The organism is Aureibaculum luteum (assembly GCF_003449015.1).
GTDB lineage: Bacteria > Bacteroidota > Bacteroidia > Flavobacteriales > Flavobacteriaceae > Aureibaculum > Aureibaculum luteum.
This window is the reverse complement of the sequence record NZ_QRGD01000003.1, coordinates 1-57,671: the sequence shown is the minus strand read 5'-3', so window position 1 is coordinate 57,671 and position 57,671 is coordinate 1. Positions and strand designations below refer to the sequence as shown.

Here is a 57,671-nt window from a genome sequence, read left to right as displayed (position 1 = left end):
TTAAGCCAGGTTATGTTGAAAGAACATCAATTTCAATATCACATCATGGGTTATATGGTGCTTATGCTTTTGTAAATTAAATATGATCAAAAAACAATTATTTGAGGCTTGTCAAGCCTATGTATTAAAACGTGAAAACACGGTCAAAGAAATCATTTCGTCGAATCAAAAAGCACTGCATTCTGAAACCAAAAGTAGTGCCGGTGATAAGCATGAAACAGGTAGAGCTATGTTGCAGTTAGAAATGGAAAAGGCGGGACAACAACTCGTAGTTATCGACGAAATGAAAATGATTTTGGATAGAGTTTTGATAAACGATACATCAGAGATTATCAAACTAGGTAGTTTGGTGCTTAGCAATAAACACAATTATTTTTTGGCAATAAGTGCTGGTGAATTTAAAATAGAGAACAAGGCGTATTATGCTGTTTCGGTGGCTTCACCAATTGGAAAACTATTATTGGGTAAAAAAGAAGGTGATGCTTTTGAGCTTAATGGTAATGTGGTAATTGAAAAGGTAGTTTAATTAGTCATGGATTAAGCTCCTCCCCTTAATTCAAAGGGAGGTGTCCCGTTAGGATTTTTATATCTTGCAATGGTGTTTTTGGACGGAGGGGTTTACCACCTCGTCTTTATGTTTTGCTATTGCACACATAAATCCACTCCTCCTTTAAAAGGAGGAGAATTCAAAAAAATACTATAGTCGTTTATTGATAATACTTTCCTGAATTTCTAAATAAACATCTTCATTTTTATCTAGCTTAGTATCATGTTCAAAATAAATAATCCGCTCATTAAATTCCGCTTCAATTAAAAAATGATTTCCCTTAAAATAAGATTTTTTTACGACCGCTTTTAATTTTGAATTTTCTGTAAGTTTAAGTTCGTGTGTGTAAACTAAAACGATGTCATTTGTATTTGAATCTGTAAGTTCTGAAAGTTTAAACTCATTGAATTCAGCAAAAAAGGATGCTGTTAACTTGTTTTTCGGATTCTTAAATAATCGCTGAGGTGTATCCATCTCCACTTTTTTACCTTCATGTATGACCATCATCGTATCTGCATATGGTAGAACATCTTCTTGGTCGTGAGTTGCTACGATGGCAGTGATGTTATTTTCTTTTAAATGTGCAAACAGATTTCTTCGTAAACTACGTTTTCTGAAATTATCAATATGACTAAAAGGTTCGTCGAGTAACAATATTTCTGGTTGATTGGCCAATGCTTTTGCTAATGCCACACGTTGTTTTTGCCCGCCACTTAAAAATCGAACCTTGGTTTTGGCAAAGTCTTCTAATTCTACAACCTTAATCAGTTCATCGGTACGTCGTTTTTTTTCTTTCAAGTAAAAATTAGAAAGGAATTCGCCAATGTTTTTTTCAACAGTAGTAGCCGGCATTAGGTCAAATTCTTGTGTTAGAAATTTCATATAATCAGGTCCCGTAATTAAATTGAATTTGGGACCTAGAATTTCTTTATCCTTCCAAAAAAGTTGTCCTTTTTCTAAATCATATGCTCCATAAAGTAGTTTAAGTAAGGTGCTTTTTCCTGAACCACTTTCTCCAACAACGGCCAATACGTCACCTTGATTAACAGTAAAGCTAATGTTTTCTAAAACGGTTGTTTTATGGTACCCAAAAGAGATATTTTTTACTTGAAGCATTGTTAATTATTTGTCAGGTCTAGCATCTCGACTCCGCTCGAGGTGACAACTAGAATTAATCTTTAAAATCGGTTTTTAATTCTGTAATGCCCATATTGTAAAGCGTAAACCCAAAAATATCAGCGTATTGCTCAATTGTTTTTGCAACGGGCGTTCCTGCTCCGTGACCCGCATTGGTTTCAATTCGAATTAATGTTGGGTTATTACCTGATTGCTTTTCTTGTAATTCAGCTGCAAATTTAAAACTATGTGCAGGTACAACTCTATCATCATGGTCGCCAGTGGTTACCATTGTTGCAGGGTACTGAACACCTTCTTTTACATTATGTACTGGTGAATATCCTTTTAAATATTCAAACATTTCTTTACTTTGGTCAGCAGTTCCGTAATCATAGGCCCATCCTGCACCCGCAGTAAAGGTATGATAACGTAACATGTCTAATACGCCAACAGCAGGCAAGGCTACTTTCATTAAATCTGGTCGTTGAGTCATTGTAGCCCCAACTAGAAGTCCGCCATTAGAACCACCTCGGATAGCCAAATAGTCTGAAGATGTATATTTTTGAGCAATTAAATATTCTGCGGCAGCGATAAAATCGTCAAATACATTTTGCTTTTTTTGTTGTGTTCCGGCATCGTGCCACGCTTTTCCATATTCTCCACCACCACGTAAATTAGGTACAGCGTAAACACCACCTTGTTCTAGCCAAACCGCATTGGCAATACTAAAACTTGGGGTAAGGCTGATGTTGAATCCACCATAGCCATAAAGGATAGTTGGGTTTTTACCATCTAATTTCAATCCTTTTTTGTGCGTAATAATCATCGGTACTTTTGTTCCATCTTTCGAGGTGTAAAACACTTGTTTAGATTCGAAATTACTACTGTCGTAACCAATAATTTCAGGTTTTTTATAAACTTCATAAGCACCACTTTTAGGATTTAATTTATAAATAGTACTAGGAGTAATGTAATTGGTAAACGAAAAATACAATTCTTTAGCATCTTTTTTACCACCAAAACCACCTGCTGAACCTACGCCTGGTAATTTTACTTCACGAATTAATTTACCATCCATATCGTACTGCAATACCTTAGAAACAGCATCAACCATATAGTTGGCGTAAAAATATCCAGAACCAGTACTAGGACTTAAAACATTCTCAGTTTCAGGAATAAAATCTTTCCAATTTTCAGGAGAAGGGTTTGCTGCATCAACCGTTACAATTTTTTGATTTGGGGCATTTCTATTCGTTACAATATATAATTTGCTACCAACGTTTTCAACAACATAAGTGTCACTATTGTAATTGTCTACAATAGTTTTAAGTGTATTTGTTTTGTCTTGTCGGTCTTTTATAAAAAGTTTGTTTCCAGAGGTAGAAGTGGAAGCTGAAATAATTAAATATCTGTCATCTTCAGTCACGCTACCGCCAACATATCTATTTTTTTCTGCTGCTGTACCACCAAAAATAAGAGCGTCCTCTTTTTGAGAAGTCCCTAATTTGTGATAAAACAGTTTATGTTGATCTGTTTTTGCAGACAATTCACTTCCTTTAGGTTTGTCATAACTTGAATAATAAAAACCTTCATTTCCTTTCCAAGAAACACCACTAAATTTTACGTCAATTAACGTGTCCTCTTTTATATCTTTGGTAATGGCATCTATTAAAATTACTTTACGCCAGTCAGAGCCTCCTTCTGAAATTGAATAGGCGGCTAGTTTTCCATTTTTAGAAAAAGACAATCCTGCCAAAGAAGTGGTACCATCTTCAGAAAAGGTATTCGGGTCTAAAAAGACTTCAGGTTCTGAATCATCTTTTTGGCGATACACCACATATTGGTTTTGTAATCCGTCATTTTTATAAAAATAGGTATAATCACCTTCTTTAAATGGTGAGCCTACTTTTTCGTAATTCCATAATTTTTCCAATCGTTTTTTAAGTTCTTCGCGATAAGGAATTTTATCTAAATAATCAAAAGTTACTTTGTTTTGAGCTTCAACCCATTGTCCAGTTTCATCAGACATATCATCTTCTAACCATCGGAAAGGGTCTTTAACATCTGTACCAAAATAATTGGTTACTGTATCTACTTTTTTAGTTTCTGGATATATTGATGAAGTTTGAATGTTAGATTTGGTTTCAGCGTTTTGATAAGTTTTACAAGACATTATTAGTAGGGCAATTAAGATAAGAAATGGATATTTTTTCATTAATGAAAATTTTTATTTGAGTCTAACAAAAATACATAAAAAAAAAGCATATCCTAAGAGATATGCTGATAACCATTAATTGTAATTTAACTAATTAAATAATGTTTTGAATTTATCCCAATTAGCATAAATGAGGATGGCATTTATTACAAATACAGCTAAGGCAGGGGCAATACTACCAGGTTCAAGAACGAGGTGAAATAAAACCATATTTACAGCAACAGGAGCTAATAAAATCAATGCAAAAGGCACCCATTTTTTTAAGAGTAGTAAAAGACCAACAATAACTTCAACACCACCAATAAGAGGAAACATATAGCCGCTTTTACCTAGGGCTCCCATAAAACTCATGGCTCCTTCAGACATTTCTGTTGGTGCTGGCATAAAGGGATAAAATTTATTAGCACCGAAAATGACAAGAATTAATCCTAATAGTATTCTTAATACTAATGTTACTTTTGAATTCATAATAAAATATTTTAGTAGGTTAGCTGGGTTAGACGATAAAACTTAAAAATACTAACAAGTGTAACTTAAGTTGCAGTTTTTTAATCTAAAATATGTCAATTTGTCTTATTAAAATAACGGAATAGTTATTGCGTTTAACAGATAGAACTAAAAGAAAAAATATGACAGAATTACTAACGAAAGAGACTTTTCTAGAAAAAGTTTTTAATTTCGAAAAAAACAAAGAATGGACATTTGAAGGTGATGTACCTTGTATAATAGATTTTTATGCTGATTGGTGTGGACCTTGTAAAGCGATTGCTCCGGTTTTGGAGGCATTGAGTGAAGAATACGGAGGTAAAATAAATATTTATAAGGTAGATACTGAAAAAGAACAAGAACTTTCGGCTGCTTTTGCTATCAGAAGTATTCCATCGATGCTGTTTTGCCCAGCAGAAGGCCAACCGCAAATGGCACAAGGGGCTTTACCTAAAGAACAATTAGAAAAAATTATTGAAGACGTCTTAAAGGTGACGAAGTAGTATTGATTGCTCAATTATTGATACAGAAAAAATAAAAACCTGCTTATTTAAAATTTAAGCGGGTTTTTTGTTTAAAACAGTACTGAAATAAGAGCGTGTTTTAGCTATTCTTTATAAGTATAATATCTGTGTGTATTGAGCAAAGTAAATAATGGTTTATAACTATATTTGCAAAATAAAATCAATCTTAATTTTTTGAATATCTATGTCTCAAACACTTTTTAACCCTTTTAAAGATTTAATTTTTGACGAACATTTTTGCTTCCTTTCTGGAGACTTGACAAATGAAAATATTACCGTTTTTCCAGAATGGCTGATGGATCATTTTAAATTTGGAGATGAAAGAATTGAGATGATGGATAAAAGTAAGGCGTATACCTATGCAGATCTTAAATTACCATGTTCAGCGGAAGTGGAAAAAGCTTTTGAAGAGCTGGATGTAAAAGTTCAGACTGCATTTAAAAAAGGTTTTGAAGGAATGGAGGAACTCGATCAAGAGTTGCTTTTTCAATGGACAGGTAGAATGGTCTATGGTCTGTTATACTACGAAATGGTGTATGAAAGAGACAGACTGCTAAAGAAAGGTGAAGAGTTTAAACTTTCTCAGACGCTCAGAAAACGCTTTGGTTATTTCCATTTAATGCTACAATCTTTAATAGAACCAATTTCTTTTATTGGGAAAAAACCATGGAGTATTGCTGTATTTCCACTTAAATATTCTTCTGATATTTTTAGCTATCGAGACGATGCTATTAATTTAATGTTTTCCTTTGGAGTCAATGGTTTCGGTTTTGTCGCATGTTTACAAGATAACGGAGTAATTGGTGAGAAACAAAAAGAGTTACTTGATAAAATTGAAGGTCACGTTTTACATCCTGTTCAGTTTGAAGAGTTGTATGCGAGGTTTCATTATTCAGATTATATTTTACAGTACAAACCTGAATACAGCATTGAAAGCCAAGGTGATGGAATTACTATAGAAGTTAAAACCGCTGATAAGCCCCCAGTTTTCGGACTTTGGGATGAAGATATATTTGCCCAATTACTTTCCAATTATTGGCAGGTTTACGGGATTGAAAAAGAGGATATTCTTCAATTTCAAAAACCACCACTTAGTTTTCTTGAAAATCCTTATACCAAAGATTTTATTGATCCAGAATCTATTAAGTTACCCTTTTAATAGCTTAATGGCCAAGTAAATTGGTGAATGTTTAGGTAGGCTTTAATTTGAAACATGTTTTGTTAATAGTAGTGCTGCAACGTTTTGTTGGCATTGTTACTAATCGACACCTTTTACTTTCATTTTTAGTGTGTATACGGAAGTCCGTGCGGTAATAAAAAGTAGGTTTCTTTTCTTTCCGCCAAAACAGAGATTACTCGGTTTTTCTGGAGTTTCAATTTCTTTTATAAGTTCACCTTTTGAATTATATACCCATATTTTTCCTGAAGTTAAATATACGTTTCCCTTATTGTCAATGGTCATTCCATCACTACCATGAGGTGCGAAAAAAGTTTTATTGCTTAAATTACCATCCGGTTCAATAGTGTATTTCCATATTTTGTTGTCTTCAATATCCGCAACGTAGATTATTTTACCATCAGGTGTGCCTATAATTCCATTGGGCTTTTTAAAGTCATTAATAACTCTAGATATTTTTCCATTTGAATTTAAATAATAGACACCATGTGTATCTTGAAGCTCACTATGATTTTTATTCCACCATTCTCTGTGATAATAGGGATCAGTGAAATAGATGCCACCATTAGGGGCAATCCATAGATCATTGGGAGCGTTTAGGTGTTTGCCTTCATAATTTTCATGAATTACATGAAGTTTTTTGTTTTCGTCAAAATAGACCAATTGATTGTTTTCATCGGCACATGAAACCAATCGTTGGTTTGCATTAAAGTACATTCCGTTTGATCTTTTTGTACCATCTAAATATAGTGAAATACCTTTTTTTTCATCCCAAATATGAATTTTATCATTGGGCTGATCTGTAAAATAAACTTGTCCTTTTGAATTTACAGCTGGACCTTCTGTAAATTTAAATCCGGTACCAGCCAATTTTATTCTTTCATTTTTGGCTATTATATTGTCGTCGTTATTTGATTTAGAAAATGAGAATAATAGCATGCAAAGCAAGCCTATTTTAATGATCGGAATTTTTTTCATAACTATATTTATAATCATTAGAAATTAGGTGTTAAACAGCTTGTTATTTTCATTAAGTACATTGCCAAAGACAATAGTGAATTGAATTATCCGTGTAATAGTTTTTTCGATAATTAATAATCTTAAGGATTGGTTTTATACTCAACTGGCATGAAAGTCAGTCAATGTTATTAAAATTAATAGAAGAGTGATAACCCCTATAACTGTTGAAAATATTCCGGCCTTTCTTGATTTCGTCCAACCTGAAAGTGAAATTAAAGTTGTCAAAGCGAACAAACCTAGCATAAAGCATATCATTCCAATAATTCTTGGCAATAAGAAGTCACCCGAAGTAACATTCTTTAGGTATCCTCCTGGTGTTGTAATCATTGAAATTTTAGTCATTGCAAAAACACTAACGAGAAAGCATGCAGCCGATACTGTTGCCGTTCTTAACAGTCTATTACTTATTTTATCAGATTTATCGGAAACGATAAGGTTGGCAACTATTGCAATGGAAAATCCACTTAGTAAAGCACTAATTAAAATGAGCTGATTTGCCAAGCTGTTCCAGTATTCTAGAGTCATTTCCATGCTATTTAATTGTCTTTTATTTAGAGTTGTTGATTGATTTTTTTAAAATTACCACAATGAAAACGCTGAAAACGCTGTGCGTGATTGATACAAAAATATACTAAATTTTGCACTAAGTCAACCCTCATAGTTTGAGATTACAATTTTATCTTAAAACAAATGTATAAGAGTTTTGGTTGTGTTAGATTCGTTTCATCTACCTACTTTAGCACATATGTGTTCTGAGATTTTTTTGGTGCCCGTTTGCTGTTGATTATTACTTATTATCCGGATACTTGAGTAATGGCGATAGATTCTAATATATGAATTGAATAATTAGTATTACTTTTGAAAAAACGAAATATTTCTTAATAAATCTTTAAATTATGCCCTACCAAGATGTGTTTGTTCTTTTCTGGGAACAGGTCAAAGAAAGTGTCCATGAAGGCCGTTTTGCTAAGTTAACTATGGCAAAAACCATTGGTAAACCTAATTTGAGAAATATATTTTTAAGACCAATTTATGCTGAAGATGGTTTTAAGGTCTTACTAAAATTACGCTATAGATCTAGAGATACCGAAGATAATGAAGATGAGCTTACATTAGATCAAGCCCATGAAGTTGTGAAATCGCATATCAGAAAATCTTTTTTGTCTGTGCTATTGTTTACTACAACAAAGGATGTTACTTTTAAAGTTAATAAAAAGGGTGTGGGCAGTATTAGTGAAGCTTTGCCTACATTTAGAGAAGTTACACAAGCTAAAAGTGATGAAGAATAACCCAAAGGTTAATATTGGTTTATTCAGTTTTGTCTAATATCTTTTTGATGTAATTGGTAATATTATAAAAGGTATCTACCCAATAATCTTGCTCGTGGGCTTTAGGATAAATTAATAATTCTTGTAATGATTCTGTGGATACGTTTAAATAACCACCTCCAACACTATGAAACATAAATGTGGCTATGGTGCCATTATCTCGTGCCTCTTTTACATAAGCAATTAGTTCTTTAACAGTATTTTTGTGAGCTACACTTTATAAAAGTTCGCGGTGCATGGTACATTTTTATTACATAAGTTCAGTTGTAAGATTAATATAAAACACGTAATTAACTACTTTGTATTATCTTAATAATGATTCTAATAATAATAATTGCAGTTACAATATATGCCCAAACTGATTTCTTCTTTGAGTTTTTACCATTCTCTATGACTTCATTAACTCTTTTTTGGTATTCTTTAGTATCTAAACTGAAATCAGTACACATGCTTTTAAAAGTTGGTTTAACAAGAGTTAAAGAACATACCATTCCAACATTTTTATCAAAAGTTCTATTTGTACATAATTTACATACTTCTAATCTTTGCTTGTCTGTTTCAAAAGATTTATGTTTTAAAGATTCTAAGTCATAAACCAATTCGTCATTTTTAACCTTAAGAAAACTGCCAAATGTCTTTTTTCTAAGAATAAAAGAATGAATTAGCAAGCCAATAGTTAATATGCTGATTAGCATTGGAATTAACCATATAGTAACTTTAAAAGTTTGATAACTTAGAGCAATAAAAAAAATACTTCTAACAATAGGAATTACATTTAATGCTATAAATACATAGCTGGCATACTCTAAATTTTTAAGACTATTATTTTGTTTATTTTGTTCAAATGCTTTGTTTATAAAATAAATGTAAATGGAAAAAATAATTAAACCGGCAAAGCTTATAAATCCAAAGGGATTCATTATAATTCCAAATCCATATTGAACTATGTTGCCTATTTGTATTAGAATTAAAGTAGAAAGTGCTATAATTAATGTAGTAAAAGTATTTTTCCAAGTCATTTTTTTATTGGGTTGATTTAATGAATGCAATTCGGTAGTGCACTTATTAACGTAACCAATGGCCTTTTATTTGCATCATCGTTTTATTGTGAAATCACTTCTAATAACAGTTGCTCTATTCCTTTTATGGTTTGGTGTAAATGTGAATGCCTTTTTAGTATTTATCTATTCCAATATTCCTGTAAAAATGGAAATGTAATACAATCCAGTCAATATAAAAACTGGCCCTGCGACTGTTCTCATTATTTTTTCAATTTTCGTTATTCTGTTGTAGAACACACCTATTTTCCCTGCTGTAAATGCTAATAAATAAGTGAAAAGAATTACAGGTAATCCTGTTCCGAATGCAAATATTATAGGCAAATAAAGTCCGTCTGCTGATGCAATGGTCATCGGGATTAACATACCAAAAAACAAAGCTCCACTATATGGACAAAATGCCATTGCAAAAATGACACCTATTAGAAAAGAACCTAACAAACCTTTATCCTTGAATTTTTCGGATAGTTTTTCTTGAAAATTAGATTTTCCGAGGAAATTGAGTTTAATAACGTTAAGCATTATCAAGCCGATTATGATTAATAATGGTCCTAAATATTTTTCTCCGTTCTGATTGAAAAATCTAGCTATATGAAATTTACTTGCACCAAAATATAGAATTAATCCAATGGCAGTATAACTAAAACCTCTTCCTAAAGAGTATAATAAACCACTCAAAAAAACTTTCCGCTTACTCGAAATATTTTTAGAAATAAAGGCTGTTGCCGTTATGTTGGTTGCCAAAGGACACGGACTAATGGCTGTCATTAGTCCGAGTATCAATGTGGATAATATGGGAATGTTGTAATTCTCTAAAAGGGATTGTAGAAACTCCATTTAGAATGTTTTTAGCTCAGTATCAATTTTCGTTTTTAGTTCTTTAGAAAAAGCATCTTTGTCATTTCCTTCCATAAAGGCAAATTCTGTTAAATCAATTTGTTTTTCTTTACCATTTTTTATCACATTAAGAATCAAAGCTGTTCCGGAGGCTTGAAATTTTTCAGCAATCTTTTCGTTCTCCTTTTTATCTACATCAATAACTTGAAATGTGATTTCTTCAGTTTTTAATTGCTTTGAAAAGTAAGTGTCTAATGTATATTTTGTATTCGCTTCAATGGCTTTACAGGTCATACATCTATGAGTAGAGTGGAAGTCCAATACTTCTATTTTTGAAATGGATTGGTCTAAAGATTGATCGTTTTTTTTGCTTTGTCCATTGCAGGCGGTTAGCATTAAGCCGATAGTTAAAATGGTTAAAAATTTGATGATTTTCATTTTTATTGTTTTATGGTTTATAATAATATGTTGAATAAATATCCTGAAATGATAATGCAAAGTGTTACAACACCAAAAAAGATCGCAATGAGTTTGAAGGTCATTACCTTTTTTAAAAGCATCGCTTCTGGTAATGATAGCCCAACAACACCCATCATAAATGCAATGGCTGTGCCTAGGGGAATTCCTTTGGCTACTAAAACTTGGGCAACTGGTAATATACCTGAGGCATTTGAATACATGGGTACGGCTAATAGGGTAGCAATTGGCACTGCAAATAGATTGTCTTTAGCCATGTACTGTTCAAAAAAACCTTCAGGAATATAACCATGCATTAAACCACCAACCGCTATTCCTACAATGACATAGGGGATTACACCTTTAAGGATTTTCAGTACTTCATCCCAAATAAAGGGCAATCGTTGTTTTAAGGTTTGTTTTTCTGCAATAAAAGTATCTTGATCTTTTTGTGCATTTGCCAATACTTCTTTTACCCAAGGTGTTAAATAGGATTCCAATTTTAATTTTTGAAGAATTACTCCAGAAATAGTTCCTAACAAAATACCACTTACCACATAAATAATGGTGGTTTTAAGTCCGAATAACCCAACAAAAAGTCCTATGGCAACTTCGTTCACTAAAGGTGACGTAATAAGAAATGCAAAAGTGACACCCAGTGGTATTCCTCCTCTAACAAAACCTATAAATAAAGGGACTGATGAGCAAGAACAAAAAGGTGTAACTACACCAAAAAGACTTGCCATAAGATATTCTAATCCGTATAATTTATTTCTTGACAGATAGTTTTTAACCTTGTCTATGGGAAAGTAACTATTGACTATTCCCATTAAAAAAATAATAACAAAAAGTAAAATTAAAATCTTGGCGGTGTCGTAAATAAAGAAATTGAGGGCTTCTGCCAAATGTTGTCCTTTGTTCAAATTTAAAATATCATAAACAAACCAATCGGCTATATTTTGTATCCAGTCAAACATTTTCAATTGTGTTGATAGTCCCCGAAATGGTACAAGATAATTTAACAGTGTTGTAGATGGTACCAAATTTTTCAATGTTCTTTTTTAACAAATCGGTATTCAACTTTTTATCGTTGCTGTAGATAATCAAATTGTAAACGATATGGTCCATTCTTGGCGGATGTTCAAGACGTGTAGCATTTACGTCAAGTGTTGCTTTTGAATACGTGAATTTCATCATAGCTGAAAACCGTTCTACGTTTTTAAGCATACAAGCAGCAAATGAACCCAAGAATAATTCAGCAGGATTTGGCAAGGTTTCAGCAGTTTTTAAAGTGGTGCCGAATTCTATATTTGATTCTTTTATATGAATAACACCATCTTCATTTGAGATTGAAGACGCTTTGATATGATAATTCATAATATAAAATTTATGATTTTAAAAGCTTCAATACTTCATCTTTTGATGGGATTCTACCTTTTATTGTAATAACATCATCTATTACTAATGCGGGTGTGCTCATTACGTTGTATTTCATGATTTCCATGATGTCTTCAACTTTTTCTAGGGTAGCATCAATATTGTTTTCTGAAATAACATCTGTAACAACACTTGTCATTGATTGACATTTTGGACAACCAGTACCTAATACTTTAATTACTTTACTCATAATATTTAAATTTGTTTATCGCAAATAGGCGATATGATTATTAAAAAAATATCAATCAAAAAATTGTTGAAATAATGTTTTTGCAATCTTCCAATTTTCTTGATCAATACAGTACTTTATTTTTGGCGGTTTTAATTCTCCTTGAATTAGACCCGCATTTTTTAATTCTTTAAGATGTTGAGAAATTGTAGATTGTGCTAATGGAAATACTTCAACCAAATCTCCAGTGAAACAACAGGATTGATTTTCAAGATGCTTTAAAATAGCAATACGTGTTGGATGTCCCAAAGCTTTAGCAAATCTGGCCAAAGCTTCTGTGTTTTCCTTGTATTCTATATGCTCTAAACTTCTTTTCATCTGATTATGTTTATTGTTTTTATAGGTTAAAGGTAGTTATCAATAAACATTTATTTTAATGCCAACTCATCCAATAGGACTCATTTTATATTCACCATCGTAAATGTACGATTAGTATTTTATATAAATGTAACTTAGGTTACATTTATCTCAATTTCTCTTTCTTTGAGAGATTTTTAGGGTAAGGAAAATAAGCTTACATTAGATCAGCCTCGTGGTTATGAAATCGCATATCGGAAAGACCTTTTCATCTGTTTTATTGATTACTACAACAATGGATGATACTTTTAAAGTGTCTCGTCCTATAATATGGTTACAGGTTAAAATTATACCGACACTTCAGGGGGTATAAGTAGGACTGAACAAGCAATTTCGTATAGCCATTGATGTGTTTTCGTATCTTATTCTAACGCGACTAATTAATTTCAATATTGTAAGTTCCAGATTCTAAATTTAAATGAATTAGTCTGTGTTCTTTTTTCGAAATAAACTGATGCATATTCTTTGATATTTTATTTACTTTTAGCGTAAGACTACATCCACTATTAGCTGGAATTACGACATGATAGCGAATCTTATTATCAATTCTTTTCCATGAACTCGTTATTTCACCCTGTGGGGAATTGAACTTGGCTTCAAAATAATCTAATCCTTTTACAAAGTTTGGTTCAAGTAAAAATTTTCTAAAACCGGGATTATTTGGGTCTGACTTAATACCACCAAGTGCCTTAAAATACCATGCACTTATTTCCCCAAACATAATATGATTGTGAGAAATGTCATTCTTTTCCTTTTCCAAATCCCAATTTTCAGGTAGGGTTTTAAATCCATTTACAATCCACCAGCCCCATGAAGGAAACGTTTCCTGCGAAGCCACTTCATAGGCTAATTCGGCATAACCATTATCACTTAAAGCATTAAGAATAGTTTTGCTACCCAAGAGTCCAACATTAATGTGTTTATTATCTTTAATTACCCTATCTGCCAAATTTTTGGCAACTAGTTCCTCTGCACCTTCAGGGACCATTCCCCAATGAAGGGAGATGCTGAGTTCTGTTTGTGATCCTTTACCATATATGCCAGTTTCTTTGTTAAAGTATTTTTTATTGAAGGCAGATTTAATCTCTTCTGCCAGTTTTGAATATTGAACAAAATCAGATTCATATCCTAAAAGCTTTGCGGCTTTAGCAAGAATAGAAACGTCAACAAAATAATAAATGGAAGATGTATATTCAACAGGAGGTTTTGATGTAACCGGTATCCAGTCTCCTAATCCCCAAGTAGTCAAATTGCCTTCACTTATTTCGGTAATGTGATCAACATACCTTTTTATGTTTAAATAACAATTTTCCAATAGTGTAGAATCACCGTAAAACAAATAGATGTTCCATGGTATAATAGCGATGGTGCTTGTCCAGTCTGGACCATTCCCCCAATCATATCCCCATCCACTTGATGGAATGATGGATGGCAGAACACCGTTTGCTTGTTGTTCGTCCCTATGGTCTTCAAGCCATTTTTCATAGACTGTAATTCCATCAAAATTATAAAGTCCGGTTTCATTTGCAATATGGGCATCTCCTGTCCAACCATTTTTTTCTCGTTGAGGACAGTCTGTAGGGTAACCAAATAGATTTGATAAATACGAGTTATTTGTAGCTTCCCAAATTTTATTCAAGGTGTTGTTTGAACTATTTATATAACCAATTTTTGGTACATCACTATGCAATACTATACCTGTCAAACTTTCTTTTGTCAGTTTTATAGGCTCGCTACTGTTTACCTCGACATACTGAAAGCCCTTATAATTAAATTTTGGAGAAAATGTTTCAATTCCTACACCTTTGAGGGTATAGATATCTGTTTGAAAGGGATCGGTATTGTCTGTAGGTCTGTAATGAAGGTTAATGTTTGATAAATTTAAGTTTCCTTTTTTGTCAAGAATCTCCGAATGAATTATCCTAATTTCAGTTTGTGGTTGCCCTGAAACACTGAGTTTTGTCACTCCTGAAATATTTCTGCCTAAATCAAAAATATATTTTTTATCACTTATTTTTCGAATACTTTTTGGTACTATTTCTTCAATAGCTCGAATTGGATGCAGTTGCTGAGAAACAATGTTTTTTGAAGGTGCCTGCGTTACTATGCTATTCTTCCATAAAGAATCATTAAAGCTAACCTTATTATATCCAACTTCCTCAAGATTCGCATTGTATTGTTCTCCAGTATAAATACTGTTTAGAACAACAGGACTTAAAGATGTTTTCCAACTTTTATCGGTAGAAATAATTTCTATCGTTCCATCAGTATATTCCAACCTTAGATCCAAACAGAACCGGGGTCTTCCTCTCCATAAAGCTTCATGAAAATTCCAAACGGCAGTTGATTGATGGTTATACCAACCGTTTCCTAACAATATACTTATGGCATTCTTTTTCTTGAGCAAATTGGTAATGTTGTAGGTAACATATAGATTTCTAACGTCAAAACGTGTAAATGTAGGATCAAGCTGGTGATCTCCAACTCTAACACCATTTAGTTCAAGTTCGTACAATCCAGCTACCGCAGTATAAATGTAGGCGGATTTCAATTCTTTAGAAAGGGTAAATTCTTTTCTAAAATAGGCTGCTGGTTTTAATGAAATATCATTGGTATCCATAATCCAAGATCCTTTCCAATTGGAAGATTGTATCATTCCAGTCCTGAAATTAGCCACCTCAGAGGTAGAATGCCTTTTATTGTCCTTATTCCACACAGTTACCGCCCAATAATAGGTTGTAAACGGTAATAGTTGATTGCCTGTATAGCGTGTTAAAGTTGAGTTGCTGGAAATTTTGCCCGTATCCCATATTTTGCCAATTCCTACTGCCACATTAGACGAATCTATATCGATCACTATTTGGTAAGATGATTGTAACGCACCTCTCTTTTTATCTTCTATTTTCCAAGTAAATCGAGGGTTCTTGACATCAACGGCGATCGGATTTTCCAAATACTCACAACGTAAATTACTTGCACTAAATTCATTTGTTTGGCTACGAGTTATTGTTGACATAAACAAAAATGTCAATAATAAATAATGATATTTCATGTTCTACTCTATTGATACGTTAAATAACACAATTTTTTATCGATATATTGTGTTCATTTGATATGAGACACAATAGGTTCGTAAATAATTAGTTCGTGGTTAAGCAACTAATTTAGTAAATAAAAACCGTCCCGACGCTTAGATTGAAATTCCGAAGTCTCAGAACGCGAGCCTCGATTCTTCGTGTTTCATAAATAGGCGAGAATTAGCAATTGTATTTAAAGGGTCTAAGTTTGTTTTTTAAAATAAGATATTACAATAGTTGGGGTCATTAACAAATTCTTAATTGCTACCACTTACAATCATAGCGGCATTAAAAGCATCAAGTGCAGAGCTTTGGCTTGATGCATCGGTTTTTTTTGGATGAGCATTCCATATACCACCTATTTCATTGTTCGTTGAATCTCTGGCAACAGACCAAATAACATCGGCATTTTTTAAGATAAACGTTTTGTACGCTACTCTTGGTGACGTAGCGTATAGAAATCCCAAATGTCGCATGAAAATGCCTTTAAATTGAGTGGCGTCACCATTAAGATTTGGTTCTTTTGGATCTTTTAGAATCCCATTTTCATAAACCATATGAGTAATGGTAGCATTAGCAATTTTATGAGCCAAGTCTAACAGTAACTCATCATGTTTTTCTTTATATAATTCTACTAATGCACTCAAAATCATACCTTGGTTATACGTGTGGAAACTTCCAACGCTTACTTCACATTGCTTATTTAAACCATTTTCTACAAGATGTTTTTCATTTAACATTCCCGAATTCATAAACCATTCTAAGGTGTCTTCTGCCCACTCAAGATAATTTTTCCCAAGTGTTTTGCCTCCACCTCTTTGATGTAAACGTATTGCACTCAGCATAAATAGTTCATTTTGTACCGCTGATTTACCAATCTTTGGTTTTTTCCAATAGATACCACCGTCACAAACATCATCCCAGCCTGTTGCCATATCATTAAAAGTGATGCGTGCCATTTTAAGGTATTTGTCATCTTTTGTAAGATCAAAGGCGTCGATCCAAGCTAATACCCACCAACCCTCATCATCGTAATAGTCATTGATAAAATTTCGGCAAATCCAATTGTCTTTAGGGTCAGGCATTTCAACTTCAAATTCTTTACAGGTCTCAAAAGAATTTTCAATAACATTGAGATATTTCTTAGAACCTGTTATTCTAGAATAATCAATAATTGCAGTCAATGCATTGGCAGCATTCCACCAACTTGTCGTGTCATACAACCCAGTATCTGTATTATACCATTTTTGCAACGTAGTAATTGTAGCATCTGCATATTCATTATACTGCTCGTTTTTTTTACAGGAGTGGAGCAGCAGGCTTAAGATGATAACAATTACAGTTGTCTTTTTCATGTTTTTATAACTAATTTATTGTTTTATTTTAAATATTTTTTATCTCAGTTCTTTGCGGTGCTTAGTACTTCTTTCTATTTCTATTTCTATTTCTCTCTATCTGTATTTTAAAAAGTAATGTCAAAAATAATATTAGAACAATAAAACCCTGATTTTTCAATTGCTTTTTTTGAAGCTATATTATCCAATGTTGTTGAGCAAATCGGTTTTCTATCAGATTTTAATACTCTATTTACTTGCATTTTCATTACTTGTGTTGCAATTCCTTTGCCTTGATAATTTTTGTTTACTATAATTCCTAAATCGGCAATCTCAGGTTGTGAATCGCTCATTCTACATTCACTCGTGGCAATAATAACATCCGATTCCTTAATCATAAAAATCTCTTTTCTTGAAACAAGGTTTTCAGTATAACCAAAAGTATCATCCATTCCAACCTGTTCTTTCAAAAAAGCTTTAATAGTTGTAATATCATCAGGTGAAACTAATTCTATATTCAATGTTGAATTTACCTTAATTGCTGTATTTAAATGCTCAAAACAGAAGGTATTTGCCTTGGTAGATTTAGAATGAAATAGGCATGCATTGAATCCAATAGGTTCATTTGAACTCAGACTTGCAGAATTTATCAGTTTTAAACTTATTAACTCATTAATTGCCTTTTCCATTACATAAATAGATTCTTCTAAAAGGAAAATCTGTATAAGTGTATTTTTTTCATCAATACAGCAATAACCTATTTGAGAATTATTGTGTTCAATTAAATAATGTTGGGAAGATGCAATATAGAGCAACTCCCACATTGCGTCAATTGGAGCAGTCAATCTTTCATAAAGTTTAACTCTTAAGTTTTTTATTTTTTCTTTCTTATCGGTCTTTATAAAATTCACAATTCTACTCTTTTATTTTTTTCTTGTTAAAATTTCGTGTTAATTTCTATTGTCACGTGCTATAACATGGCTACAGGGTAATCTCGAATCTTCGGGATAATTTATGCTATAAATTTAGATGCCATATTTGCTGTTTTAAAGTCTAAAGATAAGTGATATCTTATTTCATTCTATAAATTAAAACAATTTTTACTTGTGTTACACCTCAGTAATTTGTTGGTGGTCGTTATTTTTTATTCAAATCATATATTATATATTGATGCAAATCTCATCAGAGTTAAAAACTTCCGAATTTGGATAATACCTCCTTTGTATCAAAGTAAATGAGTCACAAAAATTAATTCAAAACACCTAACGAATTTGCTCGAATAAAGTTTTTTAATAACCTCAAACCAATACATATCATATTGCTTTATTCATAAATTCTTAGTTCATTATAAAATTCTTCAAAGGTTTCATAAACAACATCAAACTGGGTAGTATAATCAAAAATTACAACGGGATATTTAGGGGAACTTGTATCTACAAATAATACATATTCACAGAACGAATCAAATAATTTAACCCGCTCTAAATCAACAGCAGCTAAGGCAACGTATTGCGGGAATCTTACCAATAATTCTTCATCAAAATTCTTCATTTCGAGCATCCCTAACATATCATAAAAAGAATCAAAATCATCTAAACGAAAAGTCATATCACCAAATTCTAAGGGGTCGCCAATTTCACAAGTCATCCCTTGCGGTTTTTCTTCTAATGCTTGGAATGTTTTATAACATGCTTTGTACCTAGCGAGATCAGCATCAGATATGACCTCTTTTTCATTTGGAATATTATTTCCCTCATGTTTTAAATCACGCAATTTCGGGAGGTTTTCAAGTGGCTTAATATCTACGATTTGGTTATTATTAAGCATAAGAATTTCTAGTTCCATCAAATTCTCTAAAGCGTCAATCGTTTTAATTTCATTGTCATTTAAACGAAGTGAATAGAGCCCATCCATATTTTCGATCGGCTTTAAATTTGAGATTCTATTTTCATTTAATTTTAAATAGGTTAGATCTATAGAATGTTGAAGAAAGGAAATATCCTCAATCTCATTATTGCTCAAATTTAAATCAATTAAATGCGTTTTATCTTCTAATCCTGTACCATCGGAGATCTCATTCGAAGATAAATCCAACTCAGTAAGACGACTTAGATCTTTTAAGGCTGTTACGCTTGTTATTTCATTGGTTTCAAGATTTAGATTGTTCAATAAAGTGAGCTTCGCTAATGGTTCCAAGTCGGAAATTTCATTGTCGCTTAAATTTAAGAACAGCAATTCGTGTAAAGGTTCTAAAAAGCTGATATCCTCCAAGTCATTACAAGAAAGATCTAATTTTCTGAGACTTGATAAGCTCTTGATAAAACTAAAATCTTCAATATCTGTAGATTCTAAAATCAAAGAAGTGAGACTTGTTAAACCAGATAATGGTTTTGAATCGTCCAATGAATTCGAAGAAAGATCGAGTGTTGTCAGTTGAGAAAAGTTCTCTAAAAAAGCGATGTCTGTGATTTTATTATCCGATAAATCTAAGTGTTTTAATCCTTTTAGACTATCAAAGAATTCAAAGGTCTTAATTTTTGTATTTTTTAGTATTAAGGATTCAAGTTGAAGTTGCCCCAAAAAACTAAAGTCGGAAATTCGCGTTCTTTCTAAGTTCAAAGAGGAGAGCTTTGTTAAGGCTGCTAATGGTAATGAATCGGTGATTTTAGTTCGAGATAGATCTAGTGTTGTTAGCTTGGGTAAGGATTCTAAAAACGTCATATCCTCTATTTGATTCCTAGACAAATTGAGGTGCTTAAGCCCTTTTAGACTTTCAGAAATTTCAAAAGCCTCAATATTAGCATCGCTAAGGCTTAAGGATTCAAGTTGCATTTTTCCTAAAAATTTAAAATCGGAAATTTTAGTTATGCCCAAGTTTAAAGTGGTCAGTTTTGTTAAATCTTCGAAAGGCTTTGAATCACTGATTGCAGTATAAGAGAGATCTAGTGTCGTTAGTTGCGGTAGATGATCTAAAAAGCTCAGATCCTCGAAACTGTTCATCGACAAATTAAGCTCTATTAGATGGGGTAAGCTGTCTGAAATCTTCACCTCAGTGATGTAGTTCCTCGACAAATCTAGGTTCCTTAATTGGGTTAAGCCATCTAAAAAATTTACCTCCGTAATTTTGTTCATCGGCAATTCGAGGTGCTGTAATTCCTTTAGATGCTCTAAAAAACCAAAATCTTTAATATATGCTCCTTCGAGTGTTAACGATTCAAGATTAAGCTTTGCTAAAAAATCAAAATCCTTCAGCTTATCTTCATAACGAATGGACAGCGATTTCAATTTAGGGAACTGCTCCAAAAATGTGAAACTTGTGATTTTATTTTCAATGAATTTCAAAGCGGAAAGATTTGGTAGACTTGCCAAAATCTTAAAATCTTGAATCTTACAATACGAAAAATCAATGCTTGTTAAATTCGGTAAATTTACTAAAGTTTTTAAATCGCTTGTTTTAATACGATGTAATCTTAAAGTCTGCAAATTTGATAGTTCGTTGATGAAATCAAATTCAGAAAGGTCTTCGCCTGAAATATTCAGATCGACAATCTGTCCTTTATCATTGAGTCGAAAACTATTACTGTAAGGTGAGTTTTCTTTAAAATTTGCATTCTCTAGACGTTCTATTGCTTTTTTATCTGGCATATTTCTTGACTAAATTTTTTAATGTAAAAGGTTCACTGAACGTCCTCTAGTTACGCTGTCATTTTTATAGGGATACTTTTTGATTATTGTATACCTATTTCTGGACGGGTCATAGAAAAGTATAACGGTCATGTATAAGGTTTGTTGCATGTTCTAGGTACCTAACTTAGCAAAAATGGACTAAAGGGGAATTGGTTAATACATCAGCTTAGCGAACTGGCGTTAGCAACGTAAGTAAGTGTTTAGATCTAGGCAATTAAATATACTTGCGTTACACCTCAGTTCTTGTAGGCAATAGTTATTTTTCCTTTTGAGTAATACTCCATTCGATACCTCTTTCTTTTGCAAAACTTTCAATTCCAGCCAGATTAATTTCCTTTCTTCTCTTGTTCACAAATTCGGGTTTTTCTATTTCGAAAAAAATTGCATTTCCATTTTTATCATTCGTAGTCTGCGACCCATAGATTTGTGGTTTTTTGTTGTTGACAAGCATTCTGTCAATCAATCTGGCATAGTGCATTGGCTGAGATTCCTTTCTTAAAACAGACTCTTTCATTAGTGGAGCATACTTTTCTTTTGTCTCAATCGAACTATGTTGGATTATACTAAATAGAGCACCATTTGCTAATCTACCAACTTGATTACTTCCAAGCCATCCGTATTTTTCAAGCATTTTAATAAACTCTATTTCAATTCTTTTATCCTGTTCTTCAACAACTTTCCAGAAGTATTCCATTTCATCCGAATCTTTTCCAAATTTCTTTTCAGCATCTTGATACAATCTTCTGAAAAGTTGGTCTTCCATAAAAAGGGTTTCGAGTTTAGTTTTCAAAGAATCCAATTTCTTTTCATTTGGTTGCTCTAGTTGACCATAAATTGATGAAGAGAAAATGATAATCATAAGTATAAAAAATATTCTTTTCATATTTGTGTTTTAATTGTTGCTATCATTTGGAATATGTTTTGTGGCGAATATGAAACTTCTAATTTAGTAAATAAAAACCGTCCCGACGCTTCGTGAGAAAATCCGACCTGCCACGCTTTTGGGCATGGGAGGCCTTTTGTGAAATGTTTAAAACCAAGCAATTATTTTTACACGGCTTATGTTTACTTTCGTTATTTTTCTTTTAATTCGTTATTTATAATTTGAATCATTCTTTCCATTTTATCAATAAAAAGCTGTTCATCTACTACATTCTCTTTTCTCCAAGCAAGTATATTTGCAAACAAATCCTCCATTTCACGATTACTGAAGAACCATTCATAATCTGATGAGTAGGTACCTTTTGGGAATTCTTCATATGTGCCAGTAGTGGCTAAACCATTTAGACAGTTTATTTTACCATCTGTCGCTGGCCAAAAACGCTCGTTTAATAGTCTTCTTATAAATCCATCTTCTTGATTCGCATCTATAATCATAGATTCAAAAGATGAGATGTACGATTTCAATTCAGAATTTTGTATGTAGTCTATTTTGTTTGATGAAATCAATGATTTGACGTATCCATCTTTAGCTTCGAATGAATATCCGCTCAAGACATTTGACACCAGAGAATCCAGTTTAAATTCTGAAATATTAGAAATATTAGTTCCAAAGAGATTTAAAAGATAAATACCATCATCGAATCCTTTCTTATGACGATTATTAATCTCTTTGAGTTCCACAAGGTTGTGCTTTAATTCAGTTTCTAAACTTTTAAGAATCTCTATTTCAGAATTTTCAATTTTTCGTTGTTCATTCCAATTATTAATCTGTAATGCAATTAAAATTCCGATAACTACAAGCACAATTTCTCCAATGGCATATTTTAAATATTTTCCAGTTTTTCCTTCGGAAAGTAAATTTTGTCTAATTTTTCTAAAAAAATTTATCATTTATTAGCGGTTTTGTCAAAATGTTGCTTAATGTCTTGAATATGTTTAGTTGCGTGTTCTATGCAACTAATTTAGCAAATACGAACCGAATAGGATTCCGAAGTCTAGGAACTCTATTCGGATTATCAGTGCCAAATACCTTCGGGAATTAGCTTTTCCTCTACTATTTCTACTAGCAGACTGTCAGGACCTCTAACAAAAAAACTTTTCATACCATGAATAGGATCAATTTTTATATCATGAACAATATCTAGCCCATCAGATCTCATTTTATTCATTAGAAACTCAATATTTTCAGTTGAAAAACCAATATGATCGATGGCACTACCATCAGTTGGTTTAATTTCTTCGTTAGACCACCATGATTCTTCCTCAACAGGTTTGCCAAATACAATGATATTAATATTATTGACGTTTAATAAATTCCATTTCCACCGAAGCTCGTTTTTCTGCCATTGCTTCGCTTCTTCATATACTGAAATCAAGCCAAGATGGGATTCAAACCAGTTCATAGTTTTATTAACATCCGTTGATAGTAAATGTATGTGTTCAAATCTATGGTTTTTATTTCCTGTATAGACCTCTACGACTTCATTCTCTGGGCCACGAAAGTACATCCAAAAATTATCGCCAAGGGGCGTAATGGGAGTATGTACTGCTATTCCTTCTTTGACTCTCCAATCAAATTCAGATTGACCATCTACACCTGACCAACCAATATGCCATAAACTAGAACCTAAATGTGTTGATGGTGCAGTATCGACAAGATTCATTAGTAAAAACGATTTTTCCGTAAAAAGAGCATCCACTCGATCTCGGTATTTTACTTGAGTTGCACCAAAGTATTTTTGATAATATGCAATAGTTGAATCTCTGTCTGTAACATTTAGATGGACATGATGGAAATTGACTTTACTTAATTTCTCAGTATCTTCGGATTTTTCAGGTAGCTGTTTACATCCAATAATTTGAAATATTAGAACAGTGAAGACAATCAAGGTAGTTCTATATTTTATGTCATACAAAGTATTCGGATTCATTTTTTTAAATTGGTGCCAACGTTTGGCTATGTGCCGTTAATTTTCTCAGTTAAAGCAATAAAGTTAATAGATAAAATACGAACCTTTTCGCTTTTAAAATATTTTTTTACGTAGCCCTTGCGTTTCCCCAAACAATACCTACTAAGAGCATGAGTTGTTTGAAGAAAAAATGTTTTAAAGGCACTTGCCCAAAACCCAATAAATATGCGGAAATTAATGGCATATAACCGTTGTTACCTGCAGTTTTATTTATATGTCCAATTCATATTCCAGATTGTTTAGGTCATATTCACTGAAGTTCATCTTTTCTATTATTCCGCTGTATGTTTTGTCAGGATATTTCTTCAAAGCTACCCAAATATATTCTTTGTGATATTTCAATGCTGATTCCGTTGCTTCATTTAGAGTTAACTCTAACAATTCTCTTGATTCTTCATTTTTGTATTGAACTAATGCTTGGTACAATACTCTGATTAGAGAATAGTCAAAATTTCCTGATTTCTTTATTTGTTTAAGGTGAATATTCTTAATAGAATTCCAAAATACCTTATCTGGATAATTTTTCACCGCCCTTAATCCATATTCTTGAATAGAAGTGTATTCATGGTGTAACAAAGTGTCTATGATTTTAAAGTCTTCTATCTTTTGAAATTTTGCAAGCCCGACAACTGCCGATTTATTGCCGCCCAAGCCTAGGTTTCTAATCCTGTTATAATTTTCTTTCTTAGGTTCAATATCCTCTAAGAGACCATTTTTATAATCACTTATTATATTCGGTTGAAATAATATTAGACTGTCAAGGATGTTATTCTGTTTATCAGTTATGTATTCATTCTTTGGTCCAAAACCTAAAACAGATCTTATGAAATAATCATTGACCTGTGTCTTATTCCCAATGCACCCATATTGAGTATAAACTGCTGAACTGTCGGTTAAACTAGATTTAAGTATTTCAAAAGTATTTTTATTTTGTTTTCTTACTAATAAATCAAAGGAATAACATTTTATAATAGGATGCGGATGTTGAATTAAGAGTACCAATTCTTGTTCTGTCGCATTTTTCTTGAATTCTATGAAATTGTCCCATTGTTCAGGCCTGGAACCAGATTCGCCAACAAATGGACCTGTAATTTCCCCATATTCAATTAACTGGTCTATAATTTTCGTGGTATTATTACTTAATTCATTAGCATGCACGAAGTTAGTTTTTGAATTATTAATACAAGAATTCAATAGGATTAAAAAAAACATAAATAAAAATATTTTATTTTTCATATTGCAGGTAACAAGTGGATATGTGTTATATGACACATATATCTATTATATCAGCAAGTTAGTAAATTTCAATGAAATCGTAGATAGGTAAGGGCTAAAGTATCTCTTTCACTATTCCGTTACCATTTGTTAACCGTTAAAAACGACTAAGCCGCTGTAAAATAAAAAACCGTCTAAAATCAATTTTAGACGGTTTTTTTAGTGTAATTTGAGTAAAAAGATAGTTAAGACACTACTTTAGTATTTACTAAATTATGTTCCATTAAATACTCAGCAATCTGTATGGTATTTGTTGCAGCACCTTTACGCAAATTGTCAGAAACTATCCACATATTTAAAGTCTTAGGTTGCGATAAATCTCTTCTAATTCTACCCACAAAAACATCATCTTTACCATGTGCGTAAATTGGCATTGGGTAGGTATTGGTATCTAAATTATCTTGCACAGTAACTCCAGGAGAATCACTTAATAACTTTCGTAATTCAGAAACATCAAATTCATTTTCAAATTCAATATTTACAGCTTCACTATGTCCTCCAACGACAGGTATTCTAACTGCAGTTGCAGTAACGGCTATGGTATTGTCATTTAATATTTTTTGAGTTTCGCGTACCAATTTCATTTCTTCTTTGGTATAGCCATTGTCTTCAAAAACATCACAATGGGGTATTGCATTTCTGTGAATAGGGTAGTGGTAAGCCATGTCGCCTTTTTCACCTTTATATTCATTTTCCAATTGTTGTACCGCTTTTACACCTGTACCCGTAATAGATTGGTACGTAGAAATTACCAAACGTTTAATTCCGTATTTTTTATGCAACGGAGCCAAGGCTACTACCATTTGTATCGTAGAACAATTGGGGTTGGCAATAATTTTATCGTTTTCAGTTAAGGTATCTGCATTAATTTCTGGTACAATCAATTTTTTTGTAGCATCCATCCGCCAAGCTGAAGAATTGTCAACTACAGTTGTACCTACAGCAGCAAATTTTGGAGCCCATTCTAATGAAGTATCTCCACCAGCAGAAAATAAGGCAATATCAGGTTGCATATCAACTGCATCTTGTAAACTTACAATGGTATATTCCTTATCTTTAAAGGTTACCTTTTTACCCACTGATCTTTCAGAAGCAACAGGAATCAATTCTGTTAACGGAAAATTCCGTTCTTCTAATGACTTTAACATTACGTTGCCTACCATTCCGGTAGCACCTACAACTGCAATTCTCATATTCTATAATTTTATTATTATAATGCAAAGGTCATAAAAAGTTTATCACTATCGAAAATTAATGTGGTAAAAGTTCAATTTTTATCAAATTAGATTAAAATGTTGAATTTTACTCCAGAAAAGAGCTAAAACCTTTACTTTTGCAGCATATACCATTTCTGTTTTGAAATTACGGCATAAGAAAATGAGGATTTTTTTCTTTATACGAAATAGAAAAATTAAGCATAGCCATAGTTATAGTTTCTTTTTATGTTCCAGTAGAAATTAAAAAAGGGCATTTTATTGTGGTCATTTTAATACAAAAATGGTGTTAATATTGAATTTTCTTTAACAGTTAAAAATTGGTATAGCATGCAACTGTACAATACATTAAGTGCCAAAGAAAGAGCAACGTTAATTGAGCAAGCAGGTAAGCAGCGATTAACCTTGTCTTTCTACGCATATTCCAAAATTGGTAATCCCACTTTATTTAGAAACCATTTATTTGTGTTATGGAACGAACAAGACGTGCTTGGTCGTATTTATGTGGCACACGAAGGTATTAATGCACAACTTTCGGTACCTGCCGATAATTTTAATCACTTCAAAACAAAGTTAGACGCCATTCCGTTTTTAGAGAATGTCCGTTTAAATATTGCCGTAGAGCAAGATAATAAGTCCTTTTTAAAGCTAAAAGTTAAAGTACGAGATAAAATTGTAGCTGATGGATTAAACGACGATACGTTTGATGTTACCAATATTGGTGTGCATTTAAAAGCGAAAGAGTTTAATGAATTGTTGGCAGACCCAAATACGGTTTGTGTAGATATGAGGAACCATTACGAAAGTGAAATTGGTCATTTTGATGGAGCCGTTACCCCTGATGTAGATACCTTTAGAGATTCTTTAGATATTATTGAAGAAGATTTAAAAGAGCATAAAGAGGATAAAAATTTGTTAATGTACTGTACCGGAGGAATCCGTTGCGAAAAAGCCAGTGCCTATTATAAACACAAAGGGTTTAAAAATGTGTTTCAATTGGAAGGTGGAATCATTGAGTATGTGCGACAAGTAAATGAAGAGAAATTAGAAAATAAGTTTGTAGGTAAAAACTTTGTTTTTGACCACCGTAGGGCAGAAAAAATTTCTGAAGATGTAATTGCCAATTGCCATCAATGTGGTACTCCATGTGATACCCATGTGAATTGCGAAAATGAAGCATGTCACTTATTGTTTATACAATGTGATGCTTGTAAAGAAAAAATGCAAGGTTGCTGTTCAGAACAATGCCAAGAAGTGCATAATTTACCTTTTGAAGAGCAAAAGGAATTGAGAAAAGGAACTCATAATAGCAATAAAATCTTCAAAAAAGGAAGGTCTGAAGTGTTAAAGTTTAAAAAATAAAGCCATGCAGAAAATTGAATTAATGGCTCCTGCCGGAAACTTTGAATCGTTACAAGCTGCTATTGATAATGGTGCTGATTCCGTTTATTTTGGAGTAGAGCAATTGAACATGAGAGCCAGAGCTACTATTAATTTTACATTGGATGATTTAGAAGAAATTTCTAGCCGATGTAGCAAAAAAGGTATTCGTACCTATTTGACCTTAAATACAATAATTTACGATCATGATTTATCGATTGTAAAAACCTTAATAACCAAAGCTAAGGAAGCTGATATTACAGCGGTAATAGCGATGGATCAGGCCGTAATTTCGGTAGCGAGAACTATCGGTATGGAAGTGCACATTTCTACGCAAATAAATGTAACCAATATAGAAACGGTTAAGTTTTATGCCTTATTCGCTGATACGATTGTATTGAGTAGAGAATTGAGTTTACGTCAAGTAAAAAAGATTACAGAACAAATTGAAAAAGAGCAAATAAAAGGTCCTTCAGGGAGGTTGGTTGAAATAGAAATTTTCGGACATGGAGCTTTGTGTATGGCAGTTTCAGGTAAGTGTTATATGAGTTTGCATTCGCATAATTCAAGTGCTAATAGAGGAGCCTGCAAACAAAATTGTAGAAAAAAGTATACTGTTATTGATCAAGAAACAGGCTTTGAAATGGAGTTGGATAACGAATACATTATGTCTCCTAAAGATTTATGTACCATCGATTTTTTAGATCAAGTAGCAGATGCAGGTATTAAAGTTCTAAAGATTGAAGGTAGAGGTAGAGCTCCTGAATATGTAGCCAGCGTAATAAAATGTTATAGAGACGCTATCGATAGTCTTGCTAAAGGTACCTATGATAAAGAAAAAGTTATTGGATGGATGCAGGAATTGGAAAAAGTGTATAACCGTGGGTTTTGGAATGGTTATTATTTGGGGCAAAAACTGGGGGAATGGAGTACAGGTTCTGGGTCGCATGCCACACAGAAAAAAGTATATGTAGGTAAAGGGATGCACTATTTTCCTAAAGCTAACATTGGTGAATTTAAGGTGGAAGCGTATGACATTTCTGTTGGAGATACAATTTTAATTACCGGCCCAACAACGGGAGCTCAAGAAATGAAAATAGATGAAATGTTTATCAATGATCAAAATGGAACTACGGCTACCAAAGGAGATTCTGTTACTATGCCCTTAGCGTTTAGAATTAGACCGTCAGATAAATTATATAAAATTGTAGCAACTGAATTTGCTCAAGCTTAATAGGTTATGGTAATTGTAACGCTTCAAAGAGCTAAATGTATAGGGTGTAATTATTGTGTGGAGCTGGCTCCTAGCCAGTTTCAGATGTCAAAAAAAGACGGAAAATCAGTATTGCTTCAGGGTGTTGAGAAAAAAGGCTTTTTTACGTTAAAGTCGCCAGACCATTCTATTTTTGAAAGTAATATAAAGGCAAAAGAAGCCTGTCCGGTTAAGATTATTTCGGTAAAGGAGGTATAGATCTAATTACCGTGTAACATAAAAGTCAATACACCAAAAATAGCAATTACGGCAATTATTGCAAAACCTACAACCCAAACATTTTTATAATATAGTTTATGAAGTTTTAAGTCTTTTCTATAGCTCCATGCTATAAAAATGATAAAAGCTATTGCAAATAATATCCCAAAAACAGCTTGTCCTTTACTAAACATTTTTCTCTTATATTTATCCCTACAAAAATAGAACAATAATGCAAGATAAAATAAAAGCTGTCAAAGAATTTCACGAAGCCTTCGGTTTGGGGGTTGAACATAAACCTATAGCCAACTTATCGCCAGATAAAATAAAACTACGTTTTAACTTAATGGACGAAGAGAATAATGAATATTTAGAGGCTGCTGAAAGTAACGATTTAGTGGAGGTGGCAGATGCCTTGGGCGATATGTTGTACATATTATGTGGAACCATAATAGAACACGGTATGCAACATAAAATTGAAGAAGTATTTAATGAAATACAACGCAGTAATATGAGTAAATTGGGTGAAGATGGAAAGCCCATTTACCGTGAAGATGGCAAGGTTTTAAAAGGTCCTAATTATTTTAAACCGAATATCGCAGAGATTTTGGATAAAAAGTAAAACCGATTTTAAATCTTAGATTTAAATTAAAAAGGGTAAAATTTCTGTTCCATAGAAATTTTACCCTTTTTTATATTTTATTCTAATGTCTATTTGACAAGATACCTCCAGCCAAATTTGTCTTCAGATCTATTATACTGAATGTCCGTAATACGTTTTTTAAACCGTGCCGCATAGCTGTTTTCAATTTCTGGTAATTCATAGTCTTTTCCTCTATGACCAAACAATGAAATTGGCGAAATAACAGCAGCTGTTCCCGCTCCAAACATTTCTTTTAGGGTTCCGTTTTTAGAAGCTTCCGTTAATTCAGAAACGGTAAATTTTCGTACTTCAACAGGTATGCCTTCGTCTTCTGCTATTTTTAAGATGCTTTTTCTAGTAATACCATCTAAGATTCTGTCGCTAGTTGGGCTCGTAATTAAAGTATCTCCAATTCTAACAAAAATATTCATGGCACCCGCTTCTTCAATAAACTCATGCGTATTGTCATCGGTCCAAATTACCTGATGGTAACCTTTTTCAACGGCTAATTGTGTAGGATAAAACTGGCCAGCATAATTTCCTCCAGCTTTTGCAAAACCAACACCGCCATTTGCAGAACGAGAATATTTTTCTTCAATTAATACTTTTACATTTCCTGCAAAATAAGCTCCAGAAGGAGCACAAGCTATTATAAACTTGTATTCAGTTGAAGGTGAAGCATGCAATCCGGTACCAGTAGCAAAAATAAATGGTCTAATATATAATGAGCTTCCCGGTGTTTGAGGAATCCAGTCTTTTTCAATTTTTAATAAGGTCTCTAAGCCTTCCATAAAATAATTTTCAGGAAATGGAGGCATTGCCAATCGCTCAGAAGATATGTTGATACGTTTTTGATTTTCTAAAGGTCTAAATAACCAGATGTGATCTTCCTCATCCTTATAGGCTTTCATACCTTCAAAAACTGATTGCCCATAATGGAAAATTTTTGCTGCAGGGTCTAAGCTAATATTCTGATAAGGTATAATTTGAGGTGTTTGCCATTTTCCGTCTTTATAATCGCAAACGAACATATGATCAGAAAAAGTTTGACCAAATGGTAAATTGTTAAAATCAACTTGTGGAAGTTTAGATTTTTTAGTTTTTTCTATGTTCATATTTAAAGTAGTTGCTGTACTCATAACGCTCTATTTAGGTAACAAAAGTAGCGATTCTTGCCTAAAATTAAGTTTAAAACTATATTTTTGTATAAAAATTATACACATTATGCGAAAATTAGTATTGTTGACATGTTTTTTGGCTATGGTAGCCTGTAAAGAGGAGAAAAAAGAAGTTGAAGATAAAGAGCAAGCAAAGATTGAATATGCTTCTTTTGGAGAAAAAATTACAGACGAAAATGTTATTTCAAAAGAAGAAATGGCAGCAAAGTTTGAAAACCTTAAAGCGGGAGATACCGTTGCTGTAAAATTTGCATCAAATATTAATGAAGTTTGTAAAGCAAAAGGGTGTTGGATGAAATTGGATTTAGGAGATGCTAAAGAATCTATGGTTCGTTTTAAAGACTATGGCTTTTTTGTGCCTTTAGATGCTGATAAAAAAGATGTTATTGTTAATGGTAGAGCTTATGTGACAGAGACTTCGGTAGAAGAATTACAACATTTTGCGAAAGATGCTGGTAAAACAGAGGAAGAAATTGCAAAAATTACGGAGCCAAAATTCACTTATGCTTTCGAAGCTGATGGTGTTTTGTTGAAACCCTAATTAAGTATATAAGTTCAACTACTTATTCTTATTTTAATGTTCAAATTAATAATGCATAAATCGTTCTGTTTTTTGTTTACTGTTTTGTTGTTAGCGGCATGCAGTAAACCTGTGAAAAAGGAAAAAGTAGGGCCTGAAATGAAAATGTACGAACCATCTGAAATGGCTTTGTTAATGCGACAAATGTATGAGTTTAATAAACTGACAAAGGCTCAAATTATAAATAGAGAAAGGTTATCTGCGTTTCCAGAAGAGTTTGTGAAAATTCACAACGCTATAATGACCGATCCAGATGAACGCGATTCTGAATTTGATAGTTTGGCAGTTCAATTTGTGAAATTTCAAAAAGCAACATATTCAACAAAATCTGATTCTACGGCTTATTACTTTAATCAATCGGTAAATAGTTGTATTGCTTGTCATCAAACACGATGTACAGGTCCCATTCCTAAGATAAAGAAACTTATAATCAATTAGTTTGAAGAGAGAAATAATGATTACCTCAGATGGGTCTACAACAATCCATTTGCCAGATTGGAATGAGCAGTACCATTCTAAACACGGAGCTATTCAGGAAGCTTATCACGTATTTATTGATAAGGGGTTTAATGAAATTGCTTTAACGGAAAATATTTCCATTTTAGAAATAGGTTTTGGAACCGGCTTAAACGCTTTTATTACCTATTTAGAATCGAAAAAATCGATACGCAACATAGATTATGTTGGCGTAGAAGCTTATCCCGTTGAAAATGAAGATATTATTAAGTTAAATTATGTTACTGAATTAAAAGTTGAAAATGAAAAACCCATTTTTGATGAAATGCATACAATCGCTTGGGAAAAAGAACATCAGCTATCAAATGAATTTAGTTTAACGAAAAGAGAACAGTTTTTTGACGCTATTGATGATGTAAATCGTTTTAATTTAGTCTATTATGATGCCTTTGGTGCAAGAGTACAACCAGAGCATTGGACGGCGATAATGTTTCAGAAAATGTATAATGCTTTAAAGGTAAATGGAATTTTAGTAACGTATGCTGCTAAAGGAAGCGTGCGAAGGGCAATGCAAGAAGTTGGTTTTACGGTTGAAAGGTTGCCTGGCCCTCCAGGTAAAAGAGAAATGTTGAGAGCTATTAAAAGATAAACCTATTTTCAACATTCGATGCAATTAAATACTGCGTACAAAAAAATAAAATAGTTTATGGATTTCATATTAGGAGTGCTTATTGGAATACTATTTTTAGGAATAGTTGTGTTGTTATTTAGTAAACGGTTTTTTAAAAATAAATCGGAAGAGCAATCTGTAGTGCTTTTAGAAAAAATAAGAAATGTATCTAAAATGATTACCGTTGAAGGTGATTTTTCTGAAATTATGCATTTTGAAGATGTAAAAGGCGTGCTGTTAAACTTGGTAAATAGTAAAAAGAAGGCTATTGTACTTGCCAATGCTAAGGTTTTAATTGGGTTTGATATGAAAAAAATTAAGTTACAATCAAAGCCTGAAAAGAAAAAATTAATCCTTGAACATTTTCCCGAGCCAGAAATCTTGAGTATTGAAACAGATATTCAATACTACGATGTAAAGCATGGTTATTTTAATAAGTTTGCGGCGAAAGATTTAAGTGACCTAAATAAAAAAGTAAAAATTAATATTGAGAATAAAATTCCAGAAAGTGAACTGCTAGTATCTGCAACCTCTAAAGCACTTGAGACTGTTAAAATTATAGAGCAAATGGTAAGTACTTTTGGCTGGAAATTGGATTATAATGGGCTGGAATTTAAAGAAAAAGTCAAAATTGAAGAAAAATTATAGAAAATTTTAAGAAAAATAATATCCTTTAAGCCTTTTATTACAAGTCTTTTACGACAATTTTGGTTCTAATTTAACAAAAGGTAACCATGATATAATATGTGTTAAATTTTATTTGTTAAATTTGTTTTTTGAAATCTGACTCTTTTTTAGAATTTATCCCCTAAAAATTCAGTACTTATAATTGTGGAATTATAAAATATACTTACAAGAAAAAAAAAGATATGAAAAAAATAATTACCTTAAGTTTATTGCTTTGCTCCTTCTTAATGATGGCACAATCAACGCCTGGAAAACACAGTATTAAGTTATTAAAAGTTAATACAAAAAATTCAGATTTTGGACTTAATTTTTATGGTAAAGACCGTGTAGTTTTTGCCTCTCCTACTGAGAAAGTAGCAATTATTCGAAGAAATTGGGATGGAAATGACCAACCTTATTTAGATTTATTTGTTGGTGATATTGACAGTACAGGTCAAATTATTAACAAAAAGAGTTTACGTGGTGATGTAAACAGAAAACAACATGAAGCTTCTGTTACGTTTACAAAAGATTTGAAAACAGTTTATTTTTCTGCTAATAATTATGACGCGAAAGGAAAATCGGTAAAAAGTTCAAAAGGAATTGATAATATTCAACTCTACAAGGCATCAGTTGGTGTTGATGGAGCTTGGACAAATGTTAAAAAATTAGATTTTAATTCTGATGAATTTCAAACGGGTTTACCAAGTTTAACTGTTGATGAGAAAAAATTATATTTTGTTTCTGACAGACCGGGGTCTATAGGTAAAACCGACATTTGGGTAGTTGATGTTAATGAAGATGGAACGTACAGTGAACCTGAAAATTTAGGTGAAGAAGTTAATACAGAAGAACGTGAAATGTTTCCTCATATAGATGCAGATAATGTATTGTACTTTTCTTCAAATGGACATGCTGGTTTCGGTAACTTAGATTTGTTTGCAAGCAAAATCTATGACCATACGATATCAGAGCCAATTAATTTAGGGGAGCCATTAAATAGCCCTAAAGATGATTTTGCTTATATCTTAAGAGATGACACGCAAGGTTATTTTTCTTCAAACAGAAAAGAAGGTAAAGGAGATGATGATATTTACTCTTTTAAAGTTGATGAAAAACTTTTTATAGAATGTTTGCAAACGGTTAAAGGTGTGGTTAGAGATAAAGTCACACAAGAATTATTACCAGGTGCTCTAGTCTCTATTTTAGATAGTGAAGGTAATCAGTTACAAATAACTGCTGCGACAGAAGATACTGCAGCATATACATTTGATGTACCTTGTGATAGCGAGTATACTTTAGTCACTATGAACGATGGTTATTTAAAGTTAGACATAGAAGTTAGTACTGTTAATGATTTAAATGCCCCAGCAATAGTACAGAATGTTGATTTAGAGCCTGAATTTAAATTAGTAGGTGATGAGGTATTAGTGAATATTAACGTTATTTATTTCGACTTTGATAAACACAATATTCGTAAAGATGCGGCCGAAGAATTAGATAAAGTTGTTGAGGTATTAAATAAATACCCAGATTTAAGAATTCATTCAGCTTCACATACTGATTCTAGAGGTCCAAAAGGATATAACCAAAAACTATCTGAACGTAGAGCAAAATCTACTGTTGAGTATATGATAGCAAAAGGAATTGATCCAAGCAGACTTACTTATGAAGGCTTAGGAGAATCTCAATTGGCTAATAAATGTGCTGATGGAGTTAGATGTTCTAGTGCAGATCATCAATTAAACAGACGTACCAATTTTACTGTTGAAAAAGAAGTGATTGAAGAAACAGAAATTGAAGAAACAGTAATAGAGTAAATAATTTAAACGATAATTTTAAAAAGCCATCTCAATTATTGGGATGGCTTTTTTAATTTGTAAAAGTGAAAATTTATAGCCAAGCCATTTTTTGAGGTATTTTAACTAGAAGCTTTTCTTAAAAAAAGAAAGTAGTCAAGATGGTCTCAATACCTTACTTTTGCATAAAATTTTATAATGATGGAAACTTTTGAAGATTTTAAGATTTCTAAACAGTTAGGATATGCTATTGATGATTTGGGGTTTACAACTCCAACTCCAATACAATCAGAGGCATTTCCTGTTATCGCTTCGGGTAAAAATGTTATAGGAATTGCTCAAACGGGTACAGGTAAGACGTTGGCTTACATGCTGCCTATTTTGCAACAACTTAAATTTTCTGAAGAAAAACATCCAAGAGTTTTGGTGTTAGTACCTACTCGAGAATTGGTTGTTCAAGTTGTTGAGGAGATTAATAAGTTTGGAAAATACCTAAACAATAGAGTTATAGGTCTTTATGGAGGAACTAATATCAATACACAAAAAGCGATGTTAGATCAAGGCTATGACATAATTGTTGCCACACCTGGACGCCTATATGATTTGGTGTTGAGTAGAGCATTACAACTTAAATCTATTAAAAAATTAGTGATAGATGAAGTTGATGTTATGCTTGATTTGGGTTTTCGATTTCAGTTGACTAATTTGTTTGATTTATTACCCGCCAATCGCCAGAACATAATGTTTTCTGCAACAATGACAGATGATGTTGACCAGTTAATTACTGACTTTTTTGTTGCTCCAGTAAAAATAACGGTGGCGTTAAGTGGAACACCACTTGAAAATATTACGCAAAGTTGCTATATGGTTCCTAATTTTTATACCAAGGCAAATTTGTTAATTGATTTATTAAAAGACGCTACAACTTTTAAAAAAGTACTGGTCTTTGTTTCTAATAAAAGAAATGCAGATAGGTTATTTGAAGAGTTGGACGAAACGTATAACAACGATCTTTGTATCATTCATTCTAATAAAACTCAAAATTATAGATTACGATCTATGAAACAGTTTGATCAAGGAGTCAATAGAATATTAGTTACGACTGATGTAATGGCACGTGGTCTTGATTTAAATGAAATCTCTCATGTAATCAATTTTGATACACCTAATTTTCCTGAAAATTATATGCATCGTATTGGTAGAACTGGGCGTGCAGAAAAGAAGGGAGAAAGTATTTTATTTTATACGGAAAGAGAGCAGGAATATAAAAACGTCATTGAAGATTTAATGCAGATGAAGATTGAAGAAATTCCATTTCCTGAAAGCATTGAAGTCTCCAAACGGTTAATACCGGCAGAACAACCAAAAACGGACGAGCCTAAAAATCAGCTGAAAAAAAGAGATGAAACTTTAGGATCAGGTTTTCACGAAAAGTCAGAGAAAAATAAAAAAACCAATCAAGGTGGGTCTTATCAATATAAGATTGCAGCAAAATACAAAAAGCCAAAAACCAGAGGAGATAAGAATTATAATAAACGGAATAAAAAGAAGTAACTACCGGCAAGTCATTTATTAATTAAATTCTATTTTTAACATTTACGTATTGCAAGAGGAGCAGTTTATAAAAGAATTACAACAAGGCAAACAGCATGCTTTTAGTCAATTAATTGATGACTATCAGCAAAAAGTGTTTTCAACTTGTATCTCGTTTGTTCCTAATAAAGAAGATGCTGAAGATATTGCACAAGAGGTTTTTGTTGAGGTTTTTAATTCCATAAGTAGATTTAAGGGAAATTCTAAATTATCTACTTGGATTTACCGAATAGCAACCAATAAATCATTGGAATTCATTAGAAAAAAAAGTACTAAAAAACGCTTTGCATTTTTACAATCTATTATAGGAAATGATATTCCTGCTGATAGTACCAACTATTTTACGGAAATGAACCATCCGGGAGTATTGTTGGAAAACAGGGAGAAAAGTGAAACACTTTTTAAAGCTATAAATCAATTGCCAGAAGCTCAGAAGGTGGTATTTACACTAAGCAAAGTGGATGGGTTGAGCTATCAAGAAATTAGCGATATTACAGAAAAAAGTATATCCTCTGTTGAGTCTTTACTCTTTCGAGCAAAGAAAAAATTACAAGAAATATTAGAAATTTATTATAAAAACAATAAATGACGCAAGTTTTTATAAATTATAGCATCTAAATTAGTAGAATTAAAAGTCATGGAAACAAATAAGAACATACAACATAAAATAGAGCGTACGCTAGAGGCGATGGACACTATTGAAACGGTTAATGTGTCTCCTTTTTTAAAAGGTAAAACCATGAATAGATTGTTCGCTGAGAAGGAAGAACAGCCAACAATTTGGTCTTGGTTTACACCTAAATTACAATTGGCTACTTTGGTCTGTATAATTGTTTTAAATATAGTCGCTTTTACGAAGTTACAAGAAACAAAATATGATGAAAATGTTAGTCAGTTTGCTGAAACGTATGGATTATCAACAAATACCGCAACCTCGTTATTAAATTAATCATGAAGAAAAATTTACTCTTATACATTCTACTCGCATTTTTAATCGTAGTCAATGGATTCTTTTTATTTAATTATTTAGGAAGACCTGGTGCAAAAGGACCAAAAGGGCCAGATGATTTTATAGTGAAACAATTAAAATTTGATCAATCTCAAATGGATCAATTTAAAACGATAAGCAATGCACATCGTAAAAAAATGAACACTATTTCTGATGACATAAAAAAACAAAAAGACGTTCTATTTAGTAAAATTTCAAAAGACTCATTAAATAAGCAGGAAATTGATTCCGTTACAACGATTATAGGTATGAAACAGTATCTATTAGAAACTGAGGTGTTTTATAATTTAAGAGCCATCCATGAATTATGCAATGATGAGCAAAAAAAACGATTTAATGATATTATTAAAAATGCACGACATGGAGGTAGTAATCCAAATCAAATGCCTCCTCCACCATCTAAAAATGATTAATAGTACCGTAATTTTTTTACAAAATAGTTTCAAGGACCCTCAAAATACTGAGGGTCTTTTTTTTGCATTTTTTTAACATTTGAGTCCACAAGTTATTTTTGAATTAAACATCTAAAGTTATATAACATTTAAAAATAATACATATGAAAAGTAACACAATTAAAACAATAGTAATAGTTTTTGGATTAACATTATTTATTTCTACGAGCTCGTTTGGGCAATCAGGTAACAAACAGGAAAGAAAGAAGCCGCCAACATTTACGGAACTGATTAAACAGATGGATGCCAACGAAGACGGTAAACTTTCTAAAGATGAAGTTAAAGGACCTTTAAAAGATGAATTTACGACTATAGATACTGATGAGGATGGTTTTATTTCTGAAAAAGAATTTGAAAAAGCACCAAAACCAAAAAGAAGAGAAGGAAAATAATTTAAAGAAATAAAAAGAATTTAAATATTAACAAATCAGACAGATGAAGAAAATTAAACAGAATGTCAATATGCTTTTTATGGCATTAATTTTTAGTGCTATAATCGTATCCTTTAATTCTTGCAGTGATGATGATACCATTACTGAAGATGAGGAAGAAATAGTTGAAGTTGACGATACCGATTTTATTGCAACGGATTGGACAACAGAGACACATACCAAAGATGTAGACCCAAACTTTGATGAAGTATTTGAAGATGAAGCTGTAAAACGAATTGATATTGTAATTTCAGAAACACGATGGCAAAGTATGTTAGATGATATGACAAGTCTTTATGGCACTTTTGGTGGGGGCAATAGACCAGGAGGGGTTTCATCTGATGTGGATGAGAATCCAATTTTTGTCCCAGCAGAAGTGTTTTATAATGGACTAGAATGGTATAGAGTAGGTGTGCGATTCAAAGGGAATTCAAGTTTGCAAACGAGTTGGCAATCAGGTATTTTAAAACTATCTTTTAAACTTGATTTTGACGAATATGAAGATGATTATCCACAAATCGATAATCAACGTTTCTATGGCTTTAAAAAATTAAGCCTTAAAAATAATTTCGATGATAAATCAATGTTGCGTGAAAAGGTAGCTACCGATGTATTTAGAAATGCTGGTTTAGTGGCATCTCACACGGCATTTTATACGGTTTATGTAGATCATGGTGATGGACCACAGTATTTTGGGCTCTATACGATGGTTGAAGAAGTTGATGACACTGTTTTAGATGATCAGTTTTCAGATGATGATGGTAATTTATATAAACCAGATGGTGACGCAGCAAGTTTTGCGGCAGGTTCATATGATGAAGATGAATATGTAAAGAAAAATAATGAAGACGAAGCTGATTTTTCTGATGTAAAAAGTTTATTAGACATTCTGAATGATGGTTCAAGAACCGCAGATGCTGAGGCTTGGAGATCAGATTTGGATGCTGTTTTAGATACCGATGTGTTTCTTAAATATTTAGCCGTAAATACGGTGGTACAAAATTGGGACACTTATGGGAGAATGACGCATAATTATTTTTTATATAATAATCCAGAAACTAATAAATTAACATGGATTCCTTGGGATAATAATGAAGCATTGCAAACCGGTAAACAAGGTGGTGCATTACCTTTAGATTTTTCAGGGTTAAATACTTCAGAATGGCCATTAATTGGGTATTTATATGCAGATGATGTTTATAAGGATAAATATGACACTTATGTGCAAGAAGTTGTAGAGGGGGCATTTAGTACGAGTACAATTCAATCTTTATATGGAACCTATTCTGCATTAATTGAGCCTTTTGCAACTACAGAAGTAACGGGTTATACCTTCCTTAATAGTAGTTCTGATTTTCAGACCGCCGTAAACGAGTTAAATTCACATGTTTCACAAAGAGCATCAGCGGTTAGTAGTTATTTAAATAATTAATATAAAATTTCATTTTGAGTTAGTTTTTGCTAAAAGCTTCGTGAGTAATCACGAAGTTTTTTTATAAAAACAATATTATTAAAATGATATAAAAAATTTTAGCGATGAGGTTATTTAGAAAAATCAGAAAAAATTTATTGATTTCAGGGAAAATTAAAAGTTATTTCGTCTATGCATTAGGAGAAATTTTACTGATTGTTATTGGGATATTAATTGCTTGGAAGATAAATAATCTCAATGAAATTAAAAATAATAGGATTGTAGAATTAAAAATATATGAAAGCTTAAATGAAGAGCTTAATTCAAACTTAGTACTTTTAGATTCATCAATTACTAGATATACTGAAAATGTCAAAGTAATTAAAAACACGATGAGTTATATGGGGCTGCAATATCAAGAACTTACGGATGACGTAAAAGAAGGAATTATTAGTGTCGATTATAAAATAACAAAGTTGCATAATGCTTCCATAAACTCAGTGAATAGCACAAACAAATTTGAGTTTATTGAAAGTGGTTTGTTGAAGGAATTAATTGCCGCCTATCCGAGTGAACTAGATAATTTTGAAAATCAGGAAACAAAAATTCAAAATATTGTTATTAATCGTTTACAACCACTGATAGAAGCACATATATCATTAATTGAAATTCTTTCAGGGCGATATTCTAAAGACAATAAAATTCAGGCCCTTTCAAAACAATCTAATTATGATAAATTATTAAATAATAGAGAATTTCAGAATACTTTAATTGATAGACTTTTGCAAACAGAAGTCCAATTAGCAATCGCTAAAAGTTTAATGGATAAAACAAAAACCATAGCTATTAATTTAAATAGGGAATTAGATAATTAACGGAGCTATTAACCTATTTGAAGAAAAATGTAATTTAGCACAAGTATTTTTGATGAAACACATCTAAATAAATAAACTAGCGAATATAAAACGATGAGAAATTATAATTTAAAAATGACAATCACCATTTTCACTTTACTGTTATGTGCCAGTATTTTTGCTCAAGGTCCAGGTGGGCAAAGAGGTAAACGAGGTGGGCAGAATAATGGAGGAAAACCTGATGCATCTCAAATTCTATCAAAATTGGATACAAATAATGATGATAAGATAGATGTTGATGAAGCTTCAAAGGATCAAAGAGGTAAAATTTCTCAAGATTTTGATTTAATAGATACTAATGATGATAAATATATTGATTTATCAGAATTAGAAGCATCTTTAAATGGTAATGGACCTAAAGGGGAATCAGCAGTGAGAATAATGAAAGAAGTTGACGATAACGCTGATGGTAAATTAAATGCACTTGAAATTGCTGCAAAAGAAAAACTTTTGCTGACTAATAATTTTGAAGAAATCGATACGAATGACGATAATGAAATTGATTTAGAAGAATTAAAATATTTTTTATCTAAATCAGATAAAAAGAAGTCTAAAAAAAGAAAGAAACAATAATACATAATTATACAAATGGGAAAAATTTATAGTGTAGTTGCTATTATTCTTGCAGGTGTTATAGTAAGTTGTAGTTCTCAGAAAAACACATTTTCAGCTACAACTGAAACTGTTTCTGTTGGAAAGGTACCTCATATTCATAATGATTATTTTGGATCATATGATTTAGAAGATGAAATTTTTGGTACAAAAACTATAGTTACGGTAACCGCTAATGAACGTAAAATGGTAACCAATTCTTTGCCGAATCATAAAACGGGTCAGTTTCCCAATAAAGGGAATCCAAATACAATTGCAGCACAAAACAAAACCTATACTTTTCCTTTAAGTCCTAAATATATTGGCGAACCTACATGGGTTAGGGAGCCGGGAATAGCCTTAAATGGCGTAAAATTTGAACCAGGAACTGCAGAGGTGGTAGTTTGTGATACAGGAGAAAGCTATCGGGTTGAGGCTTTTCAAGATTTAATTAGTTTAGGTCTTGACTTTAACCATGCACATGTTCAACCTACTGGTGCCTATCATTATCATGGTGCCCCAACATCTGTTATCGAAGATTTTGATACTGGTGAAGATTTGGTACATGTTGGTTTTGCAAAAGATGGGTTTCCTATTTACTTTTCTAAAACAAATGCTTATAAGCCAAGTTATAAATTGTTAGTTGGAGAGCGTGAAGGTGAAGATTGTACCTACACAAACCCTATGAATTCAATAGATGTTTCTGTTGCAGATAAGCATGATGGAACTTATACTTCCGATTTTGAATATGTTGAAGGTGTTGGTGATTTAGATGAATGTAATGGTATTACAATAAATGGAAATTATATGTACATGGTTACTACTGATTTTCCTTATGTGAGTCGTTGTTTAATGGGCGAAATGACAGAAGAAGAACATCAAGGTCCACCAAGAGGCCAACAACCAGTTGGGCAAGGAAAGCGTCCAAGTGCTACGCAAATAGTTAAACAAATGGACGTAAATAATGACGAAAAACTTTCGAAAGAAGAGGTTAAAGGACCATTGTTGGAACAATTTGATCAGGTTGATTCTGATAAAGATGGTTTTATAACGAAAGAGGAACTTGAAAGTGCTGACAAAGATGATAAACAAGGACCAGGGAATAGAAAACGACCAGTTAATCAAAATTAATTTTATCCTTACCGCAAGTTTATTTAAGAAAACACATCTAAAAAGAAAACAATACTAAAATATAACAAATGAGAAGATTTTTTAAGAATAGCATAACATTTATAATTTTAATAGTATCTATCAACTTTATTGCTTGTAATAGCGACGATGATATCAATGGGGAATCTTCAGATATTTCTTTAACAGAATTACCGGCTGAATTTGCTGCATTTAATACTGATGCAGTTAGTGCTTATTTATCTGATGGAGGTACAACTATTACCATTGAAACTACCGGATTACCAAATCATAAATCTGTTTATTGGGGAGAAGGTAATTCGCTTTATATGGAAGAGGAGGGTGTAGAAGTTACGCCGTCAATAATGTCAAGTAATAATAATGCTACTACCATAACGGTAGATGCTACTCCCAATTTAACAGGTAATACAGTTGCAACGCAATTGAATACTGTTGGAATTGCTGTAAGTGGAGCTTCAATTTTTAATGATTCAGAAGGAAATGGTCCTTTAAGTCAAGCAGCAGCCAGTTTAGATTGGACGGGTGCACATATTGGACCAGGTGTTTATCATTATCACTTAGAACCGATAGCATTTAGTAATGACGATGATAAGCTGAATGGTATCTTGTTAGATGGTGTATTTATTTATGGAAGAAAATGTAATTCTACGGGTACCTATCCAACAGATTTAGATAGTTCAGGAGGTCATACCACTACGACTCAATATTCAGAAGGTGTGGAGGAATATCACTATCATATCATAAATGAAATCTATTCAAATACAGAGTCTTATATCTTATTTGCAGGACCTTATCAAGGATATTAATATGAAAAGCACTAGTTTATTTTTAGTACTTTTTTCAATATTTATTTTGAGTTGTAAAAGCACTTCAGAAGAAAATGTCAGTTCACTAGTTGAAGTTGAAACGATTTCAGACATAGAAGTGACTAAAAATAAACTGGTCCTTAATGGTAATGAAGGTAATTGGTATTACAATAATAATCTTTTTAATGGTTTTTTAGTAAGCTATGGTTCGAATGGAAATTTAGAACAAAAGGTTGGGTTTTTGAATGGGAAAAAAGAAGGTGTTGCTAAAATTTGGTTTCCAAGCGGTCAATTAAAGGTAGAATCTAATTACCGTAAAAATAAATTGGTAGGTAGTTATAGGGCTTGGTGGAAAAATGGGGTATTGGCTTCAGAATCAAATTATGAAAATGGAAAATTGCATGATGTCGAAAAGCGTTGGTATGATTCTGGTCAATTGGCAAAGCAAATGCACTATACTAATGGGAAGGAAGAGGGAATGCAACAAGCTTGGCTTAAAAACGGTAAAATATATGTCAATTATGAAGCCAAAAATGGCCGAATTTTTGGAATGAAAAAAGCAAATTTATGTTACCAATTAGAAGATGAGGTTGTCATAAAAGATGCCAGAAGCGAATCCATTTTTGGTGACGCTAAAAAGAAAGAATAATGCAAGGTTAGATTCTTCAATATAATATATGCATACATGAAATATTTAATGATCTTTTTTCTTGTTATCACGATTGGTTGTAAAGACGAGGTGAAAAAAGAAAACATAAAAGTAACTGAAACGAGTAGGGTAGACTATTTACCTTATTATAATGAGGAATCATTTACACCGAACTGGTTAACACCTAATACAGATGAAGAGCAAGCATTTCATAAAATACCCGATTTTGAATTAATCAATCAATTGGGAGATACCGTTACACAAAAAACTTTTGATAATAAAATTTACATTGCAGATTTCTTTTTTACAAGTTGTCCAGGTATTTGTCCAAAAATGACAAGTAATATGGTCAAACTGCAAGAAGAGTTTAAGCAAGATAAAGAAATATTATTTTTATCGCATTCAGTTACACCAACTATTGATTCTGTGGCTGAGCTAAAAAAATATGCAGAAAAACATGGTGTCATAGATAATAAATGGCATTTAGTTACTGGTGACAAAACAGCTATTTATAACCTTGGCAGAAATCAATATTTTGTTGAAAATGATTTAGGAGTACCTAAAAACATAGATGATTTTTTACATTCAGAAAATTTTCTTTTAATTGATAAAAACAAACATATTAGAGGCATTTACAATGGACTAAATAGAGCTTCTTTAGCTCAGTTAGTTACAGATGTAAAAGCTTTAAAAGATGAAAATAGTCATTTGAACTAATTCAGCTACTATTTTTGTTCATTAACCATTTCGATAATTTTATCAAATATTGCCGTATTTTCATAAATTCCAGAAAAATTGGCTTCACCTGGGCCATATGCAAATACTGGAATTAAGGTAGCAGAATGCCCTCCCGTAGAAAAAGAACCTTTTATTTTGTTATAATCTCCATCATCAGATGCCAGGGTATAGCCACCAGTTTCATGATCTGCAGTTATAATAACTAGGGTATTACCGTCAGCTTCAGCAAAATCTAAAACACGTCCAATAGTTTTGTCAAAATCTAAGACTTCTTTTTTAATATATTCAGAATCATTTGCGTGTCCACCCCAATCTATTTGTGAACCCTCAACCATTAGGAAAAACCCATTTTTACCTTTTACTTCATTTTTATTTAGATAAGAAAGTGCTAATTCGGTTGCATTTAATAAAAAATCTCCTCTTCCTTGATCCATTCTCGGCATCGCATCCTTTGACAATAAAAAACCATATTTTTTAGATTTTGATAGAGCTTGACTCTTTTCAAGACTTAAGGTGTCAATGGTAAATCCATTAGTTACAAATTCATTATAAAGTGATGTGTCATCTTTTCGATTAAAGAAAAATTGTTTACCACCAGCAGCAAAAAAATCTACTTGTGAACTTGGTAATTCACTAGCTATTTCTTCGGCCATGCCTCTAGATTTAACATGAGCAAAAAAGCTTGCAGGAGTTGCATGAGTTATTGAAGAAGTAGCAATTAAACCCGTTGCATATTCTTTATTAGAAAGATAATCTACAATGTTTTCAGCAGAAAGGGTATCTATATCTACACCTATTGCACCATTATAGGTTTTTTGGCCTGCAGAAAATGCTGTAGCACCAGCGGCCGAATCAGTAATTAAATGGCTACCTGAAGATGTTTTTATTAATCCAATAGTATTAAAACGACTAAAGTTGGGTTCCGTTTCTTTTGCAAAGTAACTACTCGAAACTTGCGATACCCCCATGCCATCACCAATCATAAGTATAATATTCATTGGTTTGTCTTCTTGTATTGGTTTTATGTCATTTGAACTTACTATTTTTTTTGAACTACAAGCGTTAACAAATAGTATCAAAACCAAAAATGAAATAAACTTAACCGCGATACTTTTATTTAGTCTATGAATCATAATATTTTATATTTTATTAAAAATTTAATAGAACAATATTAATAAATTATAAAAGATTCCTTCAGGTTTTTACAAAGAATTTTTTGCAACTAGTTTTAAGTTGTATACGGACCAATATATCAATACTATTCTAATTTTATTAAACCGTGAAAATTTTAAGCTAAAGCAAAATAGAATATGGTTTTGAAAAAAAAGGTTATGAGTATTTAGTTATTACTGATTTGAAAATGAGAATATTATATTAAAAATAAGTAAAGTGTTTTACTCGCGTAGTAGTTGTTAAAAACAGAAAATCCAACTTAACTAAATAAGTTGGATTTTAATTTCTGCTCCCCCTCAAGGACTCGAACCTTGGACCCTCTGATTAACAGTCTTAAAAGTTTGTTTTTCATATAGTTGCATTTAGTCTCTTTTCTTCTGATTTTCAGTATTTTACGCTTTTTTATTTTGTATTTGGTTGCAGAATATTTACATTTAATAGCTCATTTGTTGTACCTATGTTGTACCCATGTAATTTATAAATCAAAATTATGGCTTCAGTTAAGATTGTTTTAAGGAAAAAGAAATTGTCAGATGGAACATTTCCCATCTTTCTCCGTGTAACTAAAGAAAGGGAATCTAAATTTTATACAACCCCTTTTAGCAGTACAGTTGACGAATGGAAATCCTCAACAGGCAGTTTTAATAAAAGAAAAGAAAATTATATTCAAAAAAATAGACTTTTACTGAAATTTAAAGATAGGGCATTGCAAATTCTTACGGAATTGGAAATTGATAATCCTGATTATACAATATTAGATTTTGATAATAAGTATAGAATTACTTTTAATCCTTTAAAGAATGATGTATTTGCATTTTGGGATGAAATTATTGAAGAACAAACTAGAGCAGCCCGTATAGGAAATGCGAAAGTGAATAATGATGCTATGACCTCTGTAAAAATATTTCATCGATTCAAAAAACTATCTTTTAAAGGGCTTAACCCAACATTTTTAAATAAATATGAAGTGTTTTTAAGATCAAGAGGTGGGACAGATGGAGGCATTGGGGTTAAGATGAGAGCCATTAGGGCAATATATAATATGGCAATACAGCGAGGGTTAATAAAGGAAAGTTATTATCCGTTTAGAGCTTATAAGATATCTAAGCTTAAAGGAAAGTCAGCTAAAAGAGCCTTAAGCTTTGAAGAAATAATGGAAATCGTCAATCTTGATTTGGAAGGTTATTCTCATTTAATTAATGCAAAGAATTTTTTTGTATTCAGCTTTTATACACGTGGTATGAATTTTAAAGATATGGTTGAATTAGAGTGGAATGATATTCATTCTAATTGTATACATTATATAAGGAGTAAAACTAAAGGTAATTTTAGAATTAAAATTCTACCACCTGTTCAAGATATATTAGATTATTACCAAATATATGGATATGAAAATAAATATGTATTCCCTTTGCTTTACAGAGAAGATTACACACCAACTCAAGTTGCAAACAGAAAACATAAAGTACTAGGGATTTACAATAAACAACTTAAAGAACTTGCGGAATTATGTGATATCAAAAAGAATATTAGTAGCTATGTAGCAAGACATAGTTTTGCCAATTGCCTTAAACAAAAAGGAGTTGCTACAGATATAATCAGTGAATCTATGGGACATCAAAATTTAGCCATTACACAAGCTTATCTCAAAGACTTAGATACCGTAGTTATAGATGAGGCATCTGAGTTACTGTTGAGTTAAAAAGCTATGACCATTTAAACAAAGTCTGCTTAATTATTATCTATATATTGATAGAGATATCTTTTATTTTTTTTCCTGCTAATTTAGTCTCATAAAACGTGAATTAACGAAACTCTTAAAAGAGACGGAAAATAAGACTACTATTTTGCCGAAGTATCATTAATTAGTTTTGTCTCAAAAAACGACCATTTTTTGGGACAAAGAAACTTCATTATTATAATTCAATCAAATAGTATAAATATTTAAAATTATTGGTAACTATATTTCTTATATTTGGAGTATATAGGTAACAGTACCTATATTCCTACGTTAACCTGCAATTATCGATTCGGGAAGGGCTCTTTTTTCTAAGTTTTATGGATAGCCTAAGGAGTTGTTTTTTCTTTATTAGATTAAGGGAATATCGACTTTAGGAGATTATTGCCCAAGTAGTTTAGCTTGGCAGCGTAGAAAGTTTACTTTCTGAACGTGGACACGTATAAACTACTTGAACAAGTAAGTGAAAAATTCTGACAAAGTCAAGTTTTTTATTGAATTGTTGGATCTAAAAAAGAAAAAAGAACGTGTTTTTAGTTTCCCATAACGAACGCATCATATTACTTCTATAATTCATACGTTATGGGGTAGCTCAGAAAAAAGGAGTTCATAATATTTTTCCGAATAGCTAACTGTATCTTTATTTATTTTATTATTTTTAGAGAAGATAAAAATTAAAATAAAACAGCAGTTAACAGACTTTATAAATAATAGCACCCTTCGGGATGCTACTATTCATACTGCAACGTTGTGCATAATGCGGAAATCGTGCTAAAATCGAACATTTGAACTAAAAAAGCCAACGCGCAAACAGCACATTCATTTTTTGCCAACGCTCAAAAAAGCCAACGCTCTAAAAAATAAAAGAGCTGTTTCTTTCCACCGCACAAATCCGAACAAACCAATGAACATCTTTGCAACACCATTGCATTAATAAATTCATATATTTGCATCAATGAAACATTTAGCATTCATATTGTCAATTTACATTTTCGCACTTAATGTAGCACCTTGTGCGGATTATGTTGTGATTGATGATGATGCTAAAACTGAAATCTCACAAGCTATGGATAACGACCACCAGCACCAAGATTCAGATTTATGTTCCCCTTTTTGTATTTGCCAATGTTGCTATATTAGCGCAACTTATATGCAATTTGTAGATTTAAAACTCGATATTACTCCTATTTCTACTCAAGATTTTCTCTCCTTAAATGGTACAGAAAAAGATTTTAACACTTCTATTTTACAGCCACCAAGGGCATAATTCAGTTTTTTAAAGGATAGCTATATCCTAACGTAATGCTTTTTAACGTGAGTATTGCTTCACATTTAATGTTCGCTCTTGCGTGGATTAATAATTTCAACTGAATTAACACCTTTTCTATGATTAATAAAATCATTGATTTTTCAATCAATAACAAATTCATTATTGGTTTGCTAACGCTAACCATTGTAGCAGCAGGTATTTGGAGTATGACCCAAGTTCCTATAGATGCTGTTCCAGACATTACCAACAATCAAGTACAAGTCATTACGCAAGCACCCAATTTGGGAACACAGGATATTGAACAATTTGTTACCTATCCTGTAGAAGTTGCAATGAGTAATTTACCTGATGTCAAGGAAATCCGTTCTATTTCACGCTTTGGCTTATCTGTTGTAACCATAGTTTTTGATGATGCTATGGGAACATATTTACCTCGTCAATTAGTATCTGAAAAATTAAACGAAGTAAAAGAAGAAATCCCAAATGGTTTTGGCACACCAACAATGGGTCCAATATCTTCGGGATTGGGAGAAATTTACCAATACACACTTAAAGTAAAACCAGAATATAAAGACAAATATTCCATTACAGATTTGCGAACGATGCAAGATTGGATTATCCAACGCCAAATGGCAATGGTAGAAGGTGTTGTTGAAGTTAACGCCATTGGTGGTAAAATCAAGCAGTACGAAGTTGCTGTTGACCCAAACGAATTAAAGGCAATTGGTATTACAATTACCGATGTTTTTGAAGCTCTCGAAAACAACAACCAAAATACAGGTGGTGCATATATCGAAAAAAACCACCAAGCCAATTTTATTCGAGGCGAAGGTTTGGTGCGCAGTTTGGAGGATATTAAAAATATTACAGTCAAAAATTCAAATAACATTCCTATTACTGTTGGCGACATTGCGACAGTTCAATATGGTGCTGCAATCCGTTATGGTGCAATGACGCAAGATGGCGATGGCGAAGTGGTTGGCGGAATGGTTATGATGCTAAATGGTGCCAATTCAAACAAAGTAATTAAAAATGTAAAAACCCGAATTGCTCAAATTGAAAAGTCCTTACCAGAAGGTGTTACCATCGAACCCTTATTAGACCGAAGTAAACTAATTGCAGAAACCACATCAACCGTCTCAACCAATCTTATTGAAGGTGCTTTAATAGTAATTTTCGTTCTTATCTTCCTTTTAGGAAATTGGCGAGGTGGTTTAATTGTAGCTTCCACTATTCCATTATCCTTATTATTTGCTTTTATATTAATGAATGTTTTTGATGTTTGGGCAAACCTAATGAGTTTGGGTGCAATAGATTTCGGGATTATCGTTGATGGTGCTGTAATTATTGTAGAAAGCACCGTTTTCCTAATAGCTTCCCAACTCTATAAGAACAAAAAATTGACATCTAAAGAACGTGATGGCATCGCTTCCAGCGCATCAAAAAAGATGATGAACGCTGCCTTTTTCGGTCAACTTATCATCTTGATTGTATTTCTTCCCATTTTAGCTTTAGAAGGGATTGAAGGTAAAATGTTCAAGCCAATGGCATTAACTTTCATCTTTGCTATGATTGGAGCAATGGTACTTTGCTTGACGTATGTACCAATGATGTCTGCTTTGATTTTAAGAGCACCAAAATCTGATAAAAAATCCTATGGCGATAAATTTGTGCATTGGGTAGAACGTAAATACCAGCCTTTATTAGAAAAATCTTTATCCAAAGGAAAACTAATAATAGGTATTTCGGTGGTTCTTTTCGGAATTGCTGTGTTTACGTTCAGCAAAATGGGTGGCGAATTTATACCACAACTCGATGAAGGCGATATTGCTTTTCACGCTATTTTAAAACCTGGCAGTTCACTTACAGAAACTATAGAAACAACAACTAAAGTTGAGCAAATTATAAAAGCGAAATTTCCTGAAGTTGAAAAAATAGTCAGTAAAATTGGTGTTGCCGAAATTCCAACCGACCCAATGCCAATGGATTTAGCAGATGTTTTTGTAATTCTAAAACCTAAAAGCGAATGGACTACTGTTTCGACAAAAGATGAACTCATTGAAGAAATAAAGAAAGCAGTTGAGATAATTCCTGGAGTAAACTATGAATTTACCCAACCCATAGAAATGCGTTTTAATGAATTACTCGAAGGTGTCCGTGAAGATATTGCCATAAAAATTTATGGAGAAGATATAAATATACTGTCACAAAAAGCAGAAGAAATTACCAAAATAATCGCAGGAACTGAAGGAATTGGCGATATGAAAGCAGAAGCAACCACAGGCTTACCACAAATGACAATAACCTATAACCGAAGTAAATTAGCACAATACGGACTTCAAATAAATACTTTAAACCAAATCGTACAATCTGCATTTGCAGGTGGAACAGCAGGCGTTATTTTTGAAGGCGAAAAACGTTTTGATTTGGTGGTGCGTTTAAATTCTCAAAATCGAACAGATATTTCAGATGTTCAGAATTTGTATATCAATTTACCATCAGGAACTCAAATTCCGCTACGTGAAGTTGCAGACATCAGCTACAAAGCTGGTCCAATGCAAATAAGTAGAGATAATACCAACCGAAGAACCTACGTAGGTATTAACGTGAGAGGTCGTGATGTAAAATCGTTGGTAACTGAAATTAAATCAAAACTGGATGCCAACCTCGAACTGCCATCAGGATATTTTATTCGGTATGGTGGTGCTTTTGAAAATTTGGAACGTGCAAGCAACCGTTTACAAACCGTTGTACCAATTGCGCTACTGTTGATTTTTGTGTTAATCTATTTTGCACTAAAATCACTTCCACAAACTTTAATGATTTACATCGCTATCCCAATGGCAACCATTGGAGGTGTTTTTGCATTGTGGTTACGTGATATGCCTTTCAGCATTTCGGCAGGTGTCGGTTTTATTGTCTTGTTTGGTGTTGCTGTTTTAAATGGCTTGGTAATGATTAGCGGATTAAACGAGCTAAAAGATGAAGGCGTTACCAATCTTAAAGACAGAATTATTGAAGGTACAAAACGAAGAATAAGACCTATTATGCTAACTGCTTTTACAGATGTTTTGGGATTTTTACCAATGGCAATTTCAGCATCAGCAGGCGCAGAAGTACAACGACCTTTAGCAACAGTAGTTATTGGTGGATTGTTGACATCTACATTATTAACCTTATTCGTTTTACCAATTTTATATCATTGGGTGGAAAATAAATCGTTCACGTTTAGACCTAATAAAAAAGTGGTAACAGTTACTGCAATGGTAGCATTTTTGTTCTTATTGCCAATAACAGGAAATGCACAACAAGTAAATGATACGTTGCCGACTGTTTCAATGGATGAAGCTGTAAAGATTTCAAAAGAAAACTATCCAAGTTTAAAACAAAGGCAGTTGGAAATTGAAAAACAGCAACAATTAAAAGGTACCGCTTATGATTTTGGCACAACTCAAATTTTTACAGGTGGCGAAGAAATCAATAATGGAACAGGAATTTATACCACAGTTGGTATTGGACAATCAAATATTGATGTCTTTGGTATTGCGCCAAAACGAAAATTACAGGAGCAGCGTATTTTATTAGCGCAAAAAGCCTTTCAACTTTCAGAATTAGAATTGGAATTGGAAGTTAAAAAAGCGTGGTCAAATGCCTTTCAGAGTAAACAAAATTATAATCTGTATGCAGCATTGGATTCCATTTACACCAATTTTGAAAAAGCGGTGGAATTAAATTATGAAGTGGAAGCCATTTCGAAACTGGAATATTCCGCAGCTAAAAACCAAGCTTTACAAATTCAAAACAAGTTTTTGCAAACAAAGAGCAACTATCTAATTGCATTACAGCAGTTGAATCTATGGCTCGTTTCGGATGAATTTTATAACGTACCAGACGAATTGGATATCACTAATGAAATTGATATAAACGATTTCAATGCAAAAGAACATCCTTTATATAACCTTGCGCAAATTCAAATAGATGAAGCAGAAGCAAATTACAAAGTTGCAAAAGCCGAAAATCTACCCAAATTCAATCTTCAAGGTGGTTTGCAAAACGTAAATGGTAATTCTGGTTTTTACACCTATCAAGCTGGTATATCAATTCCATTTCTATCTGGCACAACAAAAGCGAATATTAGAACTGCAAAAATTGACAAACAAATTGCCGAAACTAATATTCAATTCAGACAAAACGAAGTTGAATCTAAATTTATTCAAGCCAAAGAAAACTATCTAAAGTGGAAAACATCGTGGCTCTTTTATAAAGAACAAGTATTACCACTTACAAAAGACCAAAAAACAGGCGCATTATTCGCTTACAAAGAAGGCGAGATTGATTATTCGGCATTTACACAACTTATAAAAGAAGCTATTCAGAGCGAAATTGAAGCACAAACAGCTTTGGCAAATTATTTAGAAAGCACTTTTGAATTACAATATTTTAAAAATTAGAACTATGAAAAACACACTATATATCATCTTGACAATTTTAATATTGTCATTTTCAGCTGCCTCTTGTGGCAACAAAGAAAATCACAATGAAGAAGATGGACACGCACACGATGAGGAAACCAGTACTAATCCTAAAGAAGAACATCACGAAGGAGAAGAAGTTATGTTATCATCACAACAATTTGAAGCCTTAAAAATGAAAATTGACACCATTACCTCACGCAATATGAGTGGCTATGTAGAAGCAAACGGAACTTTGGAAGTGCCACCACAAAATGAAGCTGCCATAACTTCGGTTGTTGGTGCAAATGTGGTTTCTATTGAAGTGATTGAAGGCGACAAAGTAAACAAAGGTCAAGTTGTTGCATACCTTTCACATCCCAATATTATACAAATGCAAACCGATTATTTGAATGCGTATAGCAACAGCACTTTTCTAAAGAAAAACTATGAACGACAACAAAAATTATATAATGCAGGTGTAGGCTCTGGTGCAAATTTTCAAAAAGCAGAAGCAGAATATGACGCATCAAAAGCTATGGTTAATGGAATGGCAGCACAGTTAAAATTGTTGAATATTAATTCAAATTCAGTCGCAAATGGTACGATAGTGCAACGTGTGGCATTACGCAGTCCCATTGAAGGTTATGTGCAAAAGGTGGAAGTGAAAACAGGACAATATGTTGAACCACAAACCGAACTCTTTGAAATTGTAGATACGCATCACGTTCACGCAGATTTAATGGTTTTTGAAAAAGACGTTTACAAAGTAAAAAAAGGTCAAAAAGTTACCTTTAATATACAATCTATTGAAGATGATGAATTGAGTGCAGAAATATATTCAGTAAGCAAAACTTTTGAGGATAACCCAAAAGCGGTTCACGTTCACGCAGAAATTGAAAACAAAAAAGGAAATTTAATTCCAGGAATGTACATTCAAGGTAGAATACAGACAGAAAGCACTAAAACAATGGCATTGCCAGAAAGTGCTATTGTAAAAGAAGGCGACAAATTTTATGTGTTTTCAGTTGAAAAAGAAAATGTGGATTGGAGTTTTAAACCAATTGAGGTTATTTTGGGAGATAAAGATGGCGATTGGGTAGCAATTCAATTTTCCGAAGAAATAGCAACAAATACAAAGTTTGCTTATAACAATGCGTACTACCTAATTGCAGAAATGAAAAAGGGCGAAGCAGAACACGCACATTAATTATGCAAACAATAGAACAATTATTAGAGTCAAAAGATATACGAGTTACGGCAATGCGATTACTTATTTATAAGTTTCTTGCACAAAAGCAAGTAGCGGTAACATTAAGCGATATTGAAAACGCTTTTGAAAAAGCAGATAGAACAACTTTGTACAGAACGGTAAAGACATTTGAAGAAAAAGCAATCGTTCATCAAATAGATGATGGCACAGGAATTACCAAATATGCACTTTGCGAAAAAGGTTGTAATTGCGAAATTGAAACCGATTTACATTTACATTTCCATTGCAATAATTGCAATGAAACCGTTTGTTTAACAGAACATAAAATCCCACAGATTAAAGTGCCAAACGGGTTTATTTCCGAAGATATAAATTTGGTAGTAAAAGGTATTTGCGATAAATGTAGTGGTCAATAAATGCACTTCCATTGCACTTATTTTTTAAGCATTTTTACAATATAATTGAATATAAATGAAAAAGAAAAAACTTAATTTAAAAGACCTAAATCCAAATTCTGAAAAAGAACACAGTCACGATGATGGTCATAATCACGGAAGTAAACCGAATAATTTTAAGGCATATATTCCAGCAATAGTAAGCTTCATAATACTTATTGTTGGTATTGCTTTAGATTACTTTGATGTTGCATTTTTTAAAGATTGGATTCGCATTATTTGGTATAGCATCGCTTATTTACCAGTTGGATTTCCAGTTTTAAAAGAAGGTTGGAATAGCATAAAAAAAGGCGATGTTTTTACAGAGTTCTTTTTAATGTCAATTGCCACAATTGGCGCATTCATTATTGGCGAATATCCCGAAGGTGTTGCGGTTATGTTATTTTATGCAGTTGGCGAATTGTTTCAAAATGCAGCAGTCAATAGGGCAAAATCGAACATAAAAGCGTTGCTCGACGTAAGACCAAACGAGGCTTTGGTGTATAGAAATAATGATTTTATTTCGGTTAATCCTGAAACTGTAGAAATTGGCGAAAAAGTACAAGTTCGTGTTGGCGAAAAAGTGCCATTAGATGGTATTTTACTTTCTGATAAAGGTTCGTTTAACACAGCAGCTTTAACAGGCGAAAGCAAACCTAATACGATTGCCAAAAGTGAAAAAGTTTTTGCAGGAAGTATTAATCTCGATGGTGTGATTGAAATTGAAACCACTAAAGAATTTAAAGATAGTTCCATTGCAAGAATTCTCGATATGGTACAAAATGCCACAGCCAGAAAATCAAAAACCGAATTGTTCATTAGAAAATTTGCACGTATTTACACACCAATCGTTGTGTTCTTGGCAATTGGAGTTACGTTTTTACCTTACTTTTTTGTGGATGATTATGTATTTAGAGATTGGCTGTATCGTGCCTTGATATTTCTTGTAATTTCTTGTCCTTGTGCGTTGGTAATTTCAATTCCGTTGGGTTATTTTGGTGGATTGGGAGCAGCTTCAAAAAATGGAATTTTATTTAAAGGTGCATCTTTCCTTGATGCTATGACCAAAATAAACACGCTGGTTATGGATAAAACTGGAACAGTTACAAAAGGCGTTTTCAAAATTAAAGAGGTAAAAGCAATCGGTTGGGAAGAAACCGAATTTATGAAATACCTAATGGCAATGGAGGAACAATCCACACATCCAATTGCCAAAGCCATTTTGGAATATAAAGCAGAAGGCGCAGATTTTAAAGCTTCCGATGTATCAGAAATCGCAGGAAAGGGTTTAAAAGGAATCGTAAACGGAAAATCTGTTTTAGTTGGAAATAAGGCTTTAATGACTGCCAATAAAATTGAAGTCGCAAAAGAAACCAACTCGATTGTAGAATCCATTGTTTTAGTTGCTATAAATGATAAATTTGCTGGTTATGTAGTTATTGCAGATGAATTAAAGGAAGATGCAAAAGAAACAATTATTAATTTACGTAAGATAGGAATAACAACTATTATGATGCTTTCGGGCGATAAAGATTCCATTACCCAAAAAGTAGCATCCGAATTAAATATCAAACAAGCCAAAGGTGGATTATTGCCCGAAGACAAATTGAATGAAGTAGAAATATTAAAGAAAAATCCAGAAAACAAAATTGCATTTATTGGCGATGGAATAAATGATGCACCAGTTTTAGCAGCAAGTGATGTTGGTATTGCAATGGGTGGTTTAGGAAGTGATGTTGCAATTGAAACCGCAGATGTTATTATTCAAACCGACCAACCTTCAAAAGTGGTCAGAGCAATAAAAATAGGTCGTTCCACTCGAAAAATTGTTTGGCAGAATATAGGCTTGGCATTTGGAGTGAAAGTGATTGTGTTGATTTTAGGAGCAGGTGGATTAGCTACAATGTGGGAAGCGGTCTTTGCAGATGTAGGTGTGGCACTTTTAGCAATTTTAAATGCAGTTAGATTACAGAAAATGAATTGGGATTGAGTAACATTGCGTAAAAATTTGGTGCTAAATTGAAAAATCGATAACCGAAATGCCAACGCTTAAGCCATACACATTTACAGTCGCATCATCCAAGCTTCGCCAAAACTGTAAAAGAGTATGTCTTGCCAACGCTCACATCTGAACTAAACAAAAAACATCGGAAAACCAAGCTGAACGTGAAAAGCACTATGCACAACAACTAAGCATTCGGCTTGCCGATAGGCTATAGCTGAATGATATGTTGACTAATCCAAATTCAGATTAATTTTCGGTTGCTATGGGGATATAGTTGATAATTGTCTGTGATTTAAAAAACAACTAAGCATTCGGCTTGCCGATAGGCTATAGCTGAATGATATGTTGACTAATCCAAATTCAGATTAATTTTCGGTTGCTATGGGGATATAGTTGATAATTGTCTGTGATTTAAAAAAGTAGCGAAGTAATTTTTACTTTTTTTAGGTCTTATTTAAGTTTTTATTGGTTAAAATCTCAATCTAAAATCAATTATTGATTAATTTTCATTTTTC

At 32.6% G+C, this 57,671-nt stretch carries 57 protein-coding genes (1 of these 57 running past the window's edge); 32 read left to right on the top strand and 25 right to left on the bottom strand.

The annotated features are described in order from the left end of the window. Nucleotides 1-80 carry the 3' end of a 4'-phosphopantetheinyl transferase family protein gene (locus tag D3P13_RS08645; RefSeq protein WP_117881406.1) on the top strand. The gene continues 532 nt to the left of window position 1, outside the view, so only the last 80 of its 612 coding nucleotides appear in the window; its start codon lies off the left edge, out of view; its stop codon occupies nt 78-80. A gap of 2 nt (nt 81-82) precedes the next feature. Continuing rightward, the gene (locus D3P13_RS08640; protein ID WP_117881404.1) at nt 83-526 is read left to right on the top strand and encodes a GreA/GreB family elongation factor; all 444 of its coding nucleotides are present in this window, start codon (nt 83-85) and stop codon (nt 524-526) included. Nucleotides 527-697: 171 nt separating this feature from the next. Here the strand turns inward: D3P13_RS08640 and D3P13_RS08635 are convergent, their stop codons facing one another. The 3 genes from D3P13_RS08635 to D3P13_RS08625 all read right to left on the bottom strand — a co-directional run bounded on the left by D3P13_RS08635 (nt 698) and on the right by D3P13_RS08625 (nt 4,346). Continuing rightward, the gene (locus D3P13_RS08635; RefSeq protein ID WP_117881402.1) at nt 698-1,663 is read right to left on the bottom strand and encodes an ABC transporter ATP-binding protein; all 966 of its coding nucleotides are present in this window, start codon (nt 1,661-1,663) and stop codon (nt 698-700) included. Between the two features lie 55 nt (nt 1,664-1,718). Beyond that, nucleotides 1,719-3,878: a prolyl oligopeptidase family serine peptidase gene (locus tag D3P13_RS08630; RefSeq protein WP_117881400.1), complete on the bottom strand. Its 2,160-nt coding sequence runs from the start codon at nt 3,876-3,878 to the stop codon at nt 1,719-1,721. 90 nt (nt 3,879-3,968) lie between these two features. Next, nucleotides 3,969-4,346, bottom strand: coding sequence for a DoxX family membrane protein (locus D3P13_RS08625; RefSeq protein WP_117881398.1), 378 nt, complete (start codon nt 4,344-4,346; stop codon nt 3,969-3,971). Nucleotides 4,347-4,507: 161 nt separating this feature from the next. Between D3P13_RS08625 and trxA the strand changes: the two genes are divergently transcribed. Both trxA and D3P13_RS08615 read left to right on the top strand, forming a co-directional pair. Beyond that, the gene (gene trxA, locus D3P13_RS08620; RefSeq protein ID WP_117882225.1) at nt 4,508-4,867 is read left to right on the top strand and encodes a thioredoxin; all 360 of its coding nucleotides are present in this window, start codon (nt 4,508-4,510) and stop codon (nt 4,865-4,867) included. A 205-nt stretch (nt 4,868-5,072) separates the two neighbouring features. Then, complete coding sequence (locus D3P13_RS08615) at nt 5,073-6,047, top strand: hypothetical protein (RefSeq protein ID WP_117881395.1); 975 nt, start codon at nt 5,073-5,075, stop codon at nt 6,045-6,047. A gap of 99 nt (nt 6,048-6,146) precedes the next feature. Here the strand turns inward: D3P13_RS08615 and D3P13_RS08610 are convergent, their stop codons facing one another. Both D3P13_RS08610 and D3P13_RS21910 read right to left on the bottom strand, forming a co-directional pair. Beyond that, on the bottom strand, nt 6,147-7,043 hold the full coding sequence (locus D3P13_RS08610) for an SMP-30/gluconolactonase/LRE family protein (protein ID WP_117881393.1): 897 nt from the start codon (nt 7,041-7,043) through the stop codon (nt 6,147-6,149). Nucleotides 7,044-7,184: 141 nt separating this feature from the next. Continuing rightward, a complete protein-coding gene (locus D3P13_RS21910; protein WP_157972873.1) occupies nt 7,185-7,610 on the bottom strand; it encodes a hypothetical protein in 426 nt (141 codons plus the stop codon). 371 nt (nt 7,611-7,981) lie between these two features. Between D3P13_RS21910 and D3P13_RS08600 the strand changes: the two genes are divergently transcribed. Continuing rightward, nucleotides 7,982-8,374, top strand: coding sequence for a hypothetical protein (locus D3P13_RS08600; RefSeq protein WP_117881389.1), 393 nt, complete (start codon nt 7,982-7,984; stop codon nt 8,372-8,374). Nucleotides 8,375-8,393: 19 nt separating this feature from the next. Here D3P13_RS08600 and D3P13_RS21905 read toward each other — a convergent pair whose 3' ends face one another. The 17 genes from D3P13_RS21905 to D3P13_RS08520 form a co-directional block, all read right to left on the bottom strand. Continuing rightward, a complete protein-coding gene (locus tag D3P13_RS21905) occupies nt 8,394-8,549 on the bottom strand; it encodes a hypothetical protein (protein ID WP_157972872.1) in 156 nt (51 codons plus the stop codon). Between the two features lie 154 nt (nt 8,550-8,703). Then, a complete protein-coding gene (locus D3P13_RS08595; protein WP_117881387.1) occupies nt 8,704-9,432 on the bottom strand; it encodes a hypothetical protein in 729 nt (242 codons plus the stop codon). A 165-nt stretch (nt 9,433-9,597) separates the two neighbouring features. Continuing rightward, nucleotides 9,598-10,308 (bottom strand): aromatic aminobenezylarsenical efflux permease ArsG family transporter, encoded by a 711-nt coding sequence (locus D3P13_RS08590; protein WP_117881385.1) that lies wholly within the window; start codon nt 10,306-10,308, stop codon nt 9,598-9,600. Further along, nucleotides 10,309-10,746, bottom strand: coding sequence for a nitrophenyl compound nitroreductase subunit ArsF family protein (locus D3P13_RS08585; RefSeq protein ID WP_117881383.1), 438 nt, complete (start codon nt 10,744-10,746; stop codon nt 10,309-10,311). A 17-nt stretch (nt 10,747-10,763) separates the two neighbouring features. Continuing rightward, complete coding sequence (locus tag D3P13_RS08580) at nt 10,764-11,741, bottom strand: permease (protein ID WP_117881381.1); 978 nt, start codon at nt 11,739-11,741, stop codon at nt 10,764-10,766. Then, nucleotides 11,734-12,141: an OsmC family protein gene (locus D3P13_RS08575; RefSeq protein WP_117881379.1), complete on the bottom strand. Its 408-nt coding sequence runs from the start codon at nt 12,139-12,141 to the stop codon at nt 11,734-11,736. The genes D3P13_RS08580 and D3P13_RS08575 overlap by 8 nt, the downstream gene beginning before the upstream one ends. A 10-nt stretch (nt 12,142-12,151) precedes the next feature. Beyond that, the gene (locus tag D3P13_RS08570) at nt 12,152-12,391 is read right to left on the bottom strand and encodes a thioredoxin family protein (RefSeq protein ID WP_117881377.1); all 240 of its coding nucleotides are present in this window, start codon (nt 12,389-12,391) and stop codon (nt 12,152-12,154) included. A 51-nt stretch (nt 12,392-12,442) separates the two neighbouring features. Then, nucleotides 12,443-12,748 (bottom strand): ArsR/SmtB family transcription factor, encoded by a 306-nt coding sequence (locus D3P13_RS08565; RefSeq protein ID WP_117881375.1) that lies wholly within the window; start codon nt 12,746-12,748, stop codon nt 12,443-12,445. 415 nt (nt 12,749-13,163) lie between these two features. Further along, nucleotides 13,164-15,803 carry an alpha-L-rhamnosidase gene (locus tag D3P13_RS08560; protein WP_198679997.1) on the bottom strand — a complete coding sequence of 880 codons (2,640 nt, stop codon included), beginning with the start codon at nt 15,801-15,803 and terminating at the stop codon, nt 13,164-13,166. 318 nt (nt 15,804-16,121) lie between these two features. Further along, nucleotides 16,122-17,219 (bottom strand): glycoside hydrolase family 76 protein, encoded by a 1,098-nt coding sequence (locus D3P13_RS08555; RefSeq protein ID WP_117881371.1) that lies wholly within the window; start codon nt 17,217-17,219, stop codon nt 16,122-16,124. A gap of 107 nt (nt 17,220-17,326) precedes the next feature. Further along, nucleotides 17,327-18,109 (bottom strand): GNAT family N-acetyltransferase, encoded by a 783-nt coding sequence (locus tag D3P13_RS08550; protein WP_117881369.1) that lies wholly within the window; start codon nt 18,107-18,109, stop codon nt 17,327-17,329. A gap of 412 nt (nt 18,110-18,521) precedes the next feature. Beyond that, on the bottom strand, nt 18,522-20,843 hold the full coding sequence (locus D3P13_RS08545) for a leucine-rich repeat domain-containing protein (protein ID WP_117881367.1): 2,322 nt from the start codon (nt 20,841-20,843) through the stop codon (nt 18,522-18,524). Between the two features lie 298 nt (nt 20,844-21,141). Then, nucleotides 21,142-21,744, bottom strand: coding sequence for a DUF6624 domain-containing protein (locus D3P13_RS08540; RefSeq protein WP_232829160.1), 603 nt, complete (start codon nt 21,742-21,744; stop codon nt 21,142-21,144). Between the two features lie 215 nt (nt 21,745-21,959). Continuing rightward, nucleotides 21,960-22,718 (bottom strand): DUF6090 family protein, encoded by a 759-nt coding sequence (locus D3P13_RS08535; protein ID WP_117881361.1) that lies wholly within the window; start codon nt 22,716-22,718, stop codon nt 21,960-21,962. A gap of 125 nt (nt 22,719-22,843) precedes the next feature. Then, entirely contained in the window at nt 22,844-23,758 is a 915-nt protein-coding gene (locus tag D3P13_RS08530; RefSeq protein WP_117881358.1) for a VOC family protein, read from the bottom strand. A gap of 249 nt (nt 23,759-24,007) precedes the next feature. Further along, on the bottom strand, nt 24,008-25,033 hold the full coding sequence (locus D3P13_RS08525; RefSeq protein ID WP_117881355.1) for a hypothetical protein: 1,026 nt from the start codon (nt 25,031-25,033) through the stop codon (nt 24,008-24,010). Nucleotides 25,034-25,257: 224 nt separating this feature from the next. Continuing rightward, nucleotides 25,258-26,265 carry an aspartate-semialdehyde dehydrogenase gene (locus D3P13_RS08520; RefSeq protein WP_117881352.1) on the bottom strand — a complete coding sequence of 336 codons (1,008 nt, stop codon included), beginning with the start codon at nt 26,263-26,265 and terminating at the stop codon, nt 25,258-25,260. A gap of 351 nt (nt 26,266-26,616) precedes the next feature. On the opposite strand from D3P13_RS08520, the gene trhO reads away from it, so the two are divergent. From trhO to D3P13_RS08505, 3 genes are read left to right on the top strand one after another with little or no spacing between them, the layout of a single operon-like run. Beyond that, on the top strand, nt 26,617-27,648 hold the full coding sequence (trhO, locus tag D3P13_RS08515) for an oxygen-dependent tRNA uridine(34) hydroxylase TrhO (protein ID WP_117881349.1): 1,032 nt from the start codon (nt 26,617-26,619) through the stop codon (nt 27,646-27,648). A 4-nt stretch (nt 27,649-27,652) separates the two neighbouring features. Further along, nucleotides 27,653-28,900 carry a peptidase U32 family protein gene (locus D3P13_RS08510; RefSeq protein WP_117881346.1) on the top strand — a complete coding sequence of 416 codons (1,248 nt, stop codon included), beginning with the start codon at nt 27,653-27,655 and terminating at the stop codon, nt 28,898-28,900. A 6-nt stretch (nt 28,901-28,906) separates the two neighbouring features. Then, nucleotides 28,907-29,137 carry a ferredoxin gene (locus D3P13_RS08505; protein WP_117881343.1) on the top strand — a complete coding sequence of 77 codons (231 nt, stop codon included), beginning with the start codon at nt 28,907-28,909 and terminating at the stop codon, nt 29,135-29,137. Nucleotides 29,138-29,139: 2 nt separating this feature from the next. Here the strand turns inward: D3P13_RS08505 and D3P13_RS08500 are convergent, their stop codons facing one another. Beyond that, nucleotides 29,140-29,331 (bottom strand): hypothetical protein, encoded by a 192-nt coding sequence (locus D3P13_RS08500; RefSeq protein ID WP_117881340.1) that lies wholly within the window; start codon nt 29,329-29,331, stop codon nt 29,140-29,142. A gap of 38 nt (nt 29,332-29,369) precedes the next feature. Here D3P13_RS08500 and D3P13_RS08495 point away from each other — a divergent pair, with 38 nt between their 5' ends. Further along, complete coding sequence (locus D3P13_RS08495; RefSeq protein WP_117881338.1) at nt 29,370-29,759, top strand: pyrophosphohydrolase domain-containing protein; 390 nt, start codon at nt 29,370-29,372, stop codon at nt 29,757-29,759. Between the two features lie 89 nt (nt 29,760-29,848). On the opposite strand, the gene D3P13_RS08490 is transcribed toward D3P13_RS08495, so the two are convergent. Beyond that, nucleotides 29,849-30,919, bottom strand: coding sequence for a branched-chain amino acid aminotransferase (locus D3P13_RS08490; RefSeq protein ID WP_117881335.1), 1,071 nt, complete (start codon nt 30,917-30,919; stop codon nt 29,849-29,851). An 85-nt stretch (nt 30,920-31,004) separates the two neighbouring features. Here D3P13_RS08490 and D3P13_RS08485 point away from each other — a divergent pair, with 85 nt between their 5' ends. The 17 genes from D3P13_RS08485 (at nt 31,005) to D3P13_RS08405 (ending at nt 44,851) form a co-directional block, all read left to right on the top strand. After that, a complete protein-coding gene (locus D3P13_RS08485) occupies nt 31,005-31,499 on the top strand; it encodes a DUF4920 domain-containing protein (RefSeq protein WP_117881332.1) in 495 nt (164 codons plus the stop codon). 111 nt (nt 31,500-31,610) lie between these two features. Beyond that, entirely contained in the window at nt 31,611-31,976 is a 366-nt protein-coding gene (locus tag D3P13_RS08480) for a hypothetical protein (RefSeq protein WP_232829159.1), read from the top strand. A 1-nt stretch (nt 31,977) separates the two neighbouring features. After that, nucleotides 31,978-32,643, top strand: coding sequence for a tRNA (5-methylaminomethyl-2-thiouridine)(34)-methyltransferase MnmD (gene mnmD, locus D3P13_RS08475; protein WP_117881325.1), 666 nt, complete (start codon nt 31,978-31,980; stop codon nt 32,641-32,643). A 57-nt stretch (nt 32,644-32,700) separates the two neighbouring features. Further along, nucleotides 32,701-33,312 carry a DUF4230 domain-containing protein gene (locus tag D3P13_RS08470; RefSeq protein ID WP_117881322.1) on the top strand — a complete coding sequence of 204 codons (612 nt, stop codon included), beginning with the start codon at nt 32,701-32,703 and terminating at the stop codon, nt 33,310-33,312. A gap of 221 nt (nt 33,313-33,533) precedes the next feature. Next, on the top strand, nt 33,534-35,150 hold the full coding sequence (locus D3P13_RS08465) for an OmpA family protein (protein WP_117881319.1): 1,617 nt from the start codon (nt 33,534-33,536) through the stop codon (nt 35,148-35,150). Between the two features lie 180 nt (nt 35,151-35,330). Continuing rightward, the gene (locus D3P13_RS08460; protein WP_117881316.1) at nt 35,331-36,683 is read left to right on the top strand and encodes a DEAD/DEAH box helicase; all 1,353 of its coding nucleotides are present in this window, start codon (nt 35,331-35,333) and stop codon (nt 36,681-36,683) included. A gap of 49 nt (nt 36,684-36,732) precedes the next feature. Beyond that, nucleotides 36,733-37,311 (top strand): RNA polymerase sigma factor, encoded by a 579-nt coding sequence (locus tag D3P13_RS08455; RefSeq protein ID WP_117881313.1) that lies wholly within the window; start codon nt 36,733-36,735, stop codon nt 37,309-37,311. A 48-nt stretch (nt 37,312-37,359) separates the two neighbouring features. Further along, nucleotides 37,360-37,671 (top strand): hypothetical protein, encoded by a 312-nt coding sequence (locus D3P13_RS08450; protein ID WP_117881310.1) that lies wholly within the window; start codon nt 37,360-37,362, stop codon nt 37,669-37,671. A gap of 2 nt (nt 37,672-37,673) precedes the next feature. Further along, nucleotides 37,674-38,144 carry a hypothetical protein gene (locus D3P13_RS08445; protein ID WP_117881308.1) on the top strand — a complete coding sequence of 157 codons (471 nt, stop codon included), beginning with the start codon at nt 37,674-37,676 and terminating at the stop codon, nt 38,142-38,144. 143 nt (nt 38,145-38,287) lie between these two features. Next, nucleotides 38,288-38,575, top strand: a complete 288-nt coding sequence (locus D3P13_RS08440) for an EF-hand domain-containing protein (protein ID WP_117881305.1) — start codon at nt 38,288-38,290, stop codon at nt 38,573-38,575. A gap of 43 nt (nt 38,576-38,618) precedes the next feature. Continuing rightward, nucleotides 38,619-40,046: a CotH kinase family protein gene (locus tag D3P13_RS08435; RefSeq protein WP_117881302.1), complete on the top strand. Its 1,428-nt coding sequence runs from the start codon at nt 38,619-38,621 to the stop codon at nt 40,044-40,046. A 104-nt stretch (nt 40,047-40,150) separates the two neighbouring features. After that, nucleotides 40,151-40,900 carry a hypothetical protein gene (locus D3P13_RS08430; RefSeq protein ID WP_117881299.1) on the top strand — a complete coding sequence of 250 codons (750 nt, stop codon included), beginning with the start codon at nt 40,151-40,153 and terminating at the stop codon, nt 40,898-40,900. A 114-nt stretch (nt 40,901-41,014) separates the two neighbouring features. Beyond that, entirely contained in the window at nt 41,015-41,512 is a 498-nt protein-coding gene (locus tag D3P13_RS08425) for an EF-hand domain-containing protein (RefSeq protein ID WP_157972869.1), read from the top strand. A gap of 15 nt (nt 41,513-41,527) precedes the next feature. Next, a complete protein-coding gene (locus D3P13_RS08420) occupies nt 41,528-42,661 on the top strand; it encodes a YHYH protein (protein WP_117881294.1) in 1,134 nt (377 codons plus the stop codon). 68 nt (nt 42,662-42,729) lie between these two features. Then, the gene (locus tag D3P13_RS08415; protein ID WP_117881291.1) at nt 42,730-43,485 is read left to right on the top strand and encodes a YHYH protein; all 756 of its coding nucleotides are present in this window, start codon (nt 42,730-42,732) and stop codon (nt 43,483-43,485) included. Between the two features lies 1 nt (nt 43,486). Continuing rightward, nucleotides 43,487-44,134, top strand: a complete 648-nt coding sequence (locus D3P13_RS08410; protein ID WP_117881288.1) for a toxin-antitoxin system YwqK family antitoxin — start codon at nt 43,487-43,489, stop codon at nt 44,132-44,134. A 36-nt stretch (nt 44,135-44,170) separates the two neighbouring features. After that, complete coding sequence (locus D3P13_RS08405) at nt 44,171-44,851, top strand: SCO family protein (RefSeq protein WP_117881285.1); 681 nt, start codon at nt 44,171-44,173, stop codon at nt 44,849-44,851. Nucleotides 44,852-44,859: 8 nt separating this feature from the next. Here the strand turns inward: D3P13_RS08405 and D3P13_RS08400 are convergent, their stop codons facing one another. Continuing rightward, nucleotides 44,860-46,005 (bottom strand): alkaline phosphatase, encoded by a 1,146-nt coding sequence (locus D3P13_RS08400; RefSeq protein WP_117881282.1) that lies wholly within the window; start codon nt 46,003-46,005, stop codon nt 44,860-44,862. 530 nt (nt 46,006-46,535) lie between these two features. On the opposite strand from D3P13_RS08400, the gene D3P13_RS08395 reads away from it, so the two are divergent. The 6 genes from D3P13_RS08395 (at nt 46,536) to D3P13_RS08370 (ending at nt 57,141) form a co-directional block, all read left to right on the top strand. Beyond that, a complete protein-coding gene (locus D3P13_RS08395) occupies nt 46,536-47,747 on the top strand; it encodes a site-specific integrase (RefSeq protein ID WP_117881279.1) in 1,212 nt (403 codons plus the stop codon). Nucleotides 47,748-48,738: 991 nt separating this feature from the next. After that, entirely contained in the window at nt 48,739-49,050 is a 312-nt protein-coding gene (locus D3P13_RS08390; RefSeq protein ID WP_117881276.1) for a DUF6660 family protein, read from the top strand. A gap of 119 nt (nt 49,051-49,169) precedes the next feature. Further along, nucleotides 49,170-53,504 carry a CusA/CzcA family heavy metal efflux RND transporter gene (locus tag D3P13_RS08385; protein WP_117881272.1) on the top strand — a complete coding sequence of 1,445 codons (4,335 nt, stop codon included), beginning with the start codon at nt 49,170-49,172 and terminating at the stop codon, nt 53,502-53,504. Between the two features lie 4 nt (nt 53,505-53,508). After that, a complete protein-coding gene (locus tag D3P13_RS08380) occupies nt 53,509-54,714 on the top strand; it encodes an efflux RND transporter periplasmic adaptor subunit (RefSeq protein ID WP_117882223.1) in 1,206 nt (401 codons plus the stop codon). 2 nt (nt 54,715-54,716) lie between these two features. After that, the gene (locus tag D3P13_RS08375; RefSeq protein ID WP_117881269.1) at nt 54,717-55,133 is read left to right on the top strand and encodes a Fur family transcriptional regulator; all 417 of its coding nucleotides are present in this window, start codon (nt 54,717-54,719) and stop codon (nt 55,131-55,133) included. Between the two features lie 55 nt (nt 55,134-55,188). Beyond that, nucleotides 55,189-57,141 (top strand): heavy metal translocating P-type ATPase, encoded by a 1,953-nt coding sequence (locus tag D3P13_RS08370; protein ID WP_117881267.1) that lies wholly within the window; start codon nt 55,189-55,191, stop codon nt 57,139-57,141. Nucleotides 57,142-57,671 lie beyond the last annotated feature (530 nt).

Bases quoted from the DNA above. Each gene is read 5' to 3' on its own strand.
- D3P13_RS08640 (WP_117881404.1), top strand. From the start codon at position 83: ATGATCAAAAAACAATTATTTGAGGCTTGTCAAGCCTATGTATTAAAA.
- D3P13_RS08635 (WP_117881402.1), bottom strand. From the start codon at position 1,663: ATGCTTCAAGTAAAAAATATCTCTTTTGGGTACCATAAAACAACCGTT.
- D3P13_RS08630 (WP_117881400.1), bottom strand. From the start codon at position 3,878: ATGAAAAAATATCCATTTCTTATCTTAATTGCCCTACTAATAATGTCT.
- D3P13_RS08625 (WP_117881398.1), bottom strand. From the start codon at position 4,346: ATGAATTCAAAAGTAACATTAGTATTAAGAATACTATTAGGATTAATT.
- trxA (WP_117882225.1), top strand. From the start codon at position 4,508: ATGACAGAATTACTAACGAAAGAGACTTTTCTAGAAAAAGTTTTTAAT.
- D3P13_RS08615 (WP_117881395.1), top strand. From the start codon at position 5,073: ATGTCTCAAACACTTTTTAACCCTTTTAAAGATTTAATTTTTGACGAA.
- D3P13_RS08610 (WP_117881393.1), bottom strand. From the start codon at position 7,043: ATGAAAAAAATTCCGATCATTAAAATAGGCTTGCTTTGCATGCTATTA.
- D3P13_RS21910 (WP_157972873.1), bottom strand. From the start codon at position 7,610: ATGACTCTAGAATACTGGAACAGCTTGGCAAATCAGCTCATTTTAATT.
- D3P13_RS08600 (WP_117881389.1), top strand. From the start codon at position 7,982: ATGCCCTACCAAGATGTGTTTGTTCTTTTCTGGGAACAGGTCAAAGAA.
- D3P13_RS21905 (WP_157972872.1), bottom strand. From the start codon at position 8,549: ATGTTTCATAGTGTTGGAGGTGGTTATTTAAACGTATCCACAGAATCA.
- D3P13_RS08595 (WP_117881387.1), bottom strand. From the start codon at position 9,432: ATGACTTGGAAAAATACTTTTACTACATTAATTATAGCACTTTCTACT.
- D3P13_RS08590 (WP_117881385.1), bottom strand. From the start codon at position 10,308: ATGGAGTTTCTACAATCCCTTTTAGAGAATTACAACATTCCCATATTA.
- D3P13_RS08585 (WP_117881383.1), bottom strand. From the start codon at position 10,746: ATGAAAATCATCAAATTTTTAACCATTTTAACTATCGGCTTAATGCTA.
- D3P13_RS08580 (WP_117881381.1), bottom strand. From the start codon at position 11,741: ATGTTTGACTGGATACAAAATATAGCCGATTGGTTTGTTTATGATATT.
- D3P13_RS08575 (WP_117881379.1), bottom strand. From the start codon at position 12,141: ATGAATTATCATATCAAAGCGTCTTCAATCTCAAATGAAGATGGTGTT.
- D3P13_RS08570 (WP_117881377.1), bottom strand. From the start codon at position 12,391: ATGAGTAAAGTAATTAAAGTATTAGGTACTGGTTGTCCAAAATGTCAA.
- D3P13_RS08565 (WP_117881375.1), bottom strand. From the start codon at position 12,748: ATGAAAAGAAGTTTAGAGCATATAGAATACAAGGAAAACACAGAAGCT.
- D3P13_RS08560 (WP_198679997.1), bottom strand. From the start codon at position 15,803: ATGTCAACAATAACTCGTAGCCAAACAAATGAATTTAGTGCAAGTAAT.
- D3P13_RS08555 (WP_117881371.1), bottom strand. From the start codon at position 17,219: ATGAAAAAGACAACTGTAATTGTTATCATCTTAAGCCTGCTGCTCCAC.
- D3P13_RS08545 (WP_117881367.1), bottom strand. From the start codon at position 20,843: ATGCCAGATAAAAAAGCAATAGAACGTCTAGAGAATGCAAATTTTAAA.
- D3P13_RS08540 (WP_232829160.1), bottom strand. From the start codon at position 21,744: ATGATTATCATTTTCTCTTCATCAATTTATGGTCAACTAGAGCAACCA.
- D3P13_RS08535 (WP_117881361.1), bottom strand. From the start codon at position 22,718: ATGATAAATTTTTTTAGAAAAATTAGACAAAATTTACTTTCCGAAGGA.
- D3P13_RS08530 (WP_117881358.1), bottom strand. From the start codon at position 23,758: ATGAATCCGAATACTTTGTATGACATAAAATATAGAACTACCTTGATT.
- D3P13_RS08525 (WP_117881355.1), bottom strand. From the start codon at position 25,033: ATGAAAAATAAAATATTTTTATTTATGTTTTTTTTAATCCTATTGAAT.
- D3P13_RS08520 (WP_117881352.1), bottom strand. From the start codon at position 26,265: ATGAGAATTGCAGTTGTAGGTGCTACCGGAATGGTAGGCAACGTAATG.
- trhO (WP_117881349.1), top strand. From the start codon at position 26,617: ATGCAACTGTACAATACATTAAGTGCCAAAGAAAGAGCAACGTTAATT.
- D3P13_RS08510 (WP_117881346.1), top strand. From the start codon at position 27,653: ATGCAGAAAATTGAATTAATGGCTCCTGCCGGAAACTTTGAATCGTTA.
- D3P13_RS08505 (WP_117881343.1), top strand. From the start codon at position 28,907: ATGGTAATTGTAACGCTTCAAAGAGCTAAATGTATAGGGTGTAATTAT.
- D3P13_RS08500 (WP_117881340.1), bottom strand. From the start codon at position 29,331: ATGTTTAGTAAAGGACAAGCTGTTTTTGGGATATTATTTGCAATAGCT.
- D3P13_RS08495 (WP_117881338.1), top strand. From the start codon at position 29,370: ATGCAAGATAAAATAAAAGCTGTCAAAGAATTTCACGAAGCCTTCGGT.
- D3P13_RS08490 (WP_117881335.1), bottom strand. From the start codon at position 30,919: ATGAGTACAGCAACTACTTTAAATATGAACATAGAAAAAACTAAAAAA.
- D3P13_RS08485 (WP_117881332.1), top strand. From the start codon at position 31,005: ATGCGAAAATTAGTATTGTTGACATGTTTTTTGGCTATGGTAGCCTGT.
- D3P13_RS08470 (WP_117881322.1), top strand. From the start codon at position 32,701: ATGGATTTCATATTAGGAGTGCTTATTGGAATACTATTTTTAGGAATA.
- D3P13_RS08465 (WP_117881319.1), top strand. From the start codon at position 33,534: ATGAAAAAAATAATTACCTTAAGTTTATTGCTTTGCTCCTTCTTAATG.
- D3P13_RS08460 (WP_117881316.1), top strand. From the start codon at position 35,331: ATGGAAACTTTTGAAGATTTTAAGATTTCTAAACAGTTAGGATATGCT.
- D3P13_RS08450 (WP_117881310.1), top strand. From the start codon at position 37,360: ATGGAAACAAATAAGAACATACAACATAAAATAGAGCGTACGCTAGAG.
- D3P13_RS08445 (WP_117881308.1), top strand. From the start codon at position 37,674: ATGAAGAAAAATTTACTCTTATACATTCTACTCGCATTTTTAATCGTA.
- D3P13_RS08440 (WP_117881305.1), top strand. From the start codon at position 38,288: ATGAAAAGTAACACAATTAAAACAATAGTAATAGTTTTTGGATTAACA.
- D3P13_RS08435 (WP_117881302.1), top strand. From the start codon at position 38,619: ATGAAGAAAATTAAACAGAATGTCAATATGCTTTTTATGGCATTAATT.
- D3P13_RS08430 (WP_117881299.1), top strand. From the start codon at position 40,151: ATGAGGTTATTTAGAAAAATCAGAAAAAATTTATTGATTTCAGGGAAA.
- D3P13_RS08425 (WP_157972869.1), top strand. From the start codon at position 41,015: ATGACAATCACCATTTTCACTTTACTGTTATGTGCCAGTATTTTTGCT.
- D3P13_RS08420 (WP_117881294.1), top strand. From the start codon at position 41,528: ATGGGAAAAATTTATAGTGTAGTTGCTATTATTCTTGCAGGTGTTATA.
- D3P13_RS08415 (WP_117881291.1), top strand. From the start codon at position 42,730: ATGAGAAGATTTTTTAAGAATAGCATAACATTTATAATTTTAATAGTA.
- D3P13_RS08410 (WP_117881288.1), top strand. From the start codon at position 43,487: ATGAAAAGCACTAGTTTATTTTTAGTACTTTTTTCAATATTTATTTTG.
- D3P13_RS08405 (WP_117881285.1), top strand. From the start codon at position 44,171: ATGAAATATTTAATGATCTTTTTTCTTGTTATCACGATTGGTTGTAAA.
- D3P13_RS08400 (WP_117881282.1), bottom strand. From the start codon at position 46,005: ATGATTCATAGACTAAATAAAAGTATCGCGGTTAAGTTTATTTCATTT.
- D3P13_RS08395 (WP_117881279.1), top strand. From the start codon at position 46,536: ATGGCTTCAGTTAAGATTGTTTTAAGGAAAAAGAAATTGTCAGATGGA.
- D3P13_RS08390 (WP_117881276.1), top strand. From the start codon at position 48,739: ATGAAACATTTAGCATTCATATTGTCAATTTACATTTTCGCACTTAAT.
- D3P13_RS08385 (WP_117881272.1), top strand. From the start codon at position 49,170: ATGATTAATAAAATCATTGATTTTTCAATCAATAACAAATTCATTATT.
- D3P13_RS08380 (WP_117882223.1), top strand. From the start codon at position 53,509: ATGAAAAACACACTATATATCATCTTGACAATTTTAATATTGTCATTT.
- D3P13_RS08375 (WP_117881269.1), top strand. From the start codon at position 54,717: ATGCAAACAATAGAACAATTATTAGAGTCAAAAGATATACGAGTTACG.
- D3P13_RS08370 (WP_117881267.1), top strand. From the start codon at position 55,189: ATGAAAAAGAAAAAACTTAATTTAAAAGACCTAAATCCAAATTCTGAA.